Annotated in this window: 43 protein-coding genes and 2 pseudogenes (1 of these 45 only partly in view); 28 read left to right on the top strand and 17 right to left on the bottom strand. The window is 72.3% G+C overall.

Annotated elements, in window-relative coordinates:
• The first annotated feature begins 63 nt into the window (after positions 1-63).
• Entirely contained in the window at positions 64-963 is a 900-nt protein-coding gene (locus D455_RS0102505; protein ID WP_017569193.1) for a helix-turn-helix transcriptional regulator, read from the top strand.
• A 128-nt stretch (positions 964-1,091) separates the two neighbouring features.
• On the opposite strand, the gene D455_RS0102500 is transcribed toward D455_RS0102505, so the two are convergent.
• The 3 genes from D455_RS0102500 to D455_RS0102490 form a co-directional block, all read right to left on the bottom strand.
• Complete coding sequence (locus tag D455_RS0102500; protein WP_083922106.1) at positions 1,092-2,114, bottom strand: zinc-dependent alcohol dehydrogenase family protein; 1,023 nt, start codon at positions 2,112-2,114, stop codon at positions 1,092-1,094.
• A gap of 244 nt (positions 2,115-2,358) precedes the next feature.
• Positions 2,359-3,366 (bottom strand): arsenic resistance protein, encoded by a 1,008-nt coding sequence (locus D455_RS0102495; RefSeq protein WP_017569191.1) that lies wholly within the window; start codon positions 3,364-3,366, stop codon positions 2,359-2,361.
• Between the two features lie 4 nt (positions 3,367-3,370).
• Positions 3,371-4,150: a MerR family transcriptional regulator gene (locus D455_RS0102490; protein WP_017569190.1), complete on the bottom strand. Its 780-nt coding sequence runs from the start codon at positions 4,148-4,150 to the stop codon at positions 3,371-3,373.
• Between the two features lie 282 nt (positions 4,151-4,432).
• Here D455_RS0102490 and D455_RS0102485 point away from each other — a divergent pair, with 282 nt between their 5' ends.
• The 3 genes from D455_RS0102485 (at position 4,433) to D455_RS28985 (ending at position 7,562) form a co-directional block, all read left to right on the top strand.
• The gene (locus D455_RS0102485) at positions 4,433-4,804 is read left to right on the top strand and encodes an ArsR/SmtB family transcription factor (protein WP_017569189.1); all 372 of its coding nucleotides are present in this window, start codon (positions 4,433-4,435) and stop codon (positions 4,802-4,804) included.
• 3 nt (positions 4,805-4,807) lie between these two features.
• Complete coding sequence (locus tag D455_RS0102480; protein ID WP_017569188.1) at positions 4,808-6,967, top strand: heavy metal translocating P-type ATPase; 2,160 nt, start codon at positions 4,808-4,810, stop codon at positions 6,965-6,967.
• Between the two features lie 160 nt (positions 6,968-7,127).
• A complete protein-coding gene (locus tag D455_RS28985; protein ID WP_017569187.1) occupies positions 7,128-7,562 on the top strand; it encodes a methyltransferase family protein in 435 nt (144 codons plus the stop codon).
• A 158-nt stretch (positions 7,563-7,720) separates the two neighbouring features.
• Here the strand turns inward: D455_RS28985 and D455_RS0102470 are convergent, their stop codons facing one another.
• Positions 7,721-8,128 carry a four-helix bundle copper-binding protein gene (locus D455_RS0102470; protein WP_026122244.1) on the bottom strand — a complete coding sequence of 136 codons (408 nt, stop codon included), beginning with the start codon at positions 8,126-8,128 and terminating at the stop codon, positions 7,721-7,723.
• Between the two features lie 194 nt (positions 8,129-8,322).
• Between D455_RS0102470 and D455_RS0102465 the strand changes: the two genes are divergently transcribed.
• The 3 genes from D455_RS0102465 to D455_RS0102455 all read left to right on the top strand — a co-directional run bounded on the left by D455_RS0102465 (position 8,323) and on the right by D455_RS0102455 (position 11,616).
• Complete coding sequence (locus D455_RS0102465; RefSeq protein ID WP_017569185.1) at positions 8,323-9,921, top strand: hypothetical protein; 1,599 nt, start codon at positions 8,323-8,325, stop codon at positions 9,919-9,921.
• A 260-nt stretch (positions 9,922-10,181) separates the two neighbouring features.
• Entirely contained in the window at positions 10,182-11,012 is an 831-nt protein-coding gene (locus D455_RS28980) for a S1 RNA-binding domain-containing protein (protein WP_241480141.1), read from the top strand.
• A gap of 103 nt (positions 11,013-11,115) precedes the next feature.
• Complete coding sequence (locus tag D455_RS0102455) at positions 11,116-11,616, top strand: hypothetical protein (RefSeq protein WP_026122242.1); 501 nt, start codon at positions 11,116-11,118, stop codon at positions 11,614-11,616.
• Here the strand turns inward: D455_RS0102455 and D455_RS36090 are convergent.
• Genes D455_RS36090 through D455_RS35030 form a run of 3 tightly spaced genes read right to left on the bottom strand, consistent with a single transcriptional unit; the run spans position 11,555 to position 12,530 of the window.
• Positions 11,555-11,905 carry a helix-turn-helix domain-containing protein gene (locus D455_RS36090; protein WP_152486983.1) on the bottom strand — a complete coding sequence of 117 codons (351 nt, stop codon included), beginning with the start codon at positions 11,903-11,905 and terminating at the stop codon, positions 11,555-11,557. The two genes, D455_RS0102455 and D455_RS36090, sit on opposite strands and share 62 nt — an antisense overlap.
• A 17-nt stretch (positions 11,906-11,922) precedes the next feature.
• On the bottom strand, positions 11,923-12,387 hold the full coding sequence (locus D455_RS33610) for a hypothetical protein (protein WP_017569182.1): 465 nt from the start codon (positions 12,385-12,387) through the stop codon (positions 11,923-11,925).
• A 5-nt stretch (positions 12,388-12,392) separates the two neighbouring features.
• Positions 12,393-12,530 (bottom strand): hypothetical protein, encoded by a 138-nt coding sequence (locus D455_RS35030; protein WP_241480142.1) that lies wholly within the window; start codon positions 12,528-12,530, stop codon positions 12,393-12,395.
• Here D455_RS35030 and D455_RS35780 point away from each other — a divergent pair.
• Both D455_RS35780 and D455_RS35775 read left to right on the top strand, forming a co-directional pair.
• Positions 12,475-12,654: pseudogene (locus D455_RS35780) on the top strand (GDP-mannose 4,6-dehydratase); the annotation flags it as partial. The gene D455_RS35030 and the pseudogene D455_RS35780 sit on opposite strands and share 56 nt — an antisense overlap.
• Positions 12,655-12,727: 73 nt before the next feature.
• Positions 12,728-13,186 carry a GDP-mannose 4,6-dehydratase gene (locus D455_RS35775; protein WP_017569180.1) on the top strand — a complete coding sequence of 153 codons (459 nt, stop codon included), beginning with the start codon at positions 12,728-12,730 and terminating at the stop codon, positions 13,184-13,186.
• Positions 13,187-13,477: 291 nt separating this feature from the next.
• Here the strand turns inward: D455_RS35775 and betC are convergent, their stop codons facing one another.
• Positions 13,478-15,016, bottom strand: coding sequence for a choline-sulfatase (betC, locus tag D455_RS0102435; protein WP_017569178.1), 1,539 nt, complete (start codon positions 15,014-15,016; stop codon positions 13,478-13,480).
• Between the two features lie 38 nt (positions 15,017-15,054).
• Here betC and D455_RS0102430 point away from each other — a divergent pair, with 38 nt between their 5' ends.
• Positions 15,055-15,960 (top strand): formylglycine-generating enzyme family protein, encoded by a 906-nt coding sequence (locus D455_RS0102430; protein WP_017569177.1) that lies wholly within the window; start codon positions 15,055-15,057, stop codon positions 15,958-15,960.
• A gap of 25 nt (positions 15,961-15,985) precedes the next feature.
• Here the strand turns inward: D455_RS0102430 and D455_RS0102425 are convergent, their stop codons facing one another.
• Positions 15,986-18,031, bottom strand: a complete 2,046-nt coding sequence (locus D455_RS0102425) for a BCCT family transporter (RefSeq protein ID WP_040684310.1) — start codon at positions 18,029-18,031, stop codon at positions 15,986-15,988.
• Between the two features lie 1,297 nt (positions 18,032-19,328).
• Positions 19,329-20,111 (bottom strand): MBL fold metallo-hydrolase, encoded by a 783-nt coding sequence (locus D455_RS0102420; RefSeq protein ID WP_017569175.1) that lies wholly within the window; start codon positions 20,109-20,111, stop codon positions 19,329-19,331.
• Positions 20,112-20,198: 87 nt separating this feature from the next.
• On the opposite strand from D455_RS0102420, the gene D455_RS0102415 reads away from it, so the two are divergent.
• From D455_RS0102415 to D455_RS0102395, 5 genes are all read left to right on the top strand, one after another.
• On the top strand, positions 20,199-20,798 hold the full coding sequence (locus D455_RS0102415; RefSeq protein WP_017569174.1) for an ABATE domain-containing protein: 600 nt from the start codon (positions 20,199-20,201) through the stop codon (positions 20,796-20,798).
• 622 nt (positions 20,799-21,420) lie between these two features.
• Positions 21,421-23,172, top strand: a complete 1,752-nt coding sequence (locus D455_RS0102410; RefSeq protein ID WP_017569173.1) for an immunity 49 family protein — start codon at positions 21,421-21,423, stop codon at positions 23,170-23,172.
• A gap of 415 nt (positions 23,173-23,587) precedes the next feature.
• Positions 23,588-25,135 carry a tyrosinase family protein gene (locus D455_RS0102405; protein ID WP_040684307.1) on the top strand — a complete coding sequence of 516 codons (1,548 nt, stop codon included), beginning with the start codon at positions 23,588-23,590 and terminating at the stop codon, positions 25,133-25,135.
• Positions 25,136-25,318: 183 nt separating this feature from the next.
• Positions 25,319-26,014 (top strand): TetR/AcrR family transcriptional regulator, encoded by a 696-nt coding sequence (locus D455_RS0102400; RefSeq protein WP_040684306.1) that lies wholly within the window; start codon positions 25,319-25,321, stop codon positions 26,012-26,014.
• A gap of 85 nt (positions 26,015-26,099) precedes the next feature.
• On the top strand, positions 26,100-26,840 hold the full coding sequence (locus D455_RS0102395) for an SDR family oxidoreductase (protein WP_017569170.1): 741 nt from the start codon (positions 26,100-26,102) through the stop codon (positions 26,838-26,840).
• 126 nt (positions 26,841-26,966) lie between these two features.
• On the opposite strand, the gene D455_RS0102390 is transcribed toward D455_RS0102395, so the two are convergent.
• Both D455_RS0102390 and purB read right to left on the bottom strand, forming a co-directional pair.
• Positions 26,967-27,209, bottom strand: coding sequence for a hypothetical protein (locus D455_RS0102390; RefSeq protein WP_017569169.1), 243 nt, complete (start codon positions 27,207-27,209; stop codon positions 26,967-26,969).
• A gap of 187 nt (positions 27,210-27,396) precedes the next feature.
• Entirely contained in the window at positions 27,397-28,827 is a 1,431-nt protein-coding gene (gene purB, locus D455_RS0102385) for an adenylosuccinate lyase (RefSeq protein ID WP_017569168.1), read from the bottom strand.
• A 158-nt stretch (positions 28,828-28,985) separates the two neighbouring features.
• Here purB and D455_RS0102380 point away from each other — a divergent pair, with 158 nt between their 5' ends.
• Positions 28,986-30,416, top strand: coding sequence for a sensor histidine kinase (locus D455_RS0102380; protein ID WP_017569167.1), 1,431 nt, complete (start codon positions 28,986-28,988; stop codon positions 30,414-30,416).
• On the top strand, positions 30,383-31,087 hold the full coding sequence (locus tag D455_RS0102375; RefSeq protein ID WP_017569166.1) for a response regulator transcription factor: 705 nt from the start codon (positions 30,383-30,385) through the stop codon (positions 31,085-31,087). Before D455_RS0102380 ends, D455_RS0102375 begins: the two co-directional genes overlap by 34 nt.
• Positions 31,088-31,145: 58 nt before the next feature.
• Here the strand turns inward: D455_RS0102375 and D455_RS0102370 are convergent, their stop codons facing one another.
• Positions 31,146-31,868 (bottom strand): nuclear transport factor 2 family protein, encoded by a 723-nt coding sequence (locus D455_RS0102370; RefSeq protein WP_017569165.1) that lies wholly within the window; start codon positions 31,866-31,868, stop codon positions 31,146-31,148.
• A gap of 209 nt (positions 31,869-32,077) precedes the next feature.
• Here D455_RS0102370 and D455_RS0102365 point away from each other — a divergent pair, with 209 nt between their 5' ends.
• The 4 genes and pseudogenes from D455_RS0102365 (at position 32,078) to D455_RS28970 (ending at position 35,589) form a co-directional block, all read left to right on the top strand.
• Positions 32,078-33,028 carry an oxygenase MpaB family protein gene (locus D455_RS0102365; protein WP_017569164.1) on the top strand — a complete coding sequence of 317 codons (951 nt, stop codon included), beginning with the start codon at positions 32,078-32,080 and terminating at the stop codon, positions 33,026-33,028.
• Between the two features lie 58 nt (positions 33,029-33,086).
• Entirely contained in the window at positions 33,087-33,305 is a 219-nt protein-coding gene (locus D455_RS0102360) for a DUF3099 domain-containing protein (RefSeq protein WP_017569163.1), read from the top strand.
• Positions 33,306-33,396: 91 nt separating this feature from the next.
• On the top strand, positions 33,397-33,933 hold the full coding sequence (locus D455_RS0102355; RefSeq protein ID WP_017569162.1) for a GNAT family N-acetyltransferase: 537 nt from the start codon (positions 33,397-33,399) through the stop codon (positions 33,931-33,933).
• A gap of 184 nt (positions 33,934-34,117) precedes the next feature.
• A pseudogene (locus D455_RS28970) lies at positions 34,118-35,589 on the top strand (aminopeptidase P family protein).
• 84 nt (positions 35,590-35,673) lie between these two features.
• Here D455_RS28970 and D455_RS0102345 read toward each other — a convergent pair.
• Positions 35,674-36,675: a phosphotransferase family protein gene (locus tag D455_RS0102345; protein ID WP_017569159.1), complete on the bottom strand. Its 1,002-nt coding sequence runs from the start codon at positions 36,673-36,675 to the stop codon at positions 35,674-35,676.
• 200 nt (positions 36,676-36,875) lie between these two features.
• Here D455_RS0102345 and D455_RS0102340 point away from each other — a divergent pair, with 200 nt between their 5' ends.
• The 7 genes from D455_RS0102340 to D455_RS0102310 all read left to right on the top strand — a co-directional run bounded on the left by D455_RS0102340 (position 36,876) and on the right by D455_RS0102310 (position 44,739).
• Positions 36,876-37,325, top strand: coding sequence for a hypothetical protein (locus tag D455_RS0102340; RefSeq protein ID WP_026122241.1), 450 nt, complete (start codon positions 36,876-36,878; stop codon positions 37,323-37,325).
• Positions 37,326-37,531: 206 nt separating this feature from the next.
• Complete coding sequence (locus D455_RS0102335) at positions 37,532-39,019, top strand: MDR family MFS transporter (RefSeq protein ID WP_017569157.1); 1,488 nt, start codon at positions 37,532-37,534, stop codon at positions 39,017-39,019.
• Positions 39,020-39,216: 197 nt separating this feature from the next.
• On the top strand, positions 39,217-39,777 hold the full coding sequence (locus D455_RS0102330; RefSeq protein ID WP_017569156.1) for a TIGR03086 family metal-binding protein: 561 nt from the start codon (positions 39,217-39,219) through the stop codon (positions 39,775-39,777).
• A 180-nt stretch (positions 39,778-39,957) separates the two neighbouring features.
• Positions 39,958-40,995 (top strand): NAD(P)-dependent alcohol dehydrogenase, encoded by a 1,038-nt coding sequence (locus D455_RS0102325; RefSeq protein WP_017569155.1) that lies wholly within the window; start codon positions 39,958-39,960, stop codon positions 40,993-40,995.
• A 161-nt stretch (positions 40,996-41,156) separates the two neighbouring features.
• Positions 41,157-41,660: a 2Fe-2S iron-sulfur cluster-binding protein gene (locus tag D455_RS0102320; RefSeq protein ID WP_017569154.1), complete on the top strand. Its 504-nt coding sequence runs from the start codon at positions 41,157-41,159 to the stop codon at positions 41,658-41,660.
• Positions 41,657-42,649, top strand: coding sequence for an FAD binding domain-containing protein (locus D455_RS0102315; protein WP_017569153.1), 993 nt, complete (start codon positions 41,657-41,659; stop codon positions 42,647-42,649). The genes D455_RS0102320 and D455_RS0102315 overlap by 4 nt, the downstream gene beginning before the upstream one ends.
• Positions 42,646-44,739, top strand: a complete 2,094-nt coding sequence (locus D455_RS0102310; RefSeq protein ID WP_017569152.1) for a xanthine dehydrogenase family protein molybdopterin-binding subunit — start codon at positions 42,646-42,648, stop codon at positions 44,737-44,739. Before D455_RS0102315 ends, D455_RS0102310 begins: the two co-directional genes overlap by 4 nt.
• Here D455_RS0102310 and D455_RS28965 read toward each other — a convergent pair.
• From D455_RS28965 to D455_RS0102295, 3 genes are all read right to left on the bottom strand, one after another.
• The gene (locus D455_RS28965) at positions 44,714-45,472 is read right to left on the bottom strand and encodes a DUF2071 domain-containing protein (protein ID WP_017569151.1); all 759 of its coding nucleotides are present in this window, start codon (positions 45,470-45,472) and stop codon (positions 44,714-44,716) included. The genes D455_RS0102310 and D455_RS28965 overlap by 26 nt on opposite strands.
• Positions 45,473-45,626: 154 nt before the next feature.
• The gene (locus D455_RS0102300; protein WP_026122240.1) at positions 45,627-46,037 is read right to left on the bottom strand and encodes a hypothetical protein; all 411 of its coding nucleotides are present in this window, start codon (positions 46,035-46,037) and stop codon (positions 45,627-45,629) included.
• A 193-nt stretch (positions 46,038-46,230) separates the two neighbouring features.
• Positions 46,231-46,420, bottom strand: partial view of a manganese catalase family protein gene (locus tag D455_RS0102295; RefSeq protein ID WP_017569149.1) — the final stretch only. The gene runs 716 nt beyond the window's last position; 190 of the gene's 906 nt are visible here — the last part of the coding sequence; its start codon lies off the right edge, out of view; it ends in the stop codon at positions 46,231-46,233.

Raw genomic sequence — 46,420 nt, 5'->3', positions numbered from 1 at the left:
CCCCCGCCTGAGGGGGTCCGGCAGGGCCTGCCAGTCCGTGGACCCCCTGCCTAACCTGGGGTCATGGACAAGAAGACCGTCCGCGAGTTCCTGGTCAGCAGGCGGGCCCGCGTGACACCGCAGCAGGCCGGAATCCCCTCCTACGGGGACGACCGCCGGGTGCCCGGGCTGCGCCGCGAGGAGGTCGCGATGCTCGCCGGGGTCAGCATCGACTACTACACCCGCCTGGAACGCGGCAACATCAGGGGCGCCTCCGACGGCGTCCTGGACGCGATCGCCCGGGCGCTGATGCTCGACGAGGTCGAGCGCGCCCACCTGTTCGACCTCGCCCGCGCGGCCTCCGGCCCCCGCGCCCGCCCCGCCGGGCCCCCGGCCGGAGGGGTGCGCCCCTCGGTGCAGCGGATGCTCGACTCGATGGACACCCCCGCGGTCGTCCACAACGCCCGCCAGGACCTGGTGGCCGCCAACCGGCTGGGCCGGGCCCTGTACGCGCCGCACTTCGACACCGGACGGCGCCCGCCCAACATGGCGCGGTTCGTCTTCCTGGACCCCCGGGCCCGGGACTACTACGTCGACTGGCCGCTGGCACGGCGCACCACCGCCGCGATGATGCGCCTGGAAGCCGGACGCAACCCGCTCGACAAGGAGCTCACCGCGCTGATCGGGGAGCTGTCGGCGTGCAGCACCGTCTTCGCCCAGGACTGGGCACGCCACAACGTCCACAGCCACCGCACCGGCACCAAGTCGTTCCGCCACCCCGACGTCGGCCTCGTCGAGGTCAACTTCGACGTGTTCGAGCCCACGGGGGAGGACCGGTTGTGGATCGTCACCTACACCGTCGAACCCGGCACCCCCTCGGCGGACGCCTTCGCCCTGCTCGGCACCCTCACCGCCACACGGGAGGAGAACGACCGAGGGCACGGCGACACCGGTGCCGACGCCGACCTGCCGCACGGCAGCTAGAGGGCGCTGGCGGCCAGCACGGCGGACGGTGCCACCGGCCACACGGGTGCACGGTGTGACGTGTGCGTCGGACGGCCGCGGCACGGGGCCCTTCCCGGGCCCCGTGCCGGGGTGCTCTCCGGGCGGGCTCAGAGAGTGAGAAGCGTCTTGATCGCGCGCCGCTCGTCCATCGCCCTGTAGCCCTCAGCGGCCTTCTCCAGGGGCAGGCTGAGGTCGAAGACCCTGCCGGGGTCGATCTCGCGGTCCCAGACCCGCCGGATCAGGTCGGGCAGGAACCTGCGCACCGGGGCGGGGCCGCCGTGCAGGTGCACGGCGCTGAAGAAGAGCTCGTCACCGGACAGTTCCACGTTGTGCGAGACGCCCACGTACCCCATGTGGCCCCCGGGGCGGGTCGACCGGATGGCCTGCATCATCGACTCCTGCGTGCCGACCGCCTCGATCACGCTGTGCGCGCCGAGTCCGTTGGTCAGTTCCCTGACCCGTTCCACGCCCTCGTCGCCGCGCTCGGTGACGATGTCCGTCGCGCCGTAGAAGCGGGCGAGTTCCTGACGGTCCGCGTGTCGGGACATCGCGATGATCCGCTCCGCGCCGAGCTCCTTGGCGGCGAGCACTCCCATGAGGCCCACCGCGCCGTCCCCGACGACCGCGACGGTCTTCCCCGGGCCCGCCTGGGCGGCGTCGGCGGCGAACCAGCCGGTGCCGAGGACGTCGGAGACCGCCAGCAGGGAGGGGATCAGCTCCGGGTCCGGCTGCCCCGGCGTGGGGACCAGGGTGCCGTCCGCGTACGGGATGCGGGCGCGCTCGGACTGGGTGCCGATCGCCTGGGCCACGAAGGAGGCGTGCACGCACCTGGACTGGTAGCCCGCCCGGCAGATCTCACAGGTGTTGTCGGAGATGACGAACGACCCGACGACGAAGTCGCCGACCCTGATACCGCGCACGTCCGAGCCGACCTCCTCGACCACGCCGACGTACTCGTGGCCCATCACCTGGTGGTCGGCCGGTTCGACGCCCCGGTAGGGCCACAGGTCCGACCCGCAGATGCAGGTCGCGGAGAGCCGGATGACCGCGTCGGTGGGTTCGATGATCCTCGGATCCTCGCGCTCCTCGACCCGCACGTCGCCGGGCTCGTACATCACAACACCGCGCATCGTTTCCCCCTCGTGTTCGTAGGACCGCGGGGTGGGCCCCGCCGCCCTCCTCGGGCGCGGGCGCTCCCCGGGGGCCCACCGTCCGACCACGGTAGACACCCGGTACCGGCGTCTGGGAGGTCCTGTCACAACCCCCGAGGGCTGTTTGCCGTTCGGAGGGGGACCGATGCCCGAACGGACCGGACCCGGTACGAAGCCGCCGGGGGATCGTCGCGTGAACCCCGTGGCGGTGGGCGCGCGGACGTCAGCGCCCGCTTCCGTGCCCCCGCGTGCCTCGGAGCGGTGCGGTCGTGTTCGCGGCGGCGGGACGCCGGACGCGCACCAGTTGGGCGAGCAGGGCCAGCACCGGCAGCTCCACCAGCGGACCGACCACGAGGGCGACCGCGATCAGGGGGCGGTCGGGGAAGGCCGCGACCGCGACGGCCAGCGCGATGGGCGAGTTGCGGGCCGTGGTGGTCATGGTCAGCGTGACCCTCTGTTCCGGAGGCAGGCCCAGCAGGTGGGACAGGCCGGTGGCGACCAGGGGAAGCGCGGTGAAGAAGACCGCCAGCGGCGCCAGCAGGGCGAGCAGGTCGGCGCCGTGCGCGAGGACGGTGCGGGCCTGCCAGGCGAACATCGCGAACACGGCCGCGTACAGCAGCGGCAGCACCAGGTGCCCGGCCGGTCCGGTGACGTGGCGCTCGCGCCAGGCGGCGCCCCCGAACCGGGCCGAGACCCACCGCAGCGCCAGGGCCAGCGCCAGGGGCACGGCGAGGACGAGCAGGACCGACCCGGCCAGCGTTCCGGTGTCGACCATCGCGGCCCGCCCGCCCAGCAGCAGCACGTACACCGGCAGCAGGACGAGCTGGAGGACCAGGTTCACCGGCAGCAGGGCCGCGGCGATACCGGTGTGCCCGCGCGCCGTCGCGGTGAAGACCAGGTACCAGTCCGTGCACGGGGTCACCAGGAGCAACAGCAGGCCGATGCGCAGGTCCGGCGCGCCCCCGAGCAGTCCGGCACCCAGGGCCCAGGCCAGGGCCGGGGTGAGGACGAAGTTGAGCAGCAGGCTGGTGACCACCAGGGTCCCGGCGCGCCTGACCTCGCCCACGTGGGCGGCGTCCATCTGCACGAACACGGCGGTGAGCATCACCAGCAGGGCGGGCAGCACCACGTGTTCGGCCGCCGGGCCGATCGGCAGTATCAGGCCCGCGGCCAGACCGGCCACGGCGGCCAGGGCCACGAACAGGCTCTGAAGGCGTTCGGCCAACGACATCGGTTCAGCTCTCCTTGGCGGGGCCGAGGGCGCCCAGCAGGCGGGCGGCCCGCCCGGCCGGGGAGTCGGGGTCGGGGCGGTGGTCGGGGTGGACGCCCACGTGCAGGTGCACCCGTTGGGGGGTGAAGTCGATGCGCAGGTCCAGGAAGGCGCAGCACTGCTGTTCGGCCGCGGCCAGTTCGGCCACCTGCCCGGCCTTCTCCAGGGGCAGGCTCCAGGAGCTGCCGTGGGCGCGCGGGGTCGAGGCGGCCTCCGCCAACAGGTCCCGCCAGCGGTCCAGACGGCGCTCGTGGTCGTCGGGCTCCAACAGGCAGGTGGCGCCGCCGGTGTCGGCCAGGGGCAGGGAACGAGGATGTCCGCCCTGTTCAGGTGGTGCCAGGTCGGTCAGGAACGCGCACCCCGGGTCGCAGGGGGCGTCGCGGTCGGGCAACTGTTGGAGGCGGGTGTGGGCGCTGCGCAGCAGCGCCTGGAAGTCCGCGAGTTCGGCGGCCTGGGCACGGGCCTGGTCCAGGCGCTGCTCCAGGCGTGGGCTCAGGGCGGCCCTGACACGCGAGCAGGGCTGGGCCGACCACAGCGCGGTCAACTCCCCGACCTCGTCCAGGTCCAGGCCCAGGCGTTTGGCGGTGGTGATGAAGGCGAGCCGGTCCAGGGCTCGCTCGTCGTAGAGGCGGTACCCGGCCGGGGACCGTCGCGCCGGGAGCAGACCGCGCTCCTCGTAGTAGCGCAGTGTGGTGGCCGCCACGCCGGAGCGTTCGGCCAGTTCGGAGACCCGCATCAGCACCATGCGCCCAAGGTAGACCTTCGAGTCGACTCGAAGGTCAACACGATCGGGTCCACCGACAGGCCGTGGCCCGGTCCGCGACCGTGTGCCGGTGCGACGGGGCTTGGGCGGACCAGCGGCGGCTGGAGACGGGCCCGCCCGAGTGGTTCCGTCCGCGTGGTCGGCCGTACCTCCTTCACCGCGGAGCGGGAAGGCACCCCACTCCGTACGCGGCCCGCTGACGGGAGCCAGTGAGCCGGAGGACCACTGTTGCCACAACATATCAACGGACGTTAGTTTGTTGGTATGACTTCCGATTCCTGTGAACTCCTCTGCCTCGACCTGCCCCAGGCCGAGGCGGTCCGTGCCCGGGTGCCCGACGACGAGGACGTCCGGCTCGCCGCCGACCGCGCCCGGGCCCTGGCCGACCCCACCCGGCTGCGCGTCGCCCGCGCCCTGGCGGTCGGCGACGAGCTGTGCGTGTGCGACCTGGCCTGGGTCTGCTCCTCCTCACAGAATCTGGTCTCCCACCACGCGCGACAACTGCGCACCGCCGGACTGGCCGCCTCCCGGCGCGAGGGCAAACTCGTCATGTACCGCCTCACCGACGCGGGACACGCCCTGCTGGCCCTGCTCCTGCCCGACCCCGCACCCGAACCGGCCGTGAGAGAGGGCTGAACCGTGTCCGACCTGTGCTGCGGCGACGACGGGACCCCCGAACCCCGCCGGGGCCGCCCACCGCTGAACCCGACACCCGCACCGAACCCCCGGACCTCCACACCGGACACGTGTTCCTGCTGCTCGGGCGGCGATACCCAGGAACGCCCCCGCCAGGACGCTGCCGACGACGCCCACACGCCCGCCGGGGCGACCGCCGACGCCGACGGGTGCGGTGACCCCACCTGCGGCGGTGCCTCCGCGGTCGAACCGGAGGAGGCACCGGGGAGGTGGTGGGACTCGGCCACCGTCCGGTGGGCGGGCCTGGCCGGTGTCCTGTGGCTGTCCGGAGTGCTCACCGGCTGGCTCACGCAGGTCCCGGTCCTGCCGACCGCGCTGTTCGCCGGTGCGGTCGCGGCGGGCGGGTGGACCTTCGTCCCCGGCACCCTGCGCGCCCTGGTCCGGGGGAAGCTGGGCGTGGGCACGCTGATGACCGTGGCCATGGCCGGTGCGGTCCTGCTCGGCGAGGTGGGCGAGGCCGCCATGCTCGCCTTCCTGTTCTCCCTGGCCGAGGCCCTGGAGGACCACGCCGTGGCCCGTACCCGCCACGGGCTGCGCGCCCTGCTCGACCTGGTTCCGCCCCGGGCCACCGTGCTGCGCGACGGCCGCGAGGTCACCGTCGACCCCTCCGAGCTCGACGTCGGGGACCTGCTCCTGATCCGGCCCGGCGAGCGGATCGCCACCGACGGCCTCGTCCGCTCGGGACGCTCCACCGTGGACACCTCCACCGTCACCGGCGAGTCCGTCCCCGTCGAGGCCGCCGAGGGAACCGGGGTGTTCGCCGGGACCGTCAACGGCGGCGGCGCCCTGGAGGTCGGGGTCACCGCCCGGGTGGCCGACAACTCCCTGTCCCGCGTCGTGCACATCGTCGAGCGCGAACAGGCCCGCAAGGGCGCCGCCCAGCGCCTGGCCGCCCGGATCGCCCGTCCCCTGGTGCCGGGGATCCTCGTCGCCGCGTTCCTGATCGCCGCCGTCGGGTCCCTGTTCGGTGACCCGGGGGTGTGGGTCGAGCGCGCCCTGGTGGTGCTGGTGGCCGCCTCCCCGTGCGCCTTCGCCATCGCCGTCCCGGTCACCGTGGTCGCCGCGATCGGCGCGGCGAGCCGGTCGGGCGTGCTCGTCAAGGGCGGGGCCGCCCTGGAGGCGTTCGGAACGGTGCGGGTGGTCGCCCTGGACAAGACCGGCACCCTCACCCGCAACGCGCCCGCCGTGGTGGCCGTCGCGCCCGCGCACGGGCGCACCCGCGAGGAGGTCCTCGCCCTGGCCGCCGCGCTGGAGGCGCGCAGCGAGCATCCGCTGGCCGCCGCGATCCTGGCCGCACACCCCGACCCCGCGCCCGCCCGGGACGTGGAGGCGGTGACCGGAAGCGGCCTGACCGGCACCTCGGCCGACGGCACGCCCCTGCGGTTGGGCCGTCCCGGCTACGTCGACCCCGGGCCGCTGGCACCGGAGGTCGCCCGCCTCCAGGAACAGGGCGCCACCACCGTCCTGATCGAGGCCGACGGCCGCCTGGTCGGCGCCGTCGCGATCCGCGACGAGCTGCGCCCCGAGGCCGCTGAGGCGGTCACCGCCCTGCACCGCATGGGCGTGCGCACCGTGATGCTCACCGGGGACAACGAGCGCACCGCCCGCGCCCTGGCCGCACGGGTCGGTGTCGACGAGGTCCACGCCGACCTGCGCCCCGAGGACAAGTCGACCCTGGTCACCGGTCTGCGTCGCCACGGGCCGGTGGCGATGGTCGGCGACGGCGTCAACGACGCTCCGGCCCTGGCCACGGCCGACACGGGAGTGGCCATGGGCGCCATGGGTACCGACGTCGCGATCGAGACCGCCGACGTCGCCCTCATGGGGGAGGACCTGCGGGTGCTGCCCCGGGCACTGGCCCACGCCCGCCGCGCCCGGCGGATCATGCTCCAGAGCCTGCTGCTGTCGGGGGCCATCCTGCTGGTCCTCATCCCGCTGTCCGCGTTCGGGGTGCTGGGTCTGGCGGCGGTCATCCTCACCCACGAGCTGGCCGAGGTCCTGGTCATCGCCAACGGGGTGCGCGCCGGGCGCCGTACCCCGACCACCGCCTCCCCTCCCGTGACCTCGGACGCGCACGCCGCGCGGACGCCGGAGCGGACATGAGCGCCATCGCACTCCTGCTCTACCTGGCCGGACTGTTCCTGGTGTTCGGGGTCCGCAGCCTCCTGGCCTGGCGGGCCACCGGCGACACCCGGTTCCGCCGTCCCCGCACCAGGCCGTTCACCGCCTCCTGGTGGGGGACGGTCCTGTTCGCCGCCNACCCGTGGCGGCGATCGCCGCCGGAGCCGCCGGCCGTTCACCCCTCACGGGCTGGTCCGGGATCGGGGTCATGGTCGCGGGGCTGCTGCTGGTCCTGGCCGCGCAGGCGGGTATGGGCGACTCCTGGCGGGTCGGGGTGGAGGAGGGGGAGCGCACCGATCTGGTCACCGGTGGGCTCTTCTCCCTCGCCCGCAATCCCGTCTTCACCGGGATGGTCCTCGTGCTCGCCGGAATGGTGCTGGTACTGCCCGGCCCGATCCCGGCCGCGGCCCTGCTGTCCCTGGTCGTCGCGGTCCAGGTGCAGGTGCGGATGGTCGAGGAGCCGTACCTGCTGCGTACCCACGGCACCGTCTACCGCGCCTACGCCGCGCGCACCGGCCGCTTCGTACCGCTGTTGGGGCGTCTGGGCGCTCCCGAGGGCGCGGAGGAGCGCCGGTGAGTGGGGTGGACCAGGACGCCCAGGACCGCCTGGGGCGTTCGACCGGGCATGGGCGGCTCATGCCCAGTCTCTGGCAACGGTCGCCGCGCCCCCTCCGACGGCGATCCACCCGGAGGGTGGCCGAGCGGCGAGGACCGCCCCGGACGTGTTCCTCCCGGTCACCCCAGAGCGGCGAGCAGGTCCTCGCAGGCCTGCTCGCAGCGTCGGCAGGCGTCGGCGCAGATCCGGCAGTGGTCGTGGCGGTCGGCGTGACTGGCGCACTCGTCCCCACAGCTCTTGCACGCCTGCATGCACGCCTGGAGTACCGCGCGGGTGATGTTGGCGTCGTAACCGGTGTGGCGGGACAGCACCCGGCCGGTCGTGAGGCAGATGTCGGCGCAGTCACTGTTGGCCCGGATGCACTTGCGCAGCTCCGACACCCGGTCCTCGCTGAGACAGGCGTCGGCGCAGGCCGTGCAGGCCTGGGCGCAGACGAAGCACTCCTCGATGCACCGGATCAGCTTCTCCCGGTCCACGTCTCCCAGGCTCGCCGGGTAGGTGTCCACCATCTCGCTCGCTGTACTCATTGGTCACTCCTGGTAGTCGCCTGTGGTCGGGGACCCACTGCCCGACAGGCCGGTGCGCCAAACCCGGTGTTCGTGGCGGTGCCGCTGGGCGCGCACGGTCGGACGGATCCGCCCTTGCGCCGGGGAACGGAACAGGCCATCCTGGTCGTCATGATGATTCACTCCGTACGGAAGGGCGGCCTCCGCCCGGGCCTTTGAGCGCCCCCGAGTGGACCCTCGGCGCACCCGCTGACGGACGGTCCACCTTCCTTCACCACATCACCTCCCTCTTCGCCGAGTACGGCGAACCCCCCTGGCCCGACGGCGGTCGGCCGTTCCCCGACGACCCTCCCGACTGGGCCAACGCCATGATGAGCAGCGTCGTCCTCGACGGGATCCGCACCCACCACTTCGGGATCGACGCGGAGTCCGATCGGGCCGAGGCGCTGGCCGGGCTCATCGCCCGGACCGTGGAGGCGCCCCCTGACACCGCCGCGGCGCAGCGCTTCCACGACGCGCTCGCCGAGACCGACGCCCTGACCGTCGTCGACCACCTCCTCGAGCCGCTCGCGGCGCGCGAGGTGTCCCGTCGCCGCACGCGGGTGCTCGCCCGGTGGACGGCCGAGCACGGTACCCACCGCGACGCGGTCAAGATCGCGCTGGCGCTGTTGGGCCTGTGCGGAGACGAACGCGAACGGGACCTGTTGGTTCTGCTCGGATCCCTGGACGAGTTCGCCCTCTACGCGGCGGTAGCGCTGCGGCGCGCCGTACCCGACCCCGAACCGGACCTGTTCCGTCTCGCCCGGCGGGCCACCGGATGGGGCCGGATCCACGCGGTGAAGCGGCTGGAGGGCGTCACCGACCCCGACATCCGGGCGTGGCTGCTGCGTGAGGGGTTCCGCAACGGGGTCATGGACGAGTACCTCGCCCACTTCGCCGCGGTGAACGGCGGACTGCTGGAGGCACTCGCCGGTGACGGAGCGGGAGGGACGGTGGATGACGCGCTGCTCGACGGCGCGGGCGGCATCCTCGGCGCCATGGCGGTGTCCGAGGGCGGTCCGGCCGCGGGGCTGGCGGACTATCCGGACGCGTTCGACGCGCTCGAACGCTACGCCGAGCTGCTCGACGCCGCGCCCGCCACCCTGGGACGACTCACCGACCTGGTGAGAATCCGCGACCACCTGCTCGGCGAGCCCGGAGGCCTGGGGCGCCCCGCCGACGAGGTGGCCCGGATCGGCCGACGGCTCGCGCGGATCCTGGAGCGCCCGGAATGGGAGGAAACGGTCCGCGTGCACCTGGCCGAGCCCGAGGGGGAGGATTTCGGTGCCGCGCTGTGGGCGGCCGACGGCCTGGGACTGCGGTCGTTCGACGACGTCCTTCGGCGTCTGCGCGTCAGGCCGAGGGACTCCCTCGCCTGGCACTGGGCCTTCCGCTGGGCCGATCGGGAACACGTGGACGACCTGGTGGAGCTCGCACAGGCGCTGCTGCCGCTCGAGGAGCTGGCGACGGGACCGTCCGAGGCGTCGTCGGTGGGACCCGGGTACGAGGACGACCGAGCCCTGGAGAGCGTCCTGCACTGCCTGGCCCGGACTCCGGGTTCGGGCTGGCCGCTCCTCCGTACCGGTCTGCGCAACCGCTGCGTCGGGGCGCGTGCGGCGGCGGTCAGCGCCTTGGAGGAGTGGCGGGAGGGACCACTTTCCGCGGAGGCGGTGTCCGTGCTCCGCCTGGCCGAGGCCGAGGAGCCGCACGCGGGGACCAGGGAGAGGATGTCGGCGGTTCTGGGACGGCTCGACCCCGGTTCCGGGGTGGTCTGATCCTGGGGAGCGGCCCGGGCCGGTGCTCGACGCTGGCCCGGGCCGCGCTCCCCGCCCGTGCGGTCGCGGTGGGTGCGGATCACCTACTCCTTCGGCTCGTCCCCCGGCCGGTGCGGGGTGGTGACCCGCACGCCCACCAACGGGGTCGCGCCGACCACGACTGCTGGGGAGTCATGGACGAAGCGTCGAACGATCGGGCCGCCCAGGCTTTTCTGGCGACGGTTCACGTTGGTGACCACCACGGCGGGACCGTCACCGGGGTGAACCGCAACGGTGCCGTGGCAGTGGCCCTGGACGGATTCCCCGGGCGTTCACTGGGGGAGATCGGATCGTTGGACATGTCCTGGGTCCGGTTCGCGGCCGCCGCCGGGGACATGGAGGTCGGGCAGCGTGTCACGGCCGAGGTGATCGCCGTCGACCGGGAAGCGGGCCGGATCCGGCTGTCGACGGCCGCCACGGAGAACCCGGAACTGTGGGCGTTCCTCAAAGAGCTCCACCGCGGCGAGGTCCCGTCCGGCGTGATCGCGTCGATCGAGTCCTTCGGCGTGTTCGTGGCGTTGGACGAGGGGCCCGCCCACCCCACCTTCCCCGGCGTCGGGTTCGTCTCGTACGCCGAGTTGTCCTGGCGGCGCTTCGAGGCGGCCTCGGACGTCGTCCGGGTCGGTCAGCGCGTCTCATGCGAGTTCCTCGATTTCGACACGACGAACGGTGAGGCCCGGCTGTCGCTGAAGGCGATGCGGCCCGATCCCTTCCAGGAGTTCTCCGCCATGGTGCGGGAGGGACGGGTACTGCGCGGACGCGTCACCAAGCTGGTGCCGTTCGGTGTCTTCGTCGAGGTGGCCGACGGCGTCGAGGGCCTGGTGCACCTGCGGGAGCTGACGGAGGCGCCGGTGGAGGCTCCGGAGGAGGTGGTCCGGGTCGGTGAGGAACTCTCGGTGGTCGTCGTCGAAGTCGACCGTGAACGGCGCAGACTGGCCCTTTCCCGTCGCCTCCACACCGGGCACGCCATCGACCAGGATCATGGTGGCCACCGCCCTCTCCCCGACCCGTGTGCCCGCACGGAAGGTGATGACGCGTACGTCGCCGAGTAGGGACTCCCGGAAGGAGGAGGGTTCCCGTACGTCGAGTACCCCGGCGGGTTCCGGTGCCGACCGTTCCTGGGCGGATGTCCGCACGGGGCGCTACCGTCCATCCATGACTGATCTCTCCCTCCCTCCGATGTTGGAGGACCTCAGGAGGACCCATGGCGTCCGCGACATGGACTTCGAGATGTACGAGGCGTTCGAGCACCCCGACGAGACCGCGTGGTGGTACCGGTTGTGGACCGGGAACGAGGAGGCCGCCGGAGGCGGGTTCCGCTTCTTCGGCATGGAGGGCGCGGGCGGCTACACCGGCCTGTGGCTGGTCCGTGAGGGGCGCCCCCTGACCGAACAGCCCGTGGTCTTCCTCGGGTCGGAGGGGGACCTCGCGGTCATGGCTTCCGACGTCGGGGCGTTCCTGTGGCTGGTGGCCCAGGGGTACGGGCCGTGGGAGGTCATGGGGTGGAGCGACGAACCCTGTGCGCCCGACCCCGACGTCCTGGAGGTCGCCCGGCGGCACGCCCCCGACGGCCGCCGCGCCCCGGAGGAGATCCTCAGGCGTGCCCGGGAGGAGTTCCCGGACTTCCAGGGGTACATCGACGCACAGTGCCGCTGAGCAGGGGACCGGAGCACCCACCGGAACTTCCGACACGGGTCTCCGTCACACCCGCCCCGAGTTCCAACTCCAGCAGCAACCGGCGCGTCGGGTTGTCCAGGAGGAACCCGAACAGTTCCCGGGCGCGCCGAACCCGCTTACGCACCGTGTTCTCGTGGAGCGTCGACTCCGAGCCCACGCCCCGGACGTCCCCGAAGTTCCTCAGGTAGGACAGGAGCGTCCTCCGGTGGTCGGTGCCGTGCTGTCGGTCGTGCGCGGCGACGACCTCGTCGAACCCCGCCCGCGGCATCGGGTCCGCCCGGACGGCTAGGAACAGCCGCTGCCGCACGATCTCGCCGCGCAGCTCCCGCGCCGCGTGGCTTCCCGGACGGGCGGGCTGATCCGCCGGTACCTCTTGTGGACGTAGGCGGTTCCGGAGACATTCACCAGGGTGAGGGAGTTGGACGACGGTTGCCGATCGAACCTCCTGGGGCGCGTCCCTCCCGAGGGGATCGCCCCCGCGCGGAACTCGATCACGCCTCCGCGTCTCGTGGGGACGCGGCGCCGGGCCCTCAGCAGTTCCACGACCGCGGAGTCGACGCGGGACGCGTCGGGTTCTCCGGGGCTCCGGCCGTCATCCGACGGTACGAGCCGCCAGGTGTACGCGCCCGAGGGTTCGGCGAGGACGAGGACCCGGACACCCGAGTCCGCGAGTTCGGCCTGGTCCACCACCTCCTCCGCGCCCGCGGGGAACGGGGCCGGTCCGGCCGAGGGGTCCGTGTGCTGTGTCATCAGGCTCAACTCCCGGTCATCTCGTGGGTGGCGAGTCCCCGGTGCCACACGGTCAGGGAGACGGCGAGGGCCGCCGCCGAGTCCCACGTGGACCGGTCGATCCGGGACGGCGGCGCGTTCGTGCGCACCAACGTCCTCGGCACGCAGACCCTCCTCGACGCGGCCGTCCGCCACGGCACGGAGCTCTTCCTCCAGGTCTCGACGGACGAGGTCTACGGTTCCCTGGCGGAGGGGGCCGCCGACGAGAACGCGGCGTTGCGCCCGAGTTCGCCCTACTCCGCCTCCAAGGCCTCCGCCGACCTGGCCGCCCTCTCCTACGCCCGCACCCCACGACCTGGACGTGCGCGTCACCCGCTGCGCGAACAACTTCGGGCCGCGCCAGTACCCGGAGAAGCTCATCCCGGTCCTGCTGACCAGGCTCCTGGAGGGCGGGAACCTGCCGATCTACGGGGACGGGCGGCACACGCGCGACTGGTTGTACGTGGACGACCACGTCCGGGCGCTGGAGGCCGTACGCTCCTCCGGCACCCGGGGCGGGATCTACAACATCGGCGGTACGGAGGCGATGACCAACCTGGAGCTGGTGCGGCGGCTGCTGGACCGCTTCGGAACCGGTCGGGAGAGGATCGAGTACGTACCGGACCGCAAGGGGCACGACCGGCGTTACGCGGTCGACGCGACGAAGATCTTCGAGGAACTGGGTTTTCGGCCCCGGGTGTCGTTCGAGGACGGCCTGAGGCGCACCTCCGACTGGTACCGCTGCCGGAGGTGGGACCGGGCTCTGCCGAGGTGGTGGTGATGTCCGGGTCCGGTTCTCGGTGTTCGAGCGGTGCGGACCGACCAGACCGTCGCCGAACGGTGCCGTGGCGGGGTGCGGTCGGCGGGGCCGGGACCGCCATGGAGATCCTGTTCGCCTCCTTCTTCGCCGGGATCGCTGGTGGGACGCTCGTCGGCCCGCTTGACGACGACTGGTGACCGTCACGACCGGCCGGTCCAAGGAGCGGGTGCACCGCCTCACCAACGCCCCTTCGCGCACACGCGGCGCCGGGCCGGGCCCACCACGAGGTGGCGAGCCCGGCCCGCGCGGGGCTCACCTCGACGGGTCGGCGATCTTCCCGTAGCCGAGCGCACCCCAGAAGTCGCCGCGCACGTAGCGCTGCTCGGGCTCGGGATCGAAGTCCCAACGGCGCACCCGCCCGTTCTGCAACGCCTCGGCGACGAGACGGCGGCCCGCCTGGCTCGCGAGCACCTCGGACTCCAGACCGGGGAGGTCGTACCGTGCCTCCAACGTCGCCCGCATCTCCCGGACGGTCTCCTCGTACCCGGGGTCCGACGCGCGGTTGCGCAGCTCGTCCGGGTCGACCGAGAGGTCGAAGAGCTGCTCCGGGTCGCCGGGGCACAGCACGTACTTCAGGTCCCCCCGCACCAGCGTCAGCTGGGGACGCAGCGTGCCCTCGGCGAGGTACTCGATCACGATGTCGCGGTCCTCGGGGGTCTCCTCGCCCGCGCGCTCCCTGCGTGCGGTCTCGAGCAGTGACCGCCCGTCCTGGTCGTCCGCGCCGGGAGCCCCGGAGAGCTCCAGCAGGGTGGGCATCAGGTCGAGCAGGCAGACCGCGTTGGCGAAGCGTCCCCTCGGCACGAGGTGTTCGGGTCCGTACACGATCATCGGTACCCGCGAGGACTGCTCGTACGGTGACATCTTGTACCAGAGGCCCTTCTCGCCCAGCATGTCACCGTGGTCGCTCGTGACGATGATGACCGTGTCGTCGGCGAGACCGAGCTCCTCGACGCGCTCGCGGATGCGGCCGACGTGGTCGTCGATGTAGCTCACCGCGGCGTAGTACGCGCGGCGGGCCCTGCGTACCTCGTCGACACCGGGATCGCGTTCGTCGAACCCGCTCATCGCCCGCAGGCGGTGGCTGTGCGGATCCTGCTCGGGGTCGGGAACCTCGGGATGGGCCGGATCGGGGATCTCGTTGTCGGCGAACCGGTCCCAGTGCTCGCGCGGCGGCTCGTACGGGTCGTGCGGGTGGATGAACGAGGTGACCATCAGGAAGGGCAGGTTCTCCCCCGCGGCCTGGTTGGCGCGTGCCCTGTCGTTGAGGTGGCGGAGGGTGCGGAACCCGACCTCGTCGTCGAAGTCCTGCTGCACGGTGGCCTTCGAGACGCCGGCGGTGAACACGGCGTCGGCGTCGTGGTACCACTGGAGCCGGTCCTTCAGCGGGCGGTTCCAGTCGGGCACCATGTCGAGGTCGGCCGGGTAGACGTCCGTGGTCAGCCTCTCCTCGAAGCCGTGCTGCTGGTCCGGACCGATGAAGTGCATCCTCCCGATCAGGGCCGTGTGGTACCCGCTCGCCCGCAGCCGGTGGGCGAAGGTCGGTTCGGAGGCCGCGAAGTCGTCCCCGTTGTCGTAGCAACCGATCGCCGAGGGCATGCGGCCGGTCATCATCGACGCACGCGAGGGCGCGCACAGCGGAGTGTTACAGTACGCGCGATCGAACACCGCCCCCTCGTCGGCGAGGGCATCGATGTTCGGGGTCTTCGCCGCCTGGTCCCCGTACGCGCCGAGAGCCTGGGCCGCCATCTGGTCGGCCTGGACGACGATGATGTTCGGTCTGTTCTGAGTCATGACTGTTCCTTTCCGTGAGACGGAACAAGGGGGTTCGAATGAGCTGCTGCGGTCCCACACGCGAGACGGCCGACCGCCGTCCGAGGGGCTCGGAGGGCGTCGACGGGAGGACGCTGGAGCGCCTCGCCGCCGCCGCGAACGGCGAGCTGCGGATGATCGGCCTCACCGGAGGCACGTTCCTCATGGGCAGCACGGACCGGTTCGCCTATCCGGAGGACGGAGAGGGACCCGTCCGGCGGGAGCGGGTGGAACCGTTCGCCATCGCGCCGACGACCGTGACGGTGGCCGAGTTCGCCGCCTTCGTGCTCGACACCGGGTACCGCACCGACGCCGAGAAGCTGGGCGACTCCCTCGTGTTCCGGGGGCTGCTGCCCGAAGGGCTGCGCGACAGCGCCCCGGCGGTCGCGCGGACGCCGTGGTGGCGTCAGGTCGAGGGCGCCTGCTGGCACCGTCCCGAAGGCCCCGGATCCTCGGCGGAGTCCCGCGGCGGACATCCCGTCACCCACGTGTCGCAGCGGGACGCCACGGCCTATGCCGAGTGGGTCGGGGCCCGACTTCCCTCGGAGGCCGAGTGGGAGTTCGCGTCGCGCGGCGGGCTCGAACAGCAGCCCTTTCCCTGGGGCGCCGTACGGGAACCCGGCGGGGTGCCCCGCATGAACACGTTCCCCGGTGACTTCCCGGACGGCCCGACCGGTCCGGTCGGCACCGTGCCCGCCGCGTCGTTCGAACCCAACGCCTACGGTCTGCACAACACCACGGGCAACGTCTGGGAGTGGACCAGCGGCGTCTTCGGCCGGACCGACGGACGACCCGTGCTGCGGGGCGGTTCCTACATGTGCCACGCGTCGTACTGCCGTCGGTACCGCACCTCCGCGCGCACCGCGGTGACCGCGGACACGACCCTCGGCCACACGGGTTTCCGTCTGGCCCTCGACACCGGCTGAATCGGCGGTGGCGGGGGCGGTGGGGTCAGCGTCCCTCATTGGGGGTCCCGTTCTCCAACACCCCGGCACGGGGTTCCTCACGCGTCACCGCGGGCTGTCCGGAGGTGGTCTCCGAGGCCTGACCGGTGGCCGCGTCATAGCCGTCGGCCCACTCCCCGGTCTCGAAGTCGTAGCCGACCGGGTCGCCTTCCTCGTTGGTGCGCTGGTACCACTCGGTGTAGCTCTCGTCGGTGGAGTCGATACCCGCCCCGGCACCGCCTCCGGGCCGTGATTCCACGACCTTCAGGGAGAAGTCGTCGCCGTACCGGTCCACTCCCTCGGTCACGGCGTTGTTCATCGCCGTGTCGACGTAGTGCATGCGCAGGGTGAGGGGGTCGGTGCGCAGTTCCTTGAACCACGCGACGATGGCGACGACCAGCACGAGCGCGAAGGGCACCGCCGTGACGATCACGAGTTGCTGTAGGCCCTGCAGTGCCGTCGCGTCGCCGAGGAGCAGCATCACGATCGCGATTCCCGACATGACCAGGCCCCAGAAGACGACCACCCAGAGGCGGGGCTTCTGGTCCCCCTGCGTGGTGAGCATGCCCATCACGACCGACGCGGAGTCGGCGGCGGTGATGAAGAAGATCGCGAGCACCAGGATCACGACGAAGGGCAGCCACTCGACGTACGGCAGGTTGTCGATGAGGGCGAAGAGCACCTCGGGCGCGGGCATGCCCTCGGTGAACCCGGGGGCGCCCTCCCGGTACATCCAGATGGAGGTGCCGCCCATCACCCCGTAGGCGACGAAGAGCAGCGAGGACGGGATGACGATCGTGCCGAGGATGAACTGGCGAATGGTGCGACCGCGGGAGATGCGCGCGAGGAAGATGCCCACGAAGGGCGACCAGGAGATCCACCACGCCCAGTAGTAGACGGTCCACAGGGACTGGAACTCCTGTGTCTCGCGGCCCCACGACAGGGAGCGACCCATCATGTCGAACATGGACCCGAAGTACTCCATGATCGCTGAGGGGAGCAGGTTCAGGAGGAACAGCGTGGGGCCGAGGAAGAGAACGATCGCGACCATGCCGATCGTGAGCACGATGTTCGTGTTCGACAGGTATCGGATGCCCCGCGCGACGCCCGAGATGGCCGAGATGACGAAGCCGACGGTCAGGATCGCGATGATGACGACCAGGGTGTTGTTCGTGAGCTCCCCGGCACCCGACACGATGCTGACACCGGAGCCGATCTGCATCGCCGCGATACCGAGAGCGGCGGCGGTGCCGAAGAGCGTCGCGATGATCGCGAAGATGTCGACGAGCTTCCCGGCGAAACCCTCGGTGTGCCGCCGGCCGAACAGGGCGCGGAAGATCGAGGACATGAGCAGGGAGCGACCACGGCGGTACGCGGCGTAGGCGACGGCGCCGCCGATCAGCGCGTAGATGGCCCACGCGTGGAAGCCCCAGTGGTAGTACATCTGGGCGAGAGCCGTGTGCATGGCCTCGACCGACTCCGGCTCGTTGGTCAACGGAGGCGGCGAGACGAAGTAGGTGAGCGGCTCCGAGGGGCCCCAGAACAGGACCGCCACACCCAGTCCGGCGGCGAACAGCATGGCCGTCCAGGAGAACGTGCTGAACTCGGGCCGCTCGCCGTCCTTGCCCAGCGGGATCCTCCCGTAGGGCGAGAGGGCTATGCCCAGGGTGGCGACGAGCACGACGATGGCCACGACGTTGAACATCCAGCCGAGGTTGTCGGTCGACCAGGAGAAGGCCGTCTCGGCGACCGACGCGACGCTTTCCGGGGACCAGATGCCCCAGATGACGAAGGCGACCGTCAGCGAGCCGGCGACCGGAAAGGGGAGCCAGTCGACCCGGTAGTGGCGGCGCTGCTCGTCGATCGAGATGCCCGGAACGAGGACCGGGTGCGTGTCGTGGGGATACGTGGGGTGTTGGTAGTCCAGGCTTCCGAGCGCGGTGTGACTCGCCCGGCTCTGCGGCCCCGAGGCCTGGTCCCTGTCTCTGTCGTCCTTGCGTCCTTTCGTGTTGTGGCTCGGTTGCTCTTTGCCGTTATGTGATTTTTCGGACATGACGAACACAGCCTCGTGAATATTCAAGCAGGGGTGCGGATCGGACCCGAGGAGGTACGAACGCACGCCAGGAAAGTGAATTCAGACGGATTGGAGAACCGGTGATCAGGTGGTCCGGCCTCGCTGGGAACAGTAGCTGTCACCGCTGCGGGTGCTACGGAAAGAGGTACACGTGTCTTGGTGTACGTGTTGATGTCGGGGAGCTTCGGTCGCCTTTTCCGGCGATGCCGATGCAGTGTCCCGGGGNCCACCAGCCGATAGCCACGCCCGCCCACGAGTCGTTCTCGTGACCGACCGTGTCGGTCGGAGCGGGGGAGGCGGCCAGGTCACGGAATGCGGCTCGGACCGCAGGGCGTCCCGTGAGCCCGCGCCTCAGGTGGCGTTGCACCAACGATGCAAATTCCGACATAAATATTTATACTAACTGTTTTGTGGGCAACTGTCAACCGGATGGGTGAGAATTTGGTGTGTCGGCTGGCTTGTGCGGCCGCCGTCGTGTTCAATGCCCCCATTGTTTTCGTTGCCCTTGTGACCTGCTTTTATCGCGTTTCTCTTTCTGTGGATCTCCTGGGTGGGTTCGGGGGTGTGCGAGCTCCTTTCCGGGGGTGTTTCTTCGGGCATTTTTTCGGGTTTTTCCAGTCGAACCCCGTTCGGTTTCTTGTTTTTGGCAATGGTGGGCCTCACCTTTGGGAAAGGTCGTATCCCGTTGGACGCCGCCTTCGGCGCGCCCGGGGACTTGTTCGGATCGGTTCACGGGTTCCCCGCTCGTCCGTGCCCGCCGTCGGACGTCGGGAAGGGACCGCCGCGGGTCGCGCGCCGGGGCACGCCCCGCCGCCGGGGACCAGCGGTGTGAACGCCAGCGAGGGCCGGTGTCCGCGCTGCCGCGGCGGGGCGCGGAGCTGGTACTCCTCGGGGAGTCGGGACACGCTCCGGGAACGAGGCGCCGGGTGCGTCGTGACGGGTTCGTCTTCCGTGAAGCCGTCCGTGAAGGACTCCGCCGGGACCGGGGGTTGGACGGGGCCGGACGGGAGGCGGCGGAGCGGATGTCGTGGCTGGTGCCGCGCGACTTTGGCGGGACGTGTCAGAGGGGGCGGGCGCGGAGGGTGGACGCGGGACCGGCTCCGTCGCGGTCCCACCCCGCTCCCGCCAGCGCGGCGGCATCACTGGAAGGGGGTGCGCGCCCTGTCTGACCTGGGGGGTGGTGGTGCACCTGGCGGGATCCGCACCCGTGGCCACCGGATGAGAAGAGCCCTCCACGACGGGGCGTCGCGGAGGGCGGAAGGGGAGGGGGTGGCGATCAGCCCCGCTGGCCCCAGTCCAGCAGGTGGGCCAGGCCCGCCTCGGTGAAGGCGGCGGCCAGCTCTTCGGCCCCCTCGGTGAAGTGCGTCCAGCTGTCGTAGTGGACCGGGACCACACGGCGGGCTCCCAGGGTCCGGGCGGCCTCGGCGGCCTGGGCGCTGTCCAGGACCACCGGTCGGCCCTCGAAGAGGACGGGGAAGCGGGGGGCTCCCGCGAACAGTAGGGCGGTGTCCACCGGGGCGAAGCGCTTGGCGATCTGCCCGACCAGTTCGAGCGAGGCGTTGTCGCCGCTGACGTAGACCGTGGGCAGGCCCTCGCCGGTCAGGACGAAGCCCACGACCTGACCGGTGAACGGTTCGACCTCCTCGCGCGGCCCGGGGCCGTGGATGGCCGGGGCGGCCGTCACGGTGACCGTTCCGCCGCCGGGCCGGTCCAGCTCGACGCTCTCCCAGTCGGCCAGCCCCCGGGCGCCGCCGCCCAGGCGCTGTCCGCCGCCGGGGGTGGTCAGGGTGAGGGGCACGTCGGTCAACAGGGCGCGTCCGGAGTCGTCCAGGTTGTCGGCGTGCTCGTCGTGGGAGAGCAGGACCACGTCGACGCGGCCGAGGTCGGCGGGGCTGCCCGCGGAGGGCGCGGTCTTGGTCAGTACCGGTCCCCCTTCGTCTCCGTGGTCTCCGGGGTCGTCGAAGGTCGGGTCGGTCAGGAAACGCAGGCCGCCATACTCGAAGAGGGCGGTGGGGCCGCCGAAGACGCGGACGGGGAACTGCTCGGTCATGACGGACATGAGCACACACCTCACGGATGGAAAGGACTCAGCCGTGATTTACGGTAGCCGTGTATCACGGCTGAGGCAACTTGTACCATGAGGACCATGACGGAGACCGTAAACGGGGAACTCGGCCCGCCACCCGCGCCGGGAGCGGAGCGGTACCCCTCCCTCGCTCTGGCCAACAGCGCGGTCGTCCTGCCCGGCGGGCGCTCGGTGGACCTGCTCGCGATCCCCGCGGAGGCCAACCGGTGGCTGACCGAACGGGGCCTGGCGCCGGTCGACGCCGGCATGCGCGAGATGTGCGCCACACAGCTACGCGCGCTGCGCGAGCAGATCAGATCCCTGTTCGCCTCGCACGTGGCCGCCCTGCCCGCGCTGCCCGCCGCGCTGGAGGCCGTCAACGACGCGTTGACCAGGGTGCCCACCGCTCCACTGCTGAGGTGGGACGACAGGGAGGGGCCCTACCGGGCGACGCCGCACCCCACCACCGAGATCGTCGACCACGCCCTGGCGACCCTCGCCGCCGACGCAGCGGACCTGCTCACGGGTCCCGACGCCGCGCGTCTGACCGCCTGTGGTTCCAGTCCCTGCAACCGTTACCTGCTGCGCCACGGTCGGCGCCACTGGTGTTCCACCCGCTGCGGTGACCGGGCTCGCGCCGCCCGCGCCTACGCCCGTCGCACCCGGACGGGGGAGGGCTGACGCGCACCCGGGCCGGAGCGCCTCCGCCCGGATGGTTCGCGGGTGCGGCGGCGCGCGGACCCGACGCGACGGCCGCGGAGTGACCGTGGGGCCGCGGTCGATGACGTGAGTCGTGGACTCCTTGTGACCCTCGCACTGGGGCGTGGAGACGGGCACGTGGCGCCTGGAGCGCCAGTTCGGTGACGGGGGCGTCGGGGCGCGGGTCATGCTCGCGGTCGGCATCGTGGAGCGCGGCGGTTCCCGGCCTCGCGCCACTCCTCCTCGGTGGCGGCGCCGCTCCCCGCCGGGGCGGCTACCTGGCGGAACGAGGAAGTGCGCGAACACGTCCGCCATCGGCCGGACGCCACCCGTGCGCAGCAGTCTCAGGGTGCGCACGTGCCGCTCCTCCGTCTCCGCACGCGCCTGGTCGGGTCTCGACGGAGGAGGTGGGCCGAACCGTCCCAAGCGGCCCCGGCGGGTGCCGGGGCCGCTTGCCGTGCACAGGGACCGTGGAATCGGTGGCGGAAGGAGGAAGGGCCATGGCGCTCACCCCGCCCTGTCGTCACGTCGTGCCAGACTCCGTCACGCAACCGGCCCCACGACGGGTGACCGGTCCGCCACACGGGAGGGACACGGGAGACCAGTGCGTATCGAGCGGCACGACGTGCGAGACGAGGCCCTGGCCAAGGCCACGGAGGACTTCGCCGACCGGATCGGCGGGGCCGTCCGCGGTCAGCAGCACTTCGGTCGGGACCTCCACGGCTGGGACATGATCGCCGACGATCTGCGCGACTACGCCGGAGCCCGGTCGGCGGCCGAACCCGCCATCGACGCCGACGCCCGCGCTGCCCTGTACTCGGCGGCCGAGGCCCGCATCGGAGCGCTCAAACTGGACCACGCGCCCGCCTCCGCGTCGTTCTCGGTCCACCTCACCTACACCGGCACCGGACTCTCCTACTCCGGGGAGGGAGACGACACCGACCACGACGGGGCTCCGACCTGGGAATGGATCCGGACCCTGTACCTGTGCCTGGTCGCCGACCTGCACGAGCAGAACGCTGGCGCCCTCCTCTCACTCGCCTCGGCCTTCGACGAGGGGGAGGTCCTGGCCCGCGGCCTGGCCTACTACCTCTTCCCCGAACTGGGCGCCCAGCGGGACCAGGTCCTGGGCTACGTCGACTCCGCCGTCACCGGTATGGCGAACGCCGGTGAACCGCCCCACCCCGACCTCCTCCAGCTGTACACGTTGTTGTCGCGGAACGAGGAACTCTTCTGGAAGATGATGGCGGCCCGCCTGGAGGCCCACCGCGACAGCGTCTCGGAGGATTCCCCGCGCTCCCTGCTGCCCATCGCCGAGATCGCCTACGCCGCGATGGCCGTGCGCCTGGAGGGGTGGGAACAGCCCTTCGGGTCCGACTACCTGCCCCACCGCCTCGTCGCGGGCGAACAGGGCCGGGGCGGGCCGCGTGTGGGTGCCTACGGCGCGGACAAGGACCCCGGGGCGCTACGGGAACTGGCCCGGGGAGAGCTGGCGGTCGAGCGGCCGGTCACCGTTCCCGACCACATCGACCGGCTCCTGGAGACGCTGGACGAGGACTCCGAGGAGGACCTCGGGGACGCCTGGAGCCCTGACACCGTGTCCCACATGCTCCCGGCGGCACTCCAGTGGAACGCCCGCGACGAGATCACCAGGTTCCGGTACCGCTCGCTGGTCGACCCCCAGGCACGCGACCCGCGTCAGCTGGAGGCCCTCACCCACGCCTCCCAGTACACCGCCGCGGCCCTCGCCAGCGTGGCCAGCCGGGAGGACACCGTCGAGGTCACCCTCGGGCCGACCACCGCGCCCCTGCGCAGCGTGGCCCCCACCCGTGACACCAGCGAGGGAGCGCGCATGGTCGCGGCGGAGTACGCGGTGCTCTCGGGCTCGCGGGAGCGCCTGGACGCGCTGGTGAGCTATCCCACGGACGCCTTCACGGCCAGGGACGACACGGGCACCAGCGTCTACGGCCTGTACCGGACGGCGCTGCTGGCCCATCTGCGGGCGGAGTCGTCGCGGTCGGGAACGGGCGAGGAGGTGCGCGCGGCCATGGACGAGGCCGTGGCCGCCCTGGAACGGCACCACGCGCTGCCCGGTCACCCGCCGCCTCCCGTGATCCTGCTGTCCCAGCTGGTCGAGGGGGACCGGGACGGTTTCGCCCTGGCCCTGGTCGACGCCCTGGAGGAGCACCGGGAGGCCTTCAGCGTCGGTGGGAACCACGGGGACAGCGACGGGTTCGTCGACACGCGCGTCCTCGCCCTGGCCTGCCTGGCCCGCGCCCGTGGCTGGGACGTGCCCGTGGAGAGCGACTACCTGCCCCGCGGGGTCCTGGACCACGCCGCCACGCTCTTCGCCTGACCGGACGGCCCCTCTTCGCCGGTGTGCTCCCACTCGGAGCACACCGGCCGCCTCCGGTGACGATCACCCGTGGTTCCGTCTTCGGGTAGTCAAAAGCTTTCTCGTCTCCTTCCCATAGTCCCGTGATTTCCGTGGGAGATCCAACACTTCGCTTCTCCCTGTGGTTGTCTGACTACGGAAAGTGGCAACCTCGCGTGCGCGGAGGCTCACATTGGCACCCGGATGCTCTCTGGGCCGGACTCGCCCGGCCGTGCGCCTTGTCCGATGCCGCCAGCTCCGAAGGCTGGTCCGCCGTGCGCCCCGTCCCGAACGTCCACGTGACCGTCCGCCCCGAGGCCGTGCCCGCTCCCACGGCACACGGGCGGACACCCACGCGAGGTCGCCCGAAGCATCCAGACCACCTCGGAGGAACCGCATGAATGTGTCCAGGCGCTCCCTGCTCGCGGGAACGGGAGCCGTCGCCCTCGCCGCGGGACTGCCCCAGGCGGCCGCCGCGGCCGCACCACGACGGCGGGCGGGCGTCGATCGGCCGGCGCGGAGCAAGTTCGTACGCAAGGACGTGTCCGGTCTGTTCGACGCCAGCACGGGAGCCTGGGCGCCGGAGCTGTACTGGTACGCCAAGGCCGTCGGCTGGATGAAGGAGCGGGAGCAGACCGACCCGAACTCCTGGAAGTACCAGTGGTACACGCACGGCAAGCCCCAGCGGGCGCAGGACGATCCTCCCGAGTGGGGGCAGTGTTCGCACGGGGACCGGTACTTCCTGCCCTGGCACCGCTGGTACGTGTACTACTTCGAGCGCATCGTGCGCAACGTCATCGTCACCAAGCTGCACCGGGACGACATGGCCGACTGGGCGCTGCCGTACTGGAACTACGCGCACCTGGTGCCCGGCGGGTCACCGGCGGACTCGGAGGAGTGGCGCAGGGTTCCACTGCCCTTCCGGCAGCGCAGGATCCACGACCCTCAGGGGCGGCAGGAAGAGGACAACCCGCTGTACCTGCCGCTCAACATGGAGGGCCGCTGCCTGGGCGACGAGTCCATGTCCTTCGACGAGGTCGACCCGACCGCCGCGATGCGGGAGCCCCTCTTCTGGCCGCCGGAGGGAGGGGAGGTCGGCAGCGCGGGCTTCTCCCAGGTGCTGGAGCGCTTTCCGCACGGCCTGGTGCACAACGTGACCGGTGGTCTGATGGGCTCGGTGCCGTCGGCCGCCGCGGACCCGGTGTTCTGGCTGCACCACGCCAACATCGACCGCTTCTGGGCCGCCTGGCTGACCAGGCACCAGGTGCCGACGGACTGGCGGTGGCCGAAGGTACGCCCGAAGCAGACACCCGACGACCCCGACCTGCCCTTCGTGCTGCGTGACGAGCACGGTGGCCAACACACGCTGGAGGGGCCGGTCTTCACCTTCCCCCAGAACGCCTACACGTACGAGTCGCTGGTCGACGGTATGGGAACCGACGCGGCACCGGCGGCCTTCCTGGTCACCCGGGTGCCGTCGGAGGTGGCCACGGCCGAGTACACGGTCACCGACGAGGTGACGCGGTTGGGGGTCGAGCCGCTCACGCTCACGATCAGCGGCGAGAGGGGCGCCGCGGACACCATCGCGACCGCTGTGGAGTCCGACGGTCAGGTCGTGCTCACCTTCGAGGGGGTGCGCGCCGACGCGGCCCCGTGCGCCACCTTCCGCGTCTTCCTCGGCGACGACGAGTCGGACACCGACCCCGACGGGCCCGCCTTCGTGGGACACCTGACGTTCTTCGACAACGTCGGGTCCCACACCGCGCACGCCGGGGGCGCCGAGTTCTCCTTCGACGTGACCGAGACCCTGCGGCGACTGCCGGACCAGGCCTGGTCCGGCGACGAGATGCCCGTGGTCAGGGTGGTCCCCGGGGCCTCGGCGGAGGCGGAGGCCACCGCCGAGGCCGCTCCGCGTTTCACCAAGGCGAGTTTCACGGTGGTCTGACGCCCCGCGCGGTGCCACGTTCCGCGGCCCGGTCGCCGGTTCGGCCGGGCCGCGGGCGTCGGTGGCCGCCAGCCGCTCCGCGAACCGGACGGGACCGGTCCGTGCGGCTCAGCCGTGCGGCGGTCGTATCGGTGATAACAAGAGGCTGTTTTCGATGATTCGAGTCTGTGTTATCGTCGATACGTGGATACGAGATCAGTGATTCTGGAGCGGGCGGCCGAGCTGCTGGCGTCCTCCTCCTCGGGTGACGTCTCGACGCGTGCCGTGTGCGAGGCGGCCGGGGTCGGGCAGCCGGTGCTGTACCGGTTGTTCGGCGACAAGGACGGCCTGCTCGCCGCGGTGGTCGACAGGGTGTGGGACGAGTACCTGAGCATGAAGCGCGCGGCCAGGGCCTCGGCGGACCCCCTGGAGGACCTGCGGCGGGGATGGGACAACCACACCGCCTTCGCCCTGGCGCACCCGCACGCGTACCGGCTGCTGTTCGGCGGTGCGCTGGCCTCGATGCCGGAGGCGGTGGACGAGGCGATGGGCCTCCTGCGAGGGATCCTCGAACGCCTCGCCGCGCAGGGACGGCTGCGGATGCCCCCTGAGGACGCGGCACGGTTCGTCATGGCGGCCAACAGCGGGGTGTCGCTCGGACTGATCCTCCGTCCGGACAGCTACCCCGACCCGTCGATCTCGACCGACGCGCGTGACGCGGCCTTCCGCGCGATCCTCGCCGACACCGACGACTCCGAGCCCGGCGGGGCGGACGCGGCCGGGGTCGCGGCCACCACGCTGCGGGCCCACCTCACCGAGTCCGACGCCCTCACAGCAGGGGAGAAGGCGCTCATGCGCGAGTGGCTCGAACGCATCCGACGGCGCCGGCGCGCCGACTGAAACGACGTACCGAACCGAGCTCCCCGACGGGCGGCGCCGCCCGTCGTGCCCGAAAGACCTGACACCACAGAAGGAGCACGACATCATGAGCACGCAGAACAGTCCCCGCGTCGCACTCGTCACCGGCGCTTCCGGCGGTATCGGCAGGGCGTCCGCGCAGCGGCTCGCCGCCGACGGTTACGCGGTCGGCGTGCACTACGCGGGCAACAAGGACAGGGCCGAATCCCTCGTCCGGGAGATCACCGACGCGGGAGGCGACGCGGTCGCCGTGGGCGGAGACGTCGCCGACGAGGCGGCGATGACCGACGCCTTCGACGCGGTCGAGCGGGCCCTCGGCGGGATCGACGTGGTCGTCAACACCGCCGGGATCATGGTCCTTGGGCCGATCGCCGACTACGACCTGGACCAGTTCGACCAGATCGTGCGCACCAACCTGCGCGGCACGTTCGTCGTCTCGCAGCAGGCCGCCCGCCGCGTCCGCGCCGGCGGGGCGATCATCAACTTCTCCACGACGGTCACCCGCACCCAGTTCCCGAACTACGGGCCCTACGTGGCGACCAAGGCCGCAGTCGAGGGGCTGACGCTCACGCTGGCCCGTGAGCTGCGCGGGAGGGACGTCACCGCCAACACCGTCGCCCCCGGGCCGACCGCGACACCACTGTTCCTCGACGGTAAGGACGAGCGGACCGTCCAGAACCTCGCCGACGCCGCACCGATGGAACGGCTCGGCCAGCCCGAGGACATCGCGGAGACCGTCGCGTTCCTCGCGGGCCCCGCCCGCTGGGTCAACGGGCAGACGATCTTCACCAACGGCGGCCTCGCCTGACGAGGTGGGGCGGAGACCGACTCCTCGTCTCCCGTCGCGTCCTCCGTCCCGGAGGTCCCCGCGGGTGAAGTACTCCCGTGCCGTCGGAACCAGCCTCTTCCCCGGAGGAGGAAGGGCCGCCGAACCTCAGGAGTGGGTGGGGCCGCTGCCGTTGCTCCTGTTCCCGTCGTGCACGGCCCGCTCCCACCCGCCGTGACCCGCGTGCGCCTCGGAGGAGCGCCGCCGCTGTGCGGCGGCGGTGCGCGCGGCGCGGTCCTCGCGGCGCCGCATGGCCATGTCGGCCAGGGCGGCCAGTCCGAAGGCGACGATGAGCGCGGTGACGATCACCACGGTCCACAGCGCCGTGCCGAAGGAGGAGGGGTCGACCATGGGGGCTCCGAGGGGTTCGCGGTCGTGCTGACACGTCAACCGTAATAGGCGTTAACTTCCGGACCCAGTGTTCGCGGGGGTGAACTGCGCCATAAGGCGGGAACGTCGCACACGCCGGACACGGCAGAGGGCCCGGAACAGTGTCAGAAGCACCGTTCCGGGCCCGCGCCCAGTACCGAACGTTCGGTCAGAGGATGGAACCGGGGGAGTAGGCGGCGGCCTCCGGACGCGCGGCCACGATCTCGTCGATCCGCGCCACCACGGCCCCGACCTGGTCGGCGGCGGCACCGGTGAAGGTGATCCGGTCGGCCAGCAGCGCGTCCAGCTCCGCCCGGTCCAGCGGGAAGCGCTCGTCCCCGGCCAGACGGTCCAGCAGCTGGTTGCCCACACCCTCCTGGCGCATGGCCAGCGCCGATCCCACGGCGTGCTCCTTGATCAGCTCGTGGGCGGTCTCCCGACCCACACCCGCGCGCACGGCGGCCATCAGCATCTTGGTCGTGGCCAGGAACGGCAGGTAGCGGTCCAGCTCGGCGGAGACCACCGCGGGGAAGGCGCCGAACTCGTCCAGCACCGTCAGCATCGTCTCGACCAGCCCGTCGAAGGCGAAGAACGCGTCCGGCAGCGCCACCCGGCGCACCACCGAGCAGGACACGTCGCCCTCGTTCCACTGGTCCCCGGCCAGCTCACCGGCCATGGACGCGTACCCGCGCAGGATCACCGCCAGCCCGTTGACCCGCTCGCACGAGCGCGTGTTCATCTTGTGCGGCATCGCGGAGGAACCCACCTGACCCTCGGCGAACCCCTCGGTCACCAGCTCCTGCCCGGCCATGAGCCGGATCGTCCTGGCCAGCGAAGAGGGGCCGGCGGCCAGCTGCACCAGCGCGGTCAGCACCTCGAAGTCCAGCGAACGCGGGTACACCTGGCCCACGCTCGTGAACCGCCGCTCGAAGCCCAGGTGCGCGGCCACCTCGTCCTCCAGCGAGGCCAGCGCCTCCCGGTCCCCGCCGAGCAGGTCCAGCATGTCCTGCGCCGTGCCCACCGGGCCCTTGATCCCGCGCATCGGGTACCGGGCGATCAGCTCCTCCAGCCGCCCGTGGGCGACCAGCACCTCGTCGGCGATCGAGGCGAACCGCTTGCCGAGCGTCGTGGCCTGGGCCGCCACGTTGTGGGACCGGCCCGCCATCACCGTCTCGCCGTACTCGGTCGCCAACCTGCCCAGGCGGGCCAGCAGCGCCACCATCCGGTCGCGCGCCAACAGCATGCTGTCGCGGACCTGGAGCTGCTCGACGTTCTCGGTCAGGTCGCGCGAGGTCATGCCCTTGTGCACGTGCTCGTGACCGGCGAGGGCGTTGAACTCCTCGATGCGGGCCTTCACGTCGTGCCGGGTCACCCGCTCGCGCTCGGCGATGGAGGCCAGGTCCACCCGCTCCAGGACCTTCTCGTAGTCCTCGACCACACCGTCGGGCACGTCCACGCCCAGACGCGCCTGGGCACGCAACACGGCCAGCCACAGCCGCCGCTCGGCGATGACCTTGTACTCGGGGGACCACAGCCGGGTCAGCTCCGCGGACGCGTAGCGGGCAGCCAGGACATCGGGGATCAGTGGTTTCGCGCTCACGTCGCCCCACCCTATCGCCATGAGCTGCGGCGGACGCGCGGCCCACTCCCGAAACGGGGCGTCCGGCTCCCGCGGCGGGCGGGCTGGGCCCAGCCCCGCCTCCGACCAGATGGCGGAACCGATTCCCCTCCGCGCCCGGCCTGCCTACCGTGAACGACATGACCACCGACGCGCCCCCGGAATCCGCCACGCACCCCCGCACGGGTCCCCCGGACGGCCCCCGGACGAGCCCGCCGACCCTCCTCCACGCCCTGTTGAGCCCCCGCTTCCTGATCACCGCCTGGCCCTGGCGCGCCCTGGCCCACTCCGTCAACACCATGTTCGTCGGAACCGTGCTGTTCATGGTGGCCACGCCGGTCTACCTGCCCTGGAGCGTGCTCGTCTGGCTGGTCGTGTCCCGGCCGTGGAGCGACCTCTCCCCGATCTCCATGGCGGCGCTGTTCGTGACCAGCCTCGCCACGACCGTGGTCCTCGGTCCGCTCATCGCCCTACCCCTCGGCGCGCTGGAACGCCGACGCCTCCTCCTCATCGTGCGCGGCCCCTTCGTCAGCGGCCACCGCGTTCCCCCGCCCGGACTGTGGGGGTGGATCCGCACCCGCTACACCGAGAGCGCGACCTGGCGCGAGATCGGCTACACGGCGGTGCTGCTGCCCGTCTCCTTCGCGGTCACCATGGTCCTGAGCACCCTGTTCATCATGGCGGTGGTCCTGGTCACGGGGCCGTTCATCGTCGGGGGAGAGGAGCGGACGCCGATCTCCCTCGGCTTCGTCACCGTCACCACGGTCCGGGAGGCCGTGCCCTACACGCTGCTCGCCCCCGTGGTCCTGATCGCGCTGCTCTACGCCTCCGGGGCCCTCGCCCAGGGGCACGCCGTGATCGCCCGCGCCCTGCTGATCGGGCCGCCCAAGGAGGAGCTGCGCGCCGAACTCAGCCAGGTCACCGAGTCCCGCGCCCGCCTGGTCAACGCCTTCGAGTACGAGCGCAGACGTATCGAACGCGACCTGCACGACGGAGCCCAACAACGCCTCGTGGCCCTGTCCATGGACCTGGGCCTGGCCCGCCTGGACCTGGAGGAGGGCAGCGAGGCCGACCGGCGCGTGGTCGCCGCACAGGCCAAGGCCGACGAACTCATCACCGAACTGCGCGAGCTGGTGCGCGGCATCCACCCCCGAGTCCTCACCGACCGGGGCCTGCCCGCCGCCCTGGCCGAACTCGCCGACCGCTGCCCCGTCCCCACCCGCGTGGACACCGAGATCCCCCGCCGACCGCCCGCCCACGTGGAGGGCACCGCCTACTTCGTGGTCGCCGAGGCGCTCACCAACGTGTTCAAGCACACCGAGGCCACCACCGCCACCGTGCACGCCAGCACGGCGTCCGGCGGCGCGGGCCGCTCCGACACCCTCCTGGTGGAGGTCACCGACGACGGCGCGGGCGGTGCCGACCCCGCACGCGGTTCCGGGCTCACCGGTCTCATGGACCGCGTCGCCGTCATGGGCGGCACAATGGAGCTGTCCAGCCCCGCGGGCGGACCGACCCGAATCCGAGTGGAGCTGCCGTGCGGACCCCTCCCCCCGACACCGCTGACGTGACCCCCGCCGCCCCGCCCCTGGTGCCCACCGTCCTGGCCGAGGACGGCGTCCTGCTCCGGGAGGGCCTGTCCGGGCTCCTGGAACGCTTCGGCTTCCCCGTCGTGGCCTCCGTCGGCGACGCCGACGCCCTCGTGCCGGCCGTCGCCGAGCACACGCCCGGCCTCGTGGTCACCGACATCCGCATGCCCCCCGACTTCACCGACGAGGGGCTGCGCGCGGCCGTCCGGCTGCGTCGCGAGCACCCCGGCCTGGCGGTGGTGGCGCTGAGCCAGTACGTGGAGCTGAGCTACGCCACCGACCTGCTCGACTCCGGTGACGGCCGGGGCGTGGGCTACCTGCTCAAGCAGAGGGTGGGCGACGTCCGCGAGTTCGCCTCCGTGCTGCGCAGGGTGGTGGACGGCGCGACCTTCGTCGACCCCGAGGTGGTCCGCCAACTGCTGCGCCGCCGCGCCGACCCGCTGGAGCGCCTGACACCGCGTGAGCACGAGGTCCTCGCCCTGATGGCCGAGGGCCGCTCCAACGGGGCGATCGCCCGCGAACTGCTGGTCAGCGACGCCGCCGTGGGCAAGCACGTGGGCAACATCCTGGCCAAACTCGACCTGCCTCCGGAGGAGGGCGTGCACCGTCGGGTCCAGGCGGTCCTGGCCTACCTGCGGGGACGCCCGGCATGAACCGAGGACCGGGTCCGCGCCCCGGACGGAAGGGGACGCGGACCCGGACCGGCGACGCTCACCCGGCGTTGGGCGCGCGCCAGTCGACCGCGACGAACGGCTCGTCGCCGAGGACCCAGGCGTCGTGCCCGGGCGGGACGGACGCGACCTCACCGGCGTGGACGTCGCGCTCGGTGCCGTCGTCCATCCGGCAGCGCAGGGCGCCCGACACGATGTAGGCGCAGTGGGTCTTCATGCACGTCTCGGTTCCCATGAGGGGAGCCACGTGCTCGGACCAGCGCCAACCGGGCTCGAAGGTCATCCGCGCGACCCCCTGGCCGCCGATCCGCACGACGTCGATGCGGCCCTTCTCGAACTCCTCGCCCATCTCGGCGTCGTCGAACCCGACCACCTGGAGGGTGCCCTGGTCCTCCTCGTCCCAGGCCTGGACCATGGACTGGTGCGCGATGCGCCCGTCCCGCAGGTCCAGCATGGTCATGCTCATGACCTTGTTTCCGTCGGGGTAGGTGCACCGCTCGGTGTAGGCGACGTGCTCGGAGTCGGCCACGCACTGGAGCACCTCGTGGGTCATCTCGTGCGAGTTGAGGTCCCTCAGGGCCGCTCCGATCTCGTCCCTGCCGTGCAGGATCATGGGCGCGCTGGGCGGGGTGCGCCGGTCGAACATCTCCATCTCGGCGTCGTCGCCGTACTGGGAGAGCAGGGCGTCGGCGTCGGCGGACTCCACGGCTCGGGTGTAGCGGTCGACGTCGAAGAACGTGTGGGGCTGTGTTGGGGCGGACATGACTGTGCTCCTTCCTCGCCGGAACCGCTCCTGGAGAGGGCGGTCCCACTACCCAGACTGCGCCCGTCCCGTTCCTCGATTCGCTCAAGCCACGGTCATGGAACGGGCTCGTCGCGGACCCGCCGAAGGCTCGGGGAACACCGGACGTATCGTGGAGACGAGAGTCCGCCACACGGTGCGAGCCCCCTCGCGGCCCCGGAGGAGACCGGATGCAGCCGACCGTCGCCGCCCCCGAGAGCGTCACCTGGAAGATCCACCTGGACCGGTCGATGTGGGTGGCGGGCGTGCGCGCCCTCATGCTCCAGGCCCTGCACCCGGTGGCCATGCAGGGGGTGTGGCAGCGCTCCGACTTTCGCTCCGACCCCACCGGCCGCCTGCTGCGCACCGCCCACTTCGTGGCCGTCACCACCTACGGCAGCCCCGCCGAGGCCGACGCGCTGGGCGAGCGCGTGCGCCGGGTGCACCGCGCGCTGTCCTTCACCGACCCGACCACCGGCCGCCTCCACCGGGTCGACCAGCACGACCTGCTGGTGTGGGTGCACTGCGCGGAGGTCTCCTCCTACCTGGAGAACGCCCACCGGGCGGGGGTCCCGCTGACCGCCCGCGAACTGGACCGCTACGTCGACGAGCAGTCGCACACCGCCACCTACGTGGGCCTGTACCGCGACGACGTGCCGCGCTCGGTCGCCGACCTGCGCCGCTACCTCGCCTCGGTCCGGCCCGCCCTGCGCGCCACCCCCGAAGCCCGCCAGGCCGTACGGTTCCTGCTGTGGCCCAGGGTGCCCGACCACCTGTCCCGACTGGCGCCGCTCAAGCCCCTGTGGTTTCCGGTCGGCGCCCTGTCCTACGCCACCCTGCCCGCATGGGCGCGCCGCGCCTACGGGGTCCTGCCCGAGGTACCCGGCGGGGACGCGGCGGCCACCGCGTCGCTGCGGACCCTGCGCACGCTGCTGAACCAGGTGCCCGAGCGGTACTACAACCTCATCTTCGACGAGGCCACCGTGCGCAGCGCGGAGGAGTCCAGGCAGCGGCTGCTGGAGGCCGGATACGAGATCGAGAACGGACTCAGGGCGCTGCGCGCCCGCACCCGCTTCCGCGCGCCGTCCGCACCGTCCTCCGCGCAGCCCGAGCCGCCCTCCCGGGCGCCCGCCGACGCCTGACCGCGCGGATGGCGCCGGGTAGCGTGGAAGGTACCCGTTGGCTGAGGGGGCTTGGCCGATGAAGCGCCGGGTGCGCCAGTACAGCCTGGTCATGGGTGTGTGCCTGGTCCTGTTCGCGGGTTCGCTGCCCGTCTACCACCTGTTCGGCACCGGGTGGGCGGTGGCCATGTGCGTGGTGGCGTCGTTCCTGCCGCCCGTCGCCGTGACCCTGGGCAACCTCGGCGACCCCGACGATCCGTCCGACCGCGACAACAGGTACGGGCCCAACGCCGACTGACCGGTGGCCGGGTGAGTCAACCCACGTGGTGCCCCCGTCGGTTCCGCGCGTAGTATTCCGGCGGAATCGGGCACCCACGGGGGAGGGACGCGTGACACACACCAGTACCGAGGCCGCCGGGACGGACGGGCACGGTGACGGAATCCGCATGCTGCGCGTGCGCCACGACGATCCCCGCGCGGCGGGGCTGCTCGCCGGTCTGCTGGAGGAGTACACCCGGCGCTACGGCGCCGAGGGCGCGGCCAACGAGTTGGCGCGCTACCCCGTGAGCGAGTTCGCCGCTCCCCACGGGCGCCTGGTGCTGGCCGAGATCGACGGGGAGATCGTCGCCGGAGGGGCCGTGCGCCCCTACAAGCAGGACCGCGCGGCCATGCCCGAGACCGCCGAGTTCAAGCGCGTCTGGACCTCGGACCGCCACCGCCGACGCGGCCTGGCGCGGAGGGTGATGGCCGCCCTGGAGGAGGCCGCCCGCGACCTCGGCTACGCCAGGGTCCTGCTGTTCACCGGGCCCTCCCAGCCCGAGGCCGTGGCCCTGTACGAACGCATCGGCTACCGGTGGGTCGACCCCGCCGACATCGACGACCTGCCCTACCCGTCGGCCATCCCCTTCACGCGCGACCTCGCCTGAGGGCCGGTCCGGGGACGGGCCGCTCCACGGCCGGTCCGCGACCGGGGCACAACGCGGGCCGCCGCGACGTTATGGGGACAGCTATGTCCGCGGAGCGGCCACGTGTTCGAGCTCCCCCGTACGATGGGTGCCCGAGGCCGCCCACCAGCGGTCACGCCGACGAGCCGATGAGGAGATGCACGACGTGAGCGAGCAGCAGCGCCCCCAGGACGAGACGAACGCCCCCGTGTTCAGTCCACGCAAGAACGGGCAGGCGCAGTCGGTCTCCGACGAGCTCGCCGCGTGGATGAGCACCGGCTGGGCCGACACCGAACGGCGCGACCTGGAGCCCGTCGAGCAGGCCGGGCACACCGCCCGCCGCCGCGCCGCGATCAGCGCGGCCTTCCCCGGGGACCGCCTGGTCATCCCGGCCGGACAGCTGCTCACCCGCTCCAACGACACCGAGTACCCGTTCCGGGCGGCCACCAACTACGCCTACCTGACCGGTGACACCTCCGACGGCGGCTGCCTGGTCTTCACCCCCACCGCCGACGGCGGCCACGACGTGGTGCTCTACCTCAAGCCCCGCTCCAACCGCGAGAACGGCGAGTTCTGGCTGGNACCGGCCGCCGCAACAGCCTCTCCGAGGCCGCCGACCTGCTCGGCGTGGCCACCGCCGACGTCACCACCCTCGCCGACGCGCTGCGCTCGGGCGACGCGACCACCCGCATCGTGCGCGGCCACGACGCCGAGCTCGACGCCCTGGTCGACGGGCTGCGCGCCGACGCCGACGAGGAGGCCCGCGCCAAGTACGCCCAGCTCGACGAGGACCTCTCCGTCACGCTGGCCGACCACCGCCTGGTCAAGGACGAGTGGGAGGTCGCCCAGCTCCAGCTGGCCGTGGACGCCACCGTGCGCGGCTTCGGCGACGTCGTCAAGGCGCTGCCGCAGGCCAAGGACACCTCCGAGCGGTTCGTCGAGGGCACGTTCTTCCTGCGCGCCCGCGTGGAGGGCAACGACGTCGGCTACGGCACCATCGCCGCCTCGGGCGCCAACGCCACCACCCTGCACTGGACCCGCAACGACGGTCCGGTACGCGAGGGCGACCTGCTGCTGCTGGACGCGGGCGTGGAGACCACCACCCTGTACACGGCCGACGTCACCCGCACGATGCCGGTGTCGGGCACCTTCACCGACGTCCAGCGCAGGGTCTACGACCTGGTGTACGCCGCCCAGGAGGCCGGTATCGCCGCCGTCGCCCCGGGCAGGCCGTTCGTGGCCTTCCACGAGGCGTCCCAGCGGGTGCTGGCCGAGGGCCTGGTCGAGTGGGGCCTGCTGGAGGGCCCGGTCGACCGCGTGCTGGAGCTGGGCCTCCAGCGCCGGTACACCCTGCACGGCACCGGCCACATGCTGGGCATGGACGTGCACGACTGCGCGGTCTCCCGCCAGGAGGTCCACCTGTACGGGGACCTGAAGCCGGGGATGGTGCTCACCGTCGAGCCGGGCCTGTACTTCCAGCCCGACGACCTGACCGTCCCCGAGGAGCTGCGCGGCATCGGCGTGCGCATCGAGGACGACGTGCTGGTCACCGAGGAGGGCCGCACGGTCATGTCGGCCGGTCTGCCGCGCTCCTCGGACGAGGTGGAGGCCTGGCTGGCCGAGCGCCTGCCGCGCTAGTCTCCCCGAGCGCGTACGGGGCCGTCTCCTCGGAGGCGGCCCCGTTTCCTGGTGCGCTCGGGAACGAGGGAGGGCGGGCGCGGTTCAGACCAGGGGGGAGGCCAGCCGGGCCAGGTCGGCCTCCAGGTGCTCTCCGACGAACGCGCGGACCCGGGCGGCCTCCTCCGGGGCGTGGCCGCGCGGGGTGGGCTCGGTGAACATGACCAGGTACAGGTAGACCCGGTACAGGGCGAGCCTGCGCAGCAGCTCCGGCGTGAAGTCGACGGCGCCCCCGGCCCCGCGGTAGCCCTCCAGGAGGTCGGCGTCGTCGCGGACGTCGCCGAAGAGCGCCAGGGACACCAGTTCGGCCGCCGGATCGCCCCAGAAGGCGCGTTCGGCGTCGATGATCCCCGAGAGCCGCGCCTCGCCCCGCCCGCCCCCGGTGACCAGGACGTTGCCGTCCCACAGGTCGAAGTGCGTGAGCACCGGAACGCGCACCGCCTCCAGGTGGACGAGGTTGGCCGACACCAGCCGCAGGACCTCCGCCCCGCCGCCGGGCAGGGGAACCCCGAACCGGGAGGCGTCGGCCACCACCGCCTCCACCATCGCGCCGAACGCCTCCGGCCAGGTGGACGCGCGTAGTCCGTCCCGCCCCGGATAGCCGAACTCCGTTCCGGTGACGGTGTGCAGGGCCGCCACGGCGCGTCCCAGGTCGCGGCGGACCGCGGCGCGCCGGGCCGGTGCCAGTTCGGCTCCGTCCAGAGGGGTGCCCGGCAGGTGGCTGAGGAACAGGTACTCGCGGCGCGGGTCCCCGGGCACGGTGCCCGGGTGCAGCACCTCGGGCACGAGCGGACCGGCCAGGGGGCGGGACCGCCCGTAGGCCATCGCCTCGGTGGCCATGATCCCGTGTTCGTAGGTGAGCCGCGGACGGTCGGGAGGGGGTGCGAGTTTGAGCACCGACCGGCGGCCGTCGCGCAGGACCACGTCGTACACGGAGTTGTAGGTGCCTCCGGTGAGCACCGCGCGTTCGCGTACACGGGCCTCCTCGCCGAACGCGTCACGCACGAGAGCGTCGAGGAGGGCGTCGTCGGGGGGTGACGGTGGCATGGCCCACACCCTAGTGTCCCGGGCCGTTCGTGCGCCGGTGGTGGGAGGCGGGCGACGCGCGGACCTCCTCGGCCGTCCCGCGGTCCGCGAACGGCCGGGGACCCCGCCGCCGCGGCGAGGTTTCGCGGGGGCCGATCCGGATAGCCGGGAGTCACGAGGAGCCGCGCACGGCGGCCGCCGGAGGGAAGGGAGCCCACGACATGGGCGCATCATCGGCCATGGCCCGGGCCACGGCGCTGGGTCTGGCCACGGGGGCACGCAGCACGCTGGGGAGCGCACCGTTGTGGCCGGTCTCCGGAAAGGTCGGGCGCACGCTCCTGGCGGCGTCCGTCCTGGGGGAGGCCACGGGGGACAAGGTCCCCGGCATCCCCAGCAGGACCGCCGGACCGAGCCTGGCGGCCAGGGCGCTCAGCGCGGGCACCGGTGGGGCACTGCTCGCCAGGGGGCTGGGCACGTCGACCGTCCTGTCCGCCCTGGTCGCCGCGGCCGCGTCCCCGGTCGGCGCCGCCGCGGGAGTCGGGTGGCGGCGGTACTGGAACGGCACCGGGCGCCCCACCTGGCTGGGCGGCGTCATCGAGGACGCCTGCGCGCTCGCGCTCGCACGCACCGCGTGCCGGGGGCTCGGCACCGACGCCTCCGCGCGTGGCTAGGGCACGCGCCCTCACTCCTCTCCGGGCCGCCACGACCCGGGGCGCCTCCGTGCGCGGACGGGACACACTCCGAAGGCTCGCGTCGGTATGCCCCAGAACACACCGCCGTTTCGGGAACGGTCGGCCGCTCTGAGACGTTGGGAGTGCTCTGGGGAGGTTCGCCAAACCCCCAGAAGGCCCCCATCCACCACGACCTGAGGACACCTGTGACCGGGCAGCCCACTCCACCCAAGGCCGACGTCGGTTCGGCCCCACCACACGATGAGAGCACGGAGCGCGCGGGCCGCCTCATCATCCCGCTGCTCCTGGTGTCGGCGTTCGTGGTCATCCTCAACGAGACGATCATGGGCGTGGCCCTGCCCGCGCTCACCAAGGACCTCGGCATCTCCGTCTCCACCGGTCAGTGGCTGACCTCGGCCTTCATGCTCGTGATGGCCGTGGTGATCCCCGCCACCGGTTTCCTGCTCCAGCGCTTCCACGTGCGCCAGGTGTTCATCACGGCGATGACGCTGTTCAGCCTCGGCACGCTGCTGTGCTTCCTGGCCCCGGGCTTCACCTTCCTGCTCCTGGGCCGCGTGGTCCAGGCGATGGGAACGGCCATCATGATGCCCCTGCTCATGACCACCGTGCTGAACATCGTCCCGGCGGACCGCCGAGGCCGCACCATGGGCAACATCTCCATCGTCATGTCCGTGGCACCCGCCGTCGGACCCACCCTGGCGGGCCTCATCCTGAGCGTGCTCGACTGGCGCTGGATGTTCGGCATCGTCCTGCCCGTCGCGATCCTGGGCCTGGTCCTGGGAGCGCTCTTCATCCGCAACGTCACCGAGCCGCGCGCCGCCAGCATCGACCTGCTCTCGCTCCCGCTGTCCGCGCTGGCGTTCGGCGGTCTCGTCTACGGCTTCTCCGGCCTGGGTGAGGGCGAGGCCACCGCCGTGGTGCCGCCGCTGGCCTCGATCGGGGTCGGAGCCGTCGCGCTGGTGCTGTTCGTGTGGCGCCAGTTCCGCCTCCAGAACAGGGACCGCGCCCTGCTCGACCTGCGCGTGTTCGGCTCCAGGCAGTTCTGCGTCTCGATCGGCCTGGTCGTGATCAGCTTCATGGCCCTGTTCGGCACCCTCATCCTGCTGCCGGTCTACATGCAGAACGTCCTGGGCCACGACACGCTCGTCACCGGTCTGGCCCTGCTGCCCGGCGGCCTGGTCATGGGTCTGCTCGCCCCGGTGGTGGGCCGCCTCTACGACCGCCTCGGCCCGCGCCCGCTGGTCATTCCGGGCGCCGCGGTGGTGTCGCTGGTGCTGTGGGGGATGACGCTCCTCGACGCCCAGACGCCGGTCGGCTTCGTCGTCGCCGCGCACGTCGTGCTCAGCGCCGGTCTGGGCTTCATGTTCACACCGCTGCTCACCGGGGCCCTGGGATCGCTCAGGCCCGAGCTGTACTCGCACGGCAGCGCCGTGGTCGGCACCGTGCAGCAGATCGCCGGTGCGGCCGGTACGGCGATCTTCGTCGCGATCATGTCCGCGACATCGGCGGGGCTGCTCACCGACGGGCTCACCCCGGTCAACGCGCAGGCGGGTGGCGTCCACGCCGCCTTCCTGGTCGGCGCGGTCGTCTCGGTCGTGGCCTTCGCCCTGACCTTCTTCGTGCGGCGCTCACCGGCGGGCACCGCGGAGGGCGCTCCGGCCGCCGCGCACTAGACGGCGCCCGGACGCGGGGTTCCGACGGATCCCCGCGACCCGCGCCCACACCCGAACGACCCCTGGCGGCCGCGCACGGTATCCCCGTGCGCGGCCGTCGCCGTTCCCGCACGACCGATCAGTGCGGGCGTGTTCGCCCGTTCCGGCACGGGTAGGAAACGCGCGCAGAACCGCTACTTCCGTTCCGGGGGACACTCATGGCACAACTGATCGACCTGCACGGCACCGCGATGGGGGAGTTCGACCGCCGGGTCCGCGAGGTCAGACTGACGGACTGGGCGCTGCCCACACCCTGCGACGAATGGGACGTGCACGACCTCGTCAACCACCTGACCACCGAACAGCTGTGGGTGCCGCCCCTGCTGGGCGGCGCGCGGGTCGAGGAGGTCGGAGACCGCCTCGACGGCGACAACCTGGGCGAGGAACCCATCACCACCTGGGAGGTGGCCTCCCGGGAGTCCCGCGCCGCCTGGCTCGCCCCCTCCTCCCTGGAGACCACGGTCCACCTGTCCTTCGGTGACGCGTCCGGCGAGCTGTACCTGTGGCAGATGACCTTCGACCTGACGGTGCACGCCTGGGACCTGGCCCGCGCCCTGGGCGCCGACGAACGGCTGGACCCCGACCTGGTCAAGGAGGTCCACGCCTGGGCCAGCGGCCAGGGCTTCGGCCCGGGTCCGATGTTCGACGCGCCCGCCGAGGTCGGCCCCGACACCAGCCTCCAGGACCGCCTCATCGCCCTCACCGGCAGGAAGCCCTGACCGTTCCCGGGAACCGGGCGGAGCCGGCCCTGAGGTCGGACGCCCCACCCAGCCGAACCCTCCGAACGGTCCCGGTCGTCGCGCCCGCGCCCGGTACGGCCCGGAGCGGCCCGGCACGTTTCGTCCGGGCCGCTCCGGAAAGTGCGACTGGGAGGGAGCCGACACACCTCAGGGGCGAGCATGCGTGCGGTACGGGTACACGAGTACGGCGTCCAGCCGACCGTCGACGAGGTCCCCGATCCACGGGTCACAGGTCCGCTGGACGTTCTGGTGCAGGTCAACGCCGCGGGCGTGTGCCGTACCGACCTGCACGTCGTCGAGGGCCAGTGGGCGGACAGGAGCGGGGTCGACCTGCCCTACGTCCTGGGCCACGAGAACGCCGGGACCGTGGTCGAGATCGGCTCGGCCGTCACCAACGTCCTGGTCGGCGACAAGGTGATCCTGCATCCTCTGGTCACGTGCGGGCTGTGCCGTCCCTGTCGCGCGGGCGACGACGTCCACTGCGAGAACTCCGCCTTCCCCGGCATCGACACCGACGGCGGCATGGCCGACCTGCTGCTCACCAACGCCCGCGCCTGCGTCCGGCTCCCCGACGGCCTGGCGCCCGCCGATGTGGCCGCGCTCGCCGACGCCGGACTCACCGCCTACCACGCCGTGCGCAGGGCCGTCCCGCTGCTGTACCCGGGGGCGCACGCGGTACTGCTCGGGGCCGGGGGACTGGGCCACATCGGGATCCAGGTGCTCACCGCGCTCAGCCCCGCCGAACTGACCGTCGTGGACCGTTCGGAGGAGGCGCTGAGCGTGGCCGAGGAGCTCGGCGCCCAGCACACCGTCCTGGCCGACGGGACCCACACCGAGGCGGTCGCCGACATCACCGGCGGCAGGGGCGCGCGGGTGGTGCTCGACTTCGTCGGCGAGGGAGGCACCGAGAAGGAGGGCGTGGCCATGACCCGCGACGCCGGGAGCTACTTCGTGATCGGCTACGGCGGCGCGCTCGACGTCCCCACCATCGACGTCGTCTCCCGGGAGATCTCCGTCGTCGGCAACCTGGTGGGCACCTACAACGACCTGGACGAACTCATGCACCTGGCCGCCCGGGGGCAGGTGCGCCAGCGCACGAGGACCTACCCGCTCGACGCCGCCCCCGACGCCCTCGACGACCTGGAGCACGGGCGGCTGCCGGGGGCCCGGGCGGTCCTGGAACCCGTCGCTGGCTGACCGGACCCCACCGCCTCTCCCCGGGCACCACGCCGTGTCGGCTTCCGGCGATCCCACCGCTGTCACAGACTGTGACGAGCCCCTTGCGCGGTGCGCGACCGACGGGCCCCGGGGGACGGCGGCGCACACGACACGGACCACACGAGAGAAGGGCACTGCCGGTGGAGGCCACCATCACACTGCACGTCGACGGTGAGAAACGCGAGCTCACCGTCGACACACGCACCACCCTGCTGGACGCGCTGCGCGACCGGCTGGGCAACACCTCGCCCAAGAAGGGCTGCGACCACGGCCAGTGCGGGTCGTGCACGGTCCTGCTGGAGGGCCGCCGCGTCGTGTCCTGCCTGACCTTCGCGGTCGCCCACGACGGCGCCACCGTCACCACCGCCGCCGGACTCGCCGGGGAGGACCAACTGCACCCCGTCGCCCGCGCCTTCGTCGACCACGACGGCTTCCAGTGCGGCTACTGCACCCCCGGCCAGGTCTGCTCGGCCGTGGGCATGCTGGAGGAGGCCGGGGCCGACTGGCCCAGCCACGTCACCGAGGACCTCCGTGCGCCCGTCACCCTGGACGACGCCGAGATCCGCGAGCGCATGAGCGGCAACCTGTGCCGCTGCGGCGCCTACGTCAACATCGTCGCCGCGATTCGGGAGGCCTCCCGGTGAAACCCTTCGCCTACACCCGCCCCGCCGAGGCCGCCGACGCCGTCGCCGAGGTCGCGGCCAACCCCGACGCCGCCTACATCGGCGGAGGCACCAACCTGGTCGACCACATGAAACTCGGCATCGCCGAACCCACCTCGCTCGTGGACGTGCGCGACCTGCTCAGCCACCGCGTCGAGAAGCTGCCCGACGGACGGATCCGCGTCGGCGCCGCCGTACCCAACAGCGACCTGGCCGCCCACCCCGAGATCCGCGAGCACTACCCGGTCCTGTCCCAGGCCCTGCTGGCGGGCGCCTCCGGCCAGCTGCGCAACGCCGCCACCACCGGCGGCAACCTCCTCCAACGCACACGGTGCGTGTACTTCCAGAACCGCGCCATGCCCTGCAACAAACGCGAACCCGGCACGGGCTGCGCGGCGATCGAGGGCTACGGCCGCTACAACGCCGTCCTGGGCGCCTCCGAGCACTGCGTGGCCACCCACCCCTCCGACATGGCGGTCGCGCTGACCGCCCTGGGCGCCCAGGTACGGGTGCTGGGCCCCTCGGGGGAACGCACCATCGACCTGCCCGGCCTGCACCGCCTCCCCGGGGACACGCCCCAGCGCGACACCATCCTGGAACACGGTGACCTGATCACCGCCGTCGACCTGCCCCGCCTGCCGCTGGCCGCCCGTTCGGCCTACCGCAAGGTGCGCGACCGCGCCTCCTACGCCTTCGCCCTGGTGTCCGTGGCCGCCGCGCTGCGCGTCGTGGACGGCACCGTCGAGGACGTGCGCGTGGCCTTCGGCGGCCTGGCCCACGCCCCCTGGCGGGCCCACCGCGCCGAGGAGGAGCTGCGCGGGGGACCGGCGACCGAGGAGGCCTTCCGCGACGCGGCCCGGGCCGAGCTCGCCGACGCCGAGACCGGCCCCGGCAACGCCTTCAAGGTTCCCATGGCCGTCAACACCCTCGCCGCGACCCTGCGCGACCTGAGCACCGAGGAGACGTCATGACCAGCACGCTGGAACCGAAGTCCATGGGTCGGCCGCTGACCCGTGTGGAGGGCGCGGACAAGGTCACCGGGCGGGCACCCTACGCCTACGAGCACCCGCTCTCCGACCCCCTGTACCTGCACCCGGTGCTGTCCACGATCCCGCACGGGCGCGTCACCGCGGTCGACACCTCCGGGGCCGAGGCCCTGCCGGGGGTGCACACCGTCCTGACCCCGGGCAACGCCGAACGGCTCGCCGACACCGAGGACCGGGAGTTCGCCGTCCTCCAGTCCGACGAGGTGTCCTTCCACGGCCAGTTCGTCGCCGCGGTCGTCGCCGACACCCCCGAGACCGCCCGTCAGGCGGCCGGACTCGTGAAGGTCGACTACGAACGCCTGTCGCACGACGTGGTGCTGACCGCCGACCACCGGGGCCTGTACCGGCCGGTCGAGGACGCCGACGAGGGGCCGTCCGCCGACACCGCGCAGGGCGACGTCGAGGCGGCACTGGAGCGCGCCGAGGTCGTGGTCGACCACACCTACAGCACGCCCACCGAGCACAACAACCCCATGGAGCCGCACACCACCACGGCCCTGTGGGAGGAGGGAACCGGGCACCTCACCCTGTACGACTCCACCCAGGGCGTGCACGTGGTCCGTGCGTCCGTGGCCACCGTGTTCGGACTCGACCCCGAACGGGTCAGGGTGGTCGCGCCCCACGTGGGCGGCGGCTTCGGCTCCAAGGGGGAGGCGCACGCGCACAACGTCCTGGCCGCGATGGCCGCCCGCGCCCTGCCGGGGCGGCCGGTCAAGTTCGCGCTGACCCGGCAGCAGATGTTCTGCCTGGTGGGCTACCGCACCCCCACCATCCAGCGGGTACGGCTGGGCGCCGACCGCGACGGGCGGCTGGGCGCGGTCTCCCACGACGCCGTGGAACAGACCTCCACCATCAAGGAGTTCACCGAGAACAGCGCGATGTGCTCACGGTGGATGTACGCCGCGCCCCACCGCCGCACCACCCACCGGATCGCCGCCCTGGACGTGCCCGTCAACTTCTGGATGCGCGCCCCCGGAGAATGCCCCGGAACGTACGCGGCCGAGGCCGCCATGGACGAGCTCGCCCACGCCTGCGGCGTCGACCCCGTCGAGCTACGCGCGCTCAACGACCCCGAGACCGACCCCCAGAGCGGCTCCCCGTGGTCGGACCGCCGCCTGGTGCAGTGCCTGCGCGAGGGCGCCGAGCGCTTCGGCTGGCACGGGCGCGACCCCGCGCCCCGCTCCCGCCGCGAAGGGGACTGGCTGGTGGGCACCGGCGTGGCCTCGGCGAGTTACCCGCACATGTTCAACCCCGGTTCGGTGGCCCACGTCCGCCACGACGGCGACGGCCGCTACGAGGTGTCCATCGGCGCGGTGGACATCGGCACCGGAGCCTGGACATCCCTCACCCAGATCGCCGCCGACGCCCTGGGCCGACCCGCCTCCGACATCCGGTTGCGGATCGGCGACACCGCGTTCCCCTCGGCCTCCGTCGCGGGCGGCTCCAGCGGCACCAGCTCCTGGGGGACGGCCATCGTGGCCGCGGCCAGGGCCTTCCGCGACCGGCACGGGGACTCCCCGGAGCCGGGCGCGGAGGCGAGCGCGAGCGCGGCGGAGGACACCGTCGACGAGGGGTACTCGATCTACTCCTTCGGGGCGCACTTCGCGGAGGCGTGGGTCAACGCCGACACCGGTGAGGTCCGGGTGCCGCGTATGTACGGCCTGTTCTCCATCGGGCGGGTGGTCAACCCGCGCACGGTGCGCTCGCAGTTCCTCGGCGGGATGGTCATGGGCCTGTCGATGGCCCTGCATGAGGAGAGCTACCGGGACCCGCGCTACGGCCACATCGCCAACGGCGACTTCGCCGAGTACCACGTCCCCACCAACGCCGACGTGGGCGACCTGCGGGCCGACTGGCTGGACGAGGAGGATCCCCGGGCCACGCCCATGGGATCGCGGGGCGCGGGTGAGATCGGCATCGTCGGCTCACCCGCGGCGGTGGCCAACGCCGTCCACCACGCCACGGGCGTGCGGGTGAGGGACCTGCCGATCACGCCGGACAAGCTCCTGCGCTGACGGCCACCGGCGGAGCGGGGAGCAACGAGGGGCACACACCGGTGTCCACACCTGGCGACCACAGCACCGACACGGGGTCGTGGTCGTCGACGCGCACGCTCGCGGCCTCCAACAGGTCGCCCTCGTACTCCCAGGAGCGCGCGCGGAACAGGGGCCAGGGGCGGTGCGCCACGCGGATCCACCAGGTGGACCCCGCGTGCCGGGTGTGCAGGCCCCACCGCGCGGTGACGAAGCGCTCCAGCGCCGACTCACGCTCCACCCGCTCGCCCACGGTCGCCCGCCACCGCCCCCGGGCCCCGCCCCGGGGCAGGCGGCGGCGCACCGCGCCCGCGTGCGCGTCACCCGCCGAACGCAGGGAGACGTCCGACCACATGTAGGGCAGTCCCGTGAGGGCCCTGGCCGCCAGGACGCCGTGCGCCGCGTCGGCGTCCATGGACAGGAAGACCACGCCCCGGCGGCCGTGGCCGTCCACCGAGTACAGGCGCACGTTGACCTCCTGGAAACCGCCCACGGGGATTCCGCAGGCCTCGGTGGAGGGCACCCGGAAGGCCACGAGTCCGACGTAGGAGGTTCCGTCCAGCACGTCGGGTCGGGTGTGCGCGGGCAGCAGCGGCGTCACCCGCTCGGGCGGAACCGGCCAGTGCGCGAAGACGACGTCGTGCCAGCCCTGCGTGAGCAGGGGCGGCCCGGGCAGGGGAAACGGGTCCGCGGGCGTCGGTCGCCACCGGTTCACGCGTGCTGATTCTCTCTCCACGGGTTCCTCCGCGTCGACGGCCATGGGACGGCATCCGGCCGCCCGAGGAGAGGCCACGCTCGTGCGCGGTTCCGTCGGGGGAGCGGCCCAGGCCAGCGCACCGCTCACGTGGGGGCCCGGAAGGACGACGGACCTACGGTGCCTCCACCCTGGTGAGCACCAGGGACGGCGGTCCGTCCGGATCGGCGCGGAACTCCACCTCCGACCCGCCGCTCGGATAGAGTTGGACGCCGCCGATCCTGCCGAGTCCACCGTCATCGATCGTCAGGTAGACGAAGTCGCTGCTCGTGCCGCTGTCGACGAACTCCCAACTGCCATGGAAGTCGACGGGGTCGGCATCGCCGCCTGTGACCTCCGCCCTCGACACGCCGGTGACGGAGAACGTCCCGTCGGACCCGAGCAGGACCTCGCCGCCGGTCACGTCGTTGCGGTACGTGCCGGGCAGTCCGTCGACGTCGACCGGGCCCATACACCCCGAGGTGAGTACCGCGGAAGCGGCCAGGGCGGCGATGAGCCCTCGTCCACCTGTTCCCATGGCTGTCATGGCCCGAGGTTAACGTGTCCGCCGTCGGCCGCTCGTTCGCCCCCCGACGACGGACACCCCGTCCAGGTCGAGCGGCGGCGTCGCCTCGTGGGGCGGTGTCCGTGGCCCCCCGCCCGACTGCTCTGTCCGGTCTGTCCGGAGAACGGGGACGACCGCCCCGAAGCGCGGTGACGCTCAGATCCCAGACCCCGGACTACTCCAGGGTGTGCTTGATCTTGCCCATGACGCCCTCGTTCTTGGTCGCCTGGGAGGCGCCCTTCTCCGAGCCCTCACCGCTGGGCCCGCCGTCGGTCCCGTACAGCGCGGGGTCCGGCGGCGGCGCGGAGGCCGGACCGCCGAGCGGCTGGGGCTGGTCGAGGTAGCGCAGCTCGTGCTGGCCGTCG

The organism is Nocardiopsis halotolerans DSM 44410, assembly GCF_000341065.1.
Classification (GTDB): Bacteria; Actinomycetota; Actinomycetes; order Streptosporangiales; family Streptosporangiaceae; genus Nocardiopsis; species Nocardiopsis halotolerans.
Note: the sequence above shows the minus strand (reverse complement) of the source record. Positions and strands in the feature narration are given on the sequence as shown.

Excerpts from the sequence above, each read along its gene's own strand:
- D455_RS0102505 (WP_017569193.1), top strand. The coding sequence starts at position 64 with ATGGACAAGAAGACCGTCCGCGAGTTCCTGGTCAGCAGGCGGGCCCGC.
- D455_RS0102500 (WP_083922106.1), bottom strand. The coding sequence starts at position 2,114 with ATGCGCGGTGTTGTGATGTACGAGCCCGGCGACGTGCGGGTCGAGGAG.
- D455_RS0102495 (WP_017569191.1), bottom strand. The coding sequence starts at position 3,366 with ATGTCGTTGGCCGAACGCCTTCAGAGCCTGTTCGTGGCCCTGGCCGCC.
- D455_RS0102490 (WP_017569190.1), bottom strand. The coding sequence starts at position 4,150 with ATGGTGCTGATGCGGGTCTCCGAACTGGCCGAACGCTCCGGCGTGGCG.
- D455_RS0102485 (WP_017569189.1), top strand. The coding sequence starts at position 4,433 with ATGACTTCCGATTCCTGTGAACTCCTCTGCCTCGACCTGCCCCAGGCC.
- D455_RS0102470 (WP_026122244.1), bottom strand. The coding sequence starts at position 8,128 with ATGAGTACAGCGAGCGAGATGGTGGACACCTACCCGGCGAGCCTGGGA.
- D455_RS0102455 (WP_026122242.1), top strand. The coding sequence starts at position 11,116 with ATGACTGATCTCTCCCTCCCTCCGATGTTGGAGGACCTCAGGAGGACC.
- D455_RS36090 (WP_152486983.1), bottom strand. The coding sequence starts at position 11,905 with ATGCCGCGGGCGGGGTTCGACGAGGTCGTCGCCGCGCACGACCGACAG.
- D455_RS33610 (WP_017569182.1), bottom strand. The coding sequence starts at position 12,387 with ATGACACAGCACACGGACCCCTCGGCCGGACCGGCCCCGTTCCCCGCG.
- betC (WP_017569178.1), bottom strand. The coding sequence starts at position 15,016 with ATGACTCAGAACAGACCGAACATCATCGTCGTCCAGGCCGACCAGATG.
- D455_RS0102430 (WP_017569177.1), top strand. The coding sequence starts at position 15,055 with ATGAGCTGCTGCGGTCCCACACGCGAGACGGCCGACCGCCGTCCGAGG.
- D455_RS0102425 (WP_040684310.1), bottom strand. The coding sequence starts at position 18,031 with ATGTCCGAAAAATCACATAACGGCAAAGAGCAACCGAGCCACAACACG.
- D455_RS0102420 (WP_017569175.1), bottom strand. The coding sequence starts at position 20,111 with ATGTCCGTCATGACCGAGCAGTTCCCCGTCCGCGTCTTCGGCGGCCCC.
- D455_RS0102415 (WP_017569174.1), top strand. The coding sequence starts at position 20,199 with ATGACGGAGACCGTAAACGGGGAACTCGGCCCGCCACCCGCGCCGGGA.
- D455_RS0102405 (WP_040684307.1), top strand. The coding sequence starts at position 23,588 with ATGAATGTGTCCAGGCGCTCCCTGCTCGCGGGAACGGGAGCCGTCGCC.
- D455_RS0102395 (WP_017569170.1), top strand. The coding sequence starts at position 26,100 with ATGAGCACGCAGAACAGTCCCCGCGTCGCACTCGTCACCGGCGCTTCC.
- D455_RS0102390 (WP_017569169.1), bottom strand. The coding sequence starts at position 27,209 with ATGGTCGACCCCTCCTCCTTCGGCACGGCGCTGTGGACCGTGGTGATC.
- D455_RS0102380 (WP_017569167.1), top strand. The coding sequence starts at position 28,986 with ATGACCACCGACGCGCCCCCGGAATCCGCCACGCACCCCCGCACGGGT.
- D455_RS0102370 (WP_017569165.1), bottom strand. The coding sequence starts at position 31,868 with ATGTCCGCCCCAACACAGCCCCACACGTTCTTCGACGTCGACCGCTAC.
- D455_RS0102365 (WP_017569164.1), top strand. The coding sequence starts at position 32,078 with ATGCAGCCGACCGTCGCCGCCCCCGAGAGCGTCACCTGGAAGATCCAC.
- D455_RS0102360 (WP_017569163.1), top strand. The coding sequence starts at position 33,087 with ATGAAGCGCCGGGTGCGCCAGTACAGCCTGGTCATGGGTGTGTGCCTG.
- D455_RS0102345 (WP_017569159.1), bottom strand. The coding sequence starts at position 36,675 with ATGCCACCGTCACCCCCCGACGACGCCCTCCTCGACGCTCTCGTGCGT.
- D455_RS0102340 (WP_026122241.1), top strand. The coding sequence starts at position 36,876 with ATGGGCGCATCATCGGCCATGGCCCGGGCCACGGCGCTGGGTCTGGCC.
- D455_RS0102330 (WP_017569156.1), top strand. The coding sequence starts at position 39,217 with ATGGCACAACTGATCGACCTGCACGGCACCGCGATGGGGGAGTTCGAC.
- D455_RS0102325 (WP_017569155.1), top strand. The coding sequence starts at position 39,958 with ATGCGTGCGGTACGGGTACACGAGTACGGCGTCCAGCCGACCGTCGAC.
- D455_RS0102310 (WP_017569152.1), top strand. The coding sequence starts at position 42,646 with ATGACCAGCACGCTGGAACCGAAGTCCATGGGTCGGCCGCTGACCCGT.
- D455_RS0102300 (WP_026122240.1), bottom strand. The coding sequence starts at position 46,037 with ATGACAGCCATGGGAACAGGTGGACGAGGGCTCATCGCCGCCCTGGCC.